The following is a 49,087-nucleotide window of genomic DNA, read 5'->3' as shown; positions in this document are numbered from 1 at the left end:
GGGGGGGGGGGGCCGGGGGGGGGGGGCGGGGGGGGGGGGGCCGGGGGGGGGGGGCCGGGTGGGGGGGGCACGGAGGGGCGGGCACGGAGGGGCGGGCGCGGAGGTGTGGGGCTGACGATCGTCGAGCTCGACGGCGCGGCGATCCTGGAGGCCGCCGCCCGGTCGGCGCGTTACTGGCCCGATCGCTGACCCCCAGCCGGGGCCCGGCGGTCAGAGGACGGTGATGCCGCGGGCGGCGAGGATGGCGTCGGCCTGGGCGCGGTTGACGATCGCGCCGCCGAACGCGCGCAGCCGGGCGTCGTCGATCTCCCCCAGGTCGGCGCCGCGCAGGTCGGCCCGGGTGAAGACGGTCTTGAGCAGCTTGGCCTCGCGCAGCCGGCAGTCGGTGAACACGGCGTCGGTGAAGTCGCAGCCCGACAGGTCGGCCTCGTCGAAGCGGACGCCTTCGATCTCCTCGCCGCGCAGGGAGCAGCCGCCCAGGTTGGCCATGGTCAGGTTGGAGCGGGTGACGCGGAAGCCGGTGCCGCGGCTGCCGGTGAGCGAGGCGCCGATCAGGCGGCAGCCGGTGAACGACGCGTCGGTCATCAGCGCGCCGCCGAACTGCGCGGACGACAGGTCGACGTCGGTGAACACGGCGTCGATGAGGTCGGCGTCGCTGAACCTGACCCGCATCCCGCCGCCGCCCGTGAAGACGGCGCCGTCGAGGTCGGCCTTGCGGAAGTCGGCCTGTTCCAGCACGCAGGACTCGAACCGGGCCCCGGCCAGCGAGGCTCCCCACAGGTCGGCCTCGGTGAGGTCGCAGCCGCGGAAGACGTGCGTCTCGTCCGGGGCGAGCCGGTCGGTGAGGGATGTGCCGGAGAGGTCCTCGCCGTCGAAGTTCACGGTGTCACAGGCTACCGGTGATCACCTCGGCGGCGGCCCGGCCGCAGACGGGGGCGGAGCCGTACGTGGCGATGTGCACGGCGCCGAGGTCGGAGCGCTGGGGCAGGCCCATCTCGACCACGACGGCGTCGGGGCGGGCGCTGAGCAGGTGCCGTACGGCCTCGCCCTGCCAGGGGTAGCGGTGCACGTCGCGTACGACGACGACCAGGGGGCGGGAGGCGGCCAGGGCGACGAGGTCCTCGATGGCGGCGCCGGACGCCTCGCCGGCGGCGAAGCGGGTGACGGCGGTGCCGGGCATCAGCTCGGCGAGCGGGCCGGCGACGCCCCACGGGGTGGACTTGTCGATGGCCAGGTTCATCTCGGGGGCGAGTTCCACGACGTGCGGGGGTGTGCGGAGCGGCAGGACGGCGGCTCCCGTGCGGCGGGTGACCCGCACGGCGCGCCGGGCGGCCGCGAGTCCGGCGTGGCCGTTGTGCGCGGCCCGCTCGGTGGTGACCGACATGCCGTCCGCCCCGGCGCCGACCATGTTGTCCGTCGGTGTGCTGCCCGAGGAGGCGGCCCAGACGGCCAGCTCGCGGACCCGGCGTGCGGCGTCGGCCAGTCGCTCCTCGGGCAGCAGTCCATCGGCGACCGCCGTGACGATCGCGTCCCGTACCTCGATGGCCGTGGCCTCGTCGGCGTGCTCGCCGCCGACGCAGATCGCGTCGGCTCCCGCGGCGATGGCGCGGGCGGCGGCGCCGCCGATGCCGTACGCCTCGGAGACGGCGGCCATCTCGATGCCGTCAGTGACGATCATGCCCTCGAAGCCGAGCTCCTCCCGGAGCAGTCCGGTGAGCACCTTGGGGCTGAGGGTGGCGGGCAGGTCGGGGTCGTACACGGGCACCAGCAGGTGGCCGGTCATGACGGACCGGACGCCCGCCTTGATCGCCTCGCGGAAAGGGCGGAGCGCGTCCTCGATCCCGCCGGGGGCGACGACCGGCACGCCGTGGTGGGAGTCGACGGAGGTGTCGCCGTGGCCGGGGAAGTGCTTGGCGCAGGCGGCGACGCCGGCGGACTGCAGGCCGCGCACGAAGGCCCGGGTGTGGCGGGCGACCAGGTCGGGGTCGGCGCCGAAGGCGCGCAGGCCGATGACCGGGTTGTCGGGGTTGGAGTTCACGTCGGCGGAGGGCGCGAAGTCGATCGTGATGCCGCACGCGGCCAGGTCCAGGCCCAGGTCGCGGGCCAGGGTCTCGGTGAGCGCGACGTCGTCGACGACGCCGAGGGCGTAGCCGCCGGGGCGGGTGCTGCCGGTGGCGACCTCCAGGCGGGTCACCTCGCCGGTCTCCTCGTCGGTGCCGACCAGCGCGTACGGGTTCTCGGCCCGCAGCGCCGTGGTCAGCCGGGCCACCTGGGCGGGGCCGGTGATGTTGCGGGAGAACAGCACCACCCCGGCCAGGCCTTCCCCGAGCCGCCGGCGTACCCAGTCTGGAGGGGTGACCCCCTCGAAGCCCGGCAGGAGGACGGCGTCGGCCAGGCGCACAAGGTCACCACTCTTGGACATGACCCGCAATCTAATAGGAAAGTTTCTTATTTGCTAGAGGCATTTTCGAACGTCAGCAGGTTCGGTTGCCGGACGAACTCCGCCGCGATGCGCAACAGGGCGCCCGCCCGGCCGACGGCCGCCGCCGCGCGCCCCCGGCGGGCCGCCGCTCCCCGGCGCCAGCAGCGGCTTCGGCCGTGAACAAGCGATTGTCCGAGGGCCCATAATGGTCGTGTGACAACGCGAAAGAACTCCGCCGGCACGACCCCGGCTCCGGCCAAGCGCCAGCGCGCGGCCTCGACGGGGGCGGCCTCGGAGCGCCGGGACCATCTCGTCAAGCTCGCGGCGGAGCTCTTCGCGGCCAAGGGCTTCCAGGCGACGACGGTCCGCCAGATCGCCCAGGAGGCCGGCATCCTCTCGGGCAGCCTCTACCACCACTTCGACTCCAAGGAGTCGATCGTCGACGAGGTCCTGTCCACGTTCCTCGATGATCTCATCGCCCGCTACCGGTCCGCGATCGACTCCGGCCCCGACGCCCGCGCGGTGCTGACGGAGATGGTGCGCATCGGCTTCGGCACGCTGGAGCCGCACCGCGCCGCGATCACCGTCATGCAGAACGACTGGAACTACCTGCGCCAGTTCGAGCGCTTCAGCTACCTGGTCAAGGCCGAGGACGAGGTGGAGCAGATCTGGGTCACGCAGATCAAGGCCGGGCAGGCGGCCGGGCTGTTCAGGCCCGACGTCGACCCCAAGCTGACCTACCGGATGATCCGCGACACGATCTGGGTGGCGGTGCGCTGGTTCCGCCCCGACGGCAGGCTCAACACCGCGACGCTGGCCGACCACTACATCACGGTGCTGTTCGACGGCCTGGCGACCGGCGAGCGGACCTCCCAGCGGGGATGAGTCTCGGCAAGGCGGTGCGGCTGGCCCTGCGGGAGGCGGCGGACCCGGACAAGGCCGCCGCGATGCAGTCGTACATGAAGTCCCCGATGCCGTTCCTCGGCGTGCAGGCCGGGCCGCGGCGCACGGTGCTCAGGCGGGTGTTCGCCGAGCACCGGCTCGACACCGCGCCCGAGTGGCGGCGCGCGGTGCTCGACCTGTGGCGCGAGGCCGAATACCGCGAGGAGCGCTACGCCGCCGTGCAGCTCTCCGGGCACCACCTCTACCGCGACTTCCAGACCCTCTACACGGTGCCGATGTACGAGGAGATGATCGTCAGCGGGGCGTGGTGGGACCTGGTGGACGAGCTGGCCACGCACCGGATCGGCGGGCTGCTGGCCGCCTACCCCGACACGATGCGGCCGCTGATGCTGGAGTGGGCGCACGACGCCGACCTGTGGAAGCGGCGCACCGCGATCCTGTGCCAGAACCGGTTCCGGGAGCGTACCGACACCGCGCTGCTGTTCGCGTGCATCGAGCCGAGCCTGTCCGACAACGACTTCTTCGCCCGCAAGGCGATCGGCTGGGCGCTGCGCGAGTACGCCAAGACCAGCCCGCGCGAGGTCGTCCGCTACGTGCGGGCCAAGGGCCTGTCGGGGCTCAGCCGCCGCGAGGCCCTGCGCAACCTGCCGGTCACCTAGCAACCGGTCCCGGTCCCGATCACCTGGTCCAGAGGGCTTCCTGTACGGCCTGGACGAGGCCGAGGAGTTCGCCGGTGACGCGCTCCTTGGACCAGGCCAGCGCGTAGGTGATGCGCAGCCCGGCGCCGTGCAGCGGGACGAAGCTGACGTCGTCGCGGCGGGTGGCGCGGACCAGGAGCTGCGGCGCGGGCAGCACGCCCGCCCCGGCGGCGACCAGGTCGAGCGCGGCGGCGAAGTCGTCGTCGGCGACCATGCGCGGCTGGCCCGGCAGCCCGGCCCACGGCCTGCTGCCCGGCGTGAGGAGCACGCGGCCGACGAGGTCGGCGGGCTCGACGGCGGAGCGGGAGGCCAGGGGGTGCCCGGCGGGCACGGCGAGGTGGTCCACGCTGACGTGGAAGCGGGCGGCGGTGACGAACCGGGCGGGGGCCGGGGTGGCGAGGATCGCCGCCGACACCTCGCCCGCCTCCAGCGCCGCCGAGGCGGCGGCCCGGCCGGCCACGCGCAGCTCGACCCCGACGGCGGGAGTGCGGCCGGCCATCCTCCTGGCGATCCGCGCGGCCAGCGGCCCGGCGATCGGTGGATAAGCCAGATGAATGGTCGGACGGGCGAGCCGGGCGCCTTCCGCGGCGAACGCCGACACCGACTCCAGCACCTGCTCGGCGTGGGGCAGCAGCGCCTTGCCCGCGGCGGTGAGCCGCACCTCGCGGGCCGTGCGGGTGAACAGCCTGACCCCGGTGGCGCGTTCGAGCCGGGTGATGGCCTGGCTCACGGCCGGCTGGGACAGGCCCAGGTCGGCGGCGGCCGTGGAGAAGCTGAGCCGCGCGGCCACCCGCGCGAAGCACTGGATCTCCCTGAGCATAAGCAACACGAATAGATAATGCATCACGCCCGGCGGCCGGTGCACGATGCGAGGCGTTGACGATCGACGCTGAACGCTTGGAGCGCCCATGTCCCGTTTCCCGCAGTCCACCGTGCTCGGATACCCGAGGATCGGCCCGCGAAGGGAGCTGAAGCGGGCACTGGAGTCCTACTGGGACGGCACCGCCACCCGGCAGGACCTGGACCGCGTCGGCGCGGAGCTGCGCGCCGCCACCTGGCGCAGGCTGGCCGAGCTGGGCCTCGACGGCCTGCCGTCCAACACCTTCTCCCTCTACGACCAGGTGCTGGACACGGCCGTGCTGCTCGGCGCGGTGCCGGAGCGGTATCGGGGCGCGGCCGACCCGTACTTCGCCATGGCGCGGGGCACCGAAGGGCTGGCGCCGCTGCGGATGACGAAGTGGTTCGACACGAACTACCACTACATCGTGCCCGAGATCGGGCCGGAGACGGTCTTCAAGCTCGACGCGGCCAAGCCGCTGGCCGAGCTGCGGGAGGCGCGGGCGCTGGGCTTCGAGACGCGGCCCGTGGTGGTGGGGCCGGTGACGTTCCTGCTGCTGGCCGCCGATCCTGGGGCGGCGCTGGAGCGGCTGGACGACGTGCTGGCCTGCTACGAGGAGCTGCTGGGCGTGCTGGCCGCCGAGGGCGTGGCCTGGGTTCAGCTCGACGAGCCCGCGCTGGTCCAGGACCGCACGCCCGGGGAGCTGGCCGCCGTGCGCGCCGCCTACGACCGGCTCGGCTCGGCGGCGGCGCGGCCGGGGCTGCTGGTGACCGCGCCCTTCGGCCATCTCGGCGAGGCGCTGCCGGTGCTGGCGGCCACGCCGGTGGAGGCGATCGGCGTGGACCTGGTGCGCGGCGGGCTCGACGGCCTCGACGCGCTGGCGGGCAAGACGGTCGTGGCGGGCGTGGTGTCGGGGCGCGACGTGTGGCGGACCTCGCCGGAGCGGGCCGCGCACGCGCTGCGCGCCGTGGCCGAGCACGCCGCCCAGGTGGTCGTGGGCACCTCCTGCTCGCTGCTGCACGTCCCGTACGACCTGGAGGCGGAGCCGGGGCTGGACCCGGCGCTGAAGGCGCGGCTGGCGTTCGCCGAGCAGAAGGTGGCGGAGGTGGTCGCGCTGGCGCGCGGCGGGTTCGACGGCCCGGCCCCCGCCGTGCGGCCCGCACCCGAGCCCGCCCCCGTCGTCCGCGACGAGCGCGGCCCGTACCCGGTGCGGGCGGCGGCACAGGCCGCGCACCTGGGGCTGCCCGCGCTGCCGATCACCACGATCGGCTCGTTCCCGCAGACCGGCGAGCTGCGCGCGGCCCGCGCCGCGCTGGCCGCGGGCACGCTCCCGGCGCAGGAGTACGAGCGGCGCGTCGAGGCCGAGATCGAGCGGGTGATCCGGCTGCAGGAACGGCTCGGCCTGGACGTGCTCGTGCACGGCGAGCCGGAGCGCAACGACATGGTGCAGTACTTCGCCGAGCACCTGGACGGCTTCGCGGTGACGGCCAACGGCTGGGTCCAGTCGTACGGCTCGCGCTGCACCAGGCCCCCGATCCTGCACGGCGACGTGTCGCGGCCGGAGCCGATCACGGTCCGGTGGGCCCGTCACGCCCAGTCGCTCACGGACCGGCCGGTCAAGGGCATGCTCACCGGGCCGGTGACGATCGTGGCGTGGTCGTTCGTCCGTGACGACCTGCCGCTGCGTGACGTGGTGTTCCAGGTGGCGGCGGCGGTGCGCGAGGAGGTGCGCGACCTGGAGGCGGCCGGCGTGTCGATCATCCAGGTGGACGAGCCGGCGCTGCGCGAGCTGCTGCCGCTGCGGCAGGCGGCGCGGGCCGGCTACCTGGAGTGGGCGGTGGCCGCCTACCGGCGGGCGACGTCGGGGGTCGCCGACCGCACGCAAATCCACACGCACCTGTGCTATTCGGACGCCGACCAGATCCTCGACGCGATCGACGGCCTGGACGCCGACGTGACCACGATCGAGTCGGCCCGCTCGGGCGCCCGCATCCTGGACGCGGTGGGCTCGTTCGGGCGCGGGCTGGGCCCGGGGGTGTACGACATCCACTCCCCCCGGGTCCCGTCGTCCGCCGAGGTCGAGACGCTGCTGCGCCGGACCCTGGCCGCGCTCCCGGCCGAGCGCGTGTGGGTGAACCCGGACTGCGGCCTGAAGACCCGCACCTACGCGCAGGTGGAGGCGGCCCTGGCGAACGTCGCCGAGGCCACCGGCAGGCTGCGCGCCGAGCTCACCCGCGACGCCGGCTGAGCCTCACTTCAGGGCCCCCATCGTCAGGCCGGACTGGATCTGGCGCTGGAAGACCGTGTAGACGATCAGCATCGGCAGGATGGCGAGCGTCAGCGCGGCGAACAGCGCCGCCCAGTCCGCGTCGTAGCCGGCGGCGGTGGAGATGTCGGCGATGCCCTGGGTGAGCACCCACTTGTCCCGCTCCTGGAGCAGGACCAGCGGAAGCTGGTACTGGTTCCACTGGCCCAGCACGTTGAAGATCGTGATGCTGATCAGGCCGGGCCGCGCCATCGGCAGCATGATCTGGAAGAACACCCGGGTGTGCGACGCGCCGTCGACCATGGCCGCCTCCCCCACCGCCGTCGGCAGCGTGCGGAAGAACGCGGCGAGGAAGAACACCGTGAACGGCATCGAGTACGCGATGTACACCAGCACCAGGCCGGCATGCGTGTTGAGCCCGATGAACGGCCCGATCAGCGGCACGCTGCCCATGTTCTGCACCACGAAGAACAGCGGCGTCAGCGCCAGGTAGACGGGGAACGCCAGGCCGGAGACGAACAGCAGGTAGACCGCCCGGTTGCCGCGGAACGGGTAGCGGGCCAGCACGTAGGCCGCCATCGCGCCCAGCAGCATGGTCCCGGCCACGCTGAAGGCCACGACGATCACGCTGTTGACGAAGTACTGCCCGATGTTCACCTGGTCCCAGGCGCGGGCGAAGTTGTCCCAGCGCGGCGTGGCCGGCAGCGACCAGGCGTCGCCGAAGATCTCGTCCTCGCTCTTGACCGAGGCCAGGAACGTCCACAGGATCGGCACCACGGTGAGCACGGTCCACAGCAGCAGCGCCAGATGGGTGAGCGTCGCCAGCGGGCCCAGCCTCCGGCGGCGCTCCTGCCGGGCGGCCTTGCGCGAGTTCGCGACCGTCCACGAGGTCATCGTCGTCATCTCTCAGTACTCGATTCGCTCACGACGCGACAGCCGCAGCGACAGGATCGCGAAGCCGATGGTGAAGAAGAACATCACGACGCCCAGCGCCGAGGCGTAGCCGAAGCGGAAGTACTCGAACGCGTTGCGGTAGATCTCCGTCGCCATCACGGTCGTGGAGTAGTCGGGGCCGCCCTGCTGGTCGGTCATCACCCACACGATCGCGAACACGTCCAGCGCCAGGATGCCGAGGTAGACCCAGGCGACCTGGACGGTGTCCCACAGCAGCGGCAGCGTGATGCGGAAGAACAGGCTCACCCGCCCCGCGCCGTCGATCGAGGCGGCCTCGAACATGTCACGCGGGATCGAGGCCAGCCCGGCGGAGAACAGCACCACGTAGAAGCCGACCGCCTGCCACACCATGACGCCGAGCACCGACCAGAACGCGATGCCAGGATCGGACAGGAAGGAGACCGGCCCCAGCCCGAGCGCCATCAGCGGCGCGTTCAGCATGCCGCTGTCGTCGGGCCGGAACACCTGCTGGAACAGCACCGCCACCACGGTCACGGCCAGCACCTGCGGGAAGAAGAACACCACGCGGTAGAACTTCGACCCGGGCACGCCGCCCACGCCCCGCCCTCCACTGCCCACGTTGAGCAGGAACGCGAAGAACAGGGCGATGACGATCGTGATGAGCGGCAGCAGCACGAGCAGGGCCGCGTTGTGCGTGACCGCCTTCCAGAAGACGCCGTCGGCGAACAGCCTGACGAAGTTGTCCAGCCCGACGAAGTTCGGCGTGGCGCTGACGCCCCGCCAGTCCGTCATCGCGATGTAGAACGCCTGGATGTACGGGGAGATCACGTACACCAGGTAGAGCGTCACCGGGGCCGCCAGGAACGCGGTGATGAACAGGCCCCGGCGATAGGTGTTGAACATCAGCGCGTGTACTTCTTGATCGAGGAGTCGTTCTTGATCTCGTCGGCCTTCTTCTGCAGGCGCTCCACGTACTTGGCGGGGGTGACGCCGCCGGACATGAGCTGGCCGGTGGCGGCCACGGCCTCGTCGTGCAGCTGGGCGTACCAGGTGCGCCAGCGGTAGTAGACGGTGTTGGCGCCGGCGGCGGCGAGCGCGTCGGTGGCGCTCTGCGCGCCCGGCGTCAGGTTGCGGCCCTCGCCGGCGCCCTTGACCACGGACACCGTGCGGACGAGCTCGCTGAAGTCGCCGGCCGCCTTCTTCGACAGCATCGCGCGCAGGTACTCCATGCCGCCCTGCGGGTTGGCGCCCTTCGACGGGACGATGAACGACTCGCCCGGCTGGGTGTGCAGGGTGCCGTACGGCATCTTGTCCGAGGAGGTGAAGTCGGGGATGGGGAACATGCCGTACTCGAAGTCGTCGGGCGTGGTGTCCTTCTGCTCGTTCTCCAGCCAGGAGCCGGAGGGCAGCATGGCGACCTGGTACTTGTTCTGGGCCGTCTGGGTCTGTACGTGGTCGAGGCCGGTGGTGCCCTCCATGAGGTACTTGGCGCCGACCTCGGCCCACGCCTCCGCCGCCTGCCTGACCGGCTCGGCCGACCAGGCGCCGTCGGCCAGGTTGTCGATGTTGACCAGCACCTCGTTGCCGCCGATCTTGGCGGCCATGGTCAGCAGCGGCTCGTACAGGTACTGCGGGTGCTTGCCCGCGTAGGTGAACGGCGCCATCTTGCCGGACTTCTTGATCGTCTCGCAGAGGGCGAGGAAGGCGTCCCAGGTCTTGGGGATCTCCCAGCCGTTGTCGCGGAAGGCCTTCTGCGAGTACCAGATGCCGTGGATGTAGTTGACGTAGCCGAGGACGCTGAACTTGCCGTCGTAGGTGCCGAACTCGGTCACGGCCGGGTCGAGGATGTCGCGGACCTTGACGTTGGGGTCGTCCCAGCTCGGCGCGTCGAGCAGCGGGGTCAGGTCCTGGAGCTGGCCGTCCTGGGCGAGCGCGCCCATGTCCATCGCGTTGGCGCCGGAGTTGTCGATGACGTCGGGCGGGTTGCCGCCGGCGAAGCGCGGCTGCAGGACCTTGGTGATCTCCTTGGTGGCGTTGTGCTTGATCTCCACCTGCGGGTACTTCGACTTGAACAGCGGCTGGTGGATGTCGGTGGCGTACTTGTTGCCGAACCCGCCGTCGAAGATCCAGATCTCCAGCGGCTTGTCGGCGGCCACGCCGAACGGGTTGGCCGCGCTCGTGGCGGCCGGCGCGGCCGAGGCCGTGGGCGCCTGCTGGGCGGGGGTGGCGCAGGCGGCGAGCGCGCCCGCCATCGGGGCCAGGGCGGCGGCGCGGAGGAGACCGCGCCGGGTGATGTGGGGGGTGTTCGACATTGCTGTTCTACTCCTTGGGCTACTTCATGTTCCGCGCCTGATGCGCCCTGCGTAGCGGCTTTCCAGTGCCTTGTTGTGCTCGTCGCCGCCGGCCACGTTGACCGACAGGTAGACGGGCGGCGTCTCGCCGAGCGCCACCAGCCGCTCGACCGCCTCGGTGACCACCATCTGGGCGAGCAGCGCCGAGGTGATCGTGGAGACCGCGCCGTAGCTGCCGCCCCCGGGCAGCTCCAGGATCGCGTCGCCGTAGGGGGAGCCGTTGTCCAGCACGATGTCGGCCAGGTCGAGCAGCTTGCGGCCCGACGGGTGGCGCGAGGTCATGCGGACGCTGTGGCTGACGGAGGTGATCGCGATCAGCGGGTGGCCGCGTTCCTTGACGAGCGTGGCCAGCTCGACGACGGCGCCGTTCACGCCGGAGCTGGAGACGAGCACGAACACGTCCTGCGGCTCCACCGGCGCCAGCTCGTAGATCCGGTGCGCGATCGCCGGGTCGCGTTCCAGCTCGGGGGTGAGCACGCTCGGCGGCTCCCCGCCGTACAGGACGAGGTCGCGCGGGGTGAGCCGGTTGCTCGGCACCAGCCCGCCGGCCCGGCCGGCGATCTCCATCGCGATCGCCTCGGAGTGCCCGGACCCGAACGCGTTGACCACTCCCCCGGCGCGCAGCGACGTCACGATCGCCTCTGCGGCCTGCCCGACCTGCTCCACCTGCGATTCGGCCACCCGGCGGGCCGTCTCCAGGGCCTTGGATGCGTACGTCATTCAGCCTCTCTCCACGCGGTGGCTCTCCACGGCGCTGATCGTGAGCTCGAACGCCTCGTTGGTGCGCTCGTACGTGCGCTGCGCGACCGCCACGTAGACGGCGTCGAGCACGAACAGTTGCGAGTGGACGGCGGCCAGCCCGCCGAGCCGGAACGTGGTCTCCCTGCTCGCGGTGGTCAGCACCAGGTCGGCCAGCTCCGCCAGCGGGGAGCGGGCGAACGAGGTCACCGCGACCGTCAGCGCGCCGTGGCTGCCGGCCTCGGCCAGCGACTCCATGACCTCGCGGGTGCGGCCCCGGTGGCTGATGCCGATCGCCACGTCGCCGTCGCGCAGCAGCGCCGCCTCCGACAGCGCCACGTGCGCGTCGCCCGCGCTCCAGCACGGGATGCCGATCCGGCGCAGCCGCCCTTCGAGCATGGTCGCCACGTTGCCGCTGGTGGAGACGCCGACCAGGAGCACCCGGCGGGCGGCGGCCACGCGGTCGGCCACGGTCGAGACCACGGACGCGTCGAGCTGGGCGGCGGTGTCCTGGATGAGCCGGGCGTCGGCGGCGGCCATCACCTCGATGGCGGCGTCGATGGGGTCGTCGGGGCCGATCTCGTGCCCGACGCCCGCGCCCCAGCCGGCCTGCGCGGCCCGGCCCGTCTCGGTGGCCAGCGCCACCCTCAGCTCGGCGTAGCCGGAGAAGCCGAACGCCCGGCAGAACCTCGTCACGGTCGCGGGTGAGCTGCCGGCCCGCTCGGCCAGCGCGATGATCGTCGATCGGGCGGCCTCGGCCGGGTCGCCGAGAATCACCTCGCCGACGCGCCTCAGCGCCTCCGGCAGGCCGGGCAACTCGGTCTCGACGCGCCCCAGCGCTCCTGAAGTCACGAATATTCCTTCCGGATACCCGGTCTTCTGGCGAAAATTATTCTTGCTTCTCGGTCACGTCAAGACCCACAATCTGATCGTGACTTATTCGCTCGTGATCGGCGTCGACGCCGGCGCGACCTCCTCCCGCGTGGCCGTGCACGCCCTCGACGGCACCCGGCTGGGCTACGCGCGCGCGGGCGCCGGCAACCCCACGGCCCACGGGCTCGACAGCGCGGTGGCCGCCATCGCCGCCGCCACGCGCGAGGCGCTCGGCACGCATCCGGGCTCCCGCGTGGTCGCCTCCCTGGCGGGCGTCGCGGGCCACGTCCGCGAGCTGGAGCCGGCGCTGGGCAAGGTCTGGGCGGAGCTGGGCATCCCGGCGGGGCCGCAGGTCAGGGGCGACACCGAGATCGCGTACGTGGCCGGCACCCCGGAGCCGGACGGCACCCTCCTGCTGTCGGGCACCGGCGCCATCGCCGCCCGCGTCGCCGGTCACCATCACCGCGCCGCGGTCGCCGACGGGCTCGGCTGGCTGCTCGGCGACGCGGGCTCCGGCTTCTGGATCGGCCGCGCCGCCGCCAAGGCCGTCGTCGCCGCGCTGGACCGCGACGAGCCGCCCTCCCTCCTGACCGAGCTCGTGCTCGGCCACTTCCTCGGCGCCGAGCGCGGCGCCACCGCCCGCGAGAGCGCCGACCGTCTCGTCCGGATCGCGCAGGCGGCCCACATGCGCCTGGCCGAGCTGGCCGCGCCGGTGAGCCGGGCCGCCGCCGAGGGCGACCCGGTGGCGCTGGGCATCGCCCGCCAGGCCGCCGCGCACCTGGTGGACACGCTCGGGCGGGTCCACCGTGGCGGGCCGATCGTGCTGGCGGGCAGCGTCCTGACCAACGACGGGCCGGTACGGGAGGCCGTGCTCGGGCTGCTGCCGGGCGAGACGGTGACGACGGCGCGCGACGCGGCGGGCGGCGCGGCCTGGCTGGCCGCCTTCGACCTGCTGCCGGAGGGCGAGCGCGCGGCGCTGCACTCCCGCTTCACCCCTTGACGGCCCCCGCGGTCATCCCGACGCCGACCCTGCGCTGCAGGAAGAGGAAGAGCAGCAGCGCGGGCAGCGCGAACAGGCTGGCCGCGGCCATCGTCGCACCCCAGTCGGTGCCGAACACGTCGCGGAACGACGACAGCCACACCGGCAGCGTGCGCCGGTCCTGCTCCTTGATGATCAGCACGTTGACGAACGCGAACTCGTTCCACGCGGTGATGAACCCGAACAGCGAGGTCGCCATCAGCCCCGGCGCCAGCAGCGGGAACACCACCCGGCGGAAGGCCACCAGCCGGCTGCACCCGTCGACCTGCGCCGCCTCCTCCAGCTCCAGCGGGATCGCGGCGAGGAACCCGCGCAGGGTCACGATCGTGAACGGCAGCGTGATCATGAAGTAGACGCCGGTCAGCATCGCCAGCGAGTCCAGCAGCTCGGTGTCCCTGGCGATGATGAACACCGGCACCAGCAGCGCCTCCCACGGCGCCATCTGCGCGGCGAACACCATGACCACGAACGCGCCGCGCCCCCGCCAGCGCATCCTGGTGACCGCGAACGCCGCCAGCAGCGCCACCACGAGCGCCAGCAGCACGGCCACGACGGTCACGAGCAGGCTGTTGCGCCAGTAGGTCCAGAACCCGGGCGCGTTCACGGCGGTGACGAAGTGCTCCAGCGTCGGCGCGGACGGCCAGAACGACGGCGTGCGCGCCTGGATGTCGCGGGTCGGCTTGAAGGCCGTCAGGAACATCCAGTAGACGGGGAAGATCGTCATCACCAGCACGGCGAGCGCGGCGGCGTTGAGCGCGAGCCTTCTCATGAGCGCACCATCCGTCGCAGGTTGGCGACCAGGGCCACGGCCAGCAGGACGACGGTGAGCAGGGCCACGGCCGAGCCCAGGTCGTACCGGTGCAGCACCCGGGCGATCTTGAACGCGTAGACGGGCAGGGTGGTCGTGGCGCCGTCGGGGCCGCCCTGCGAGAGCACCCAGATCTGCGGGAAGCACTTGGCCACCCAGATCACCTCCAGCGCGACGATCAGGGCGAACAGCTGGCGCAGCATCGGCAGCGTGACCCGCCAGAACACCTGCCAGCCGGTGCCCCCGTCGATCCTGGCCGACTCGTACAGCTCTCCCGGGATGGTCGTCAGCCCGGCGTAGAGGGTGAGCGCGCCGAACGGCACCGACTGCCACACCACCAGGACCACCAGCACGGCGAACGTCGCGGCGCCGTCGGCGAACCAGGTGTAGCCGCGGAACGACTCGAACCCGAGCGAGGCCAGCGCCCAGTTGACCACGCCCAGCTCCGACTGGAACAGCCACTGGAAGACCGTGGTGGCCGCGATCACCGGGGTGGCCCAGGCCAGCGCCAGCGCGCTCATCAGGGCCAGCCGCATGCCGCGCCGCAGCCGTACCAGCATGAGCGCGACCCCGGTGGACAGCGCCACGATGAGCACCACGTTGATCGCGGTCCACGCGAGCGTGCGCAGCACGACCTGCCAGAACTCGGCGCCCGCCAGCAGCTCGGCGTAGTTGCCGAGGCCGGCGAACTCGGCGCCGCCCCGGATGAGCTCGCCCATCCGGAAGTGCTGCAGCGAGATCAGCGCGGCCTTGAGCATCGGATAGAGCAGGAGGAAGGCCCCACCCGCCACCGTGGGCGCGATGAGCAGGTAGGGCCAGAGCGAACGGTTGCGCACGGGCTCAGGACCCGCTGTTGAGCGTCGTGGTGATGGACTCGGAGACCTTGCGGGCCTCCGCCCGCGGGTCGCCGCCGGTGAGCACCGCGGTCATGTACTGCTTGATGACCGAGGTGGCCTCGACGGCCGCCCAGTTGGGGGTGTTGGGCGTCGCGCGGCCCTGCGCGGCCCCGGCGGCCATCGCGGCCGTCGCCTCGTCACCGGCCAGCACGCCGGCCAGCGACGTGCGGTTGGGCACGAAGGCCATCTCCTTGGCCAGCTCCGTCTGGAACCGCTCGCCGGTCAGCGCCTTGACGACCTCGTACGCCTGCTCCTGGTGCCGGGAGGCGACCGGGACGATCAGGTCGGAGCCGCCGGTGAAGACCGCGCCGGGCTTGTCGGCCGTCTTGCCGGGGATGGGGAAGAAGCCGAGCTTGTCCTTGAAGCCGGGTTCGACCTCCAGGACGCGCGCTGCGATGCCCGGGGCGGCGATGATCTGCGCCACCTTGCCCTGGGCGAACACCTCGTGCTGGGGCGGGTTGGCCTCGTCGGCGTCCTTCGGGCCCTTGCCGAGGGCCTGGAGCCGCTGGTAGAACTCCATGCCGGCCAGGGCCTGCGGGGTGTCGAGCACGCCCTTCCAGGCGTCGCCCTCCTGGATCGCCAGGTCGCCGCCCTCGTCCCAGACGAACCCGGCGAGGGCGTACCAGGTCTGGCCGGTCAGGTAGATGCCCTGGTTACCGCCTTTGTTCAGCTTTTTGGTGATATTTAGCCATTCGTCCCTCGTTTTCGGGGGCTCGTCGATGTCCGCCTCGGCGAACAGGTCCTTGTTGTAGACGACCACCCGGTTCGCGGCGTACCAGGGGATTCCGTACTGCTTGCCGTCGATGTTCCCTGGCTGGGCCAGGCCCGGGAGCCAGTCCTCGCCCTGGAGGTCGGCGATCCTGGCGGTCAGGTCGGTGACGCCGCCGCTGGCCGCGTACTGGGCGACCTGGGTGTTGCCCACCTCGATCACGTCGGGCGCGTCGGTGCTGGCCAGCGCGGCGGTGACGCGCTCGCCGATGCCGTCCCAGGGCTGGATCTGCAGGGCCAGGTCCACGTCCGGGTGCTCGGCCTCGTAGCGGGTCTCGAACGTCTTGAGCAGGTCCTGCGTGACGCTGCCGTCCATGATCCAGACGGTCAGCCTGGCGGGGCCGGTGGGCTCCTGCTGCCCACCGCCGCCGCCGCACGCGCCCAGCGCGAACACGGCGGCCAGGGCCAGGATGCGGTTCTTCATGGCTTTCCTCGTCACGGGTTCGGAACGGTGTCCTGGAAGGCGGTGCCGGCGGTGCGGAACGCGCCCACCCTGCTCTGGATCTGCGCGGGCGAGAGGACCTCGTTCTTGGCGTGGTAGACCCAGTCGACCTGCTGCCGGTACGTGCGCGTCCCGGTCGCCGCCTGGAGGTCGATGAACCACTGGTTGAACATGATCCACATGGGCGTCTCGGGGTAGTGGATCCCGCTGTGGTCGGCGAACAGGCGGCCGTCGACGTAGTACTTGATGTGGCCGCCGGACACCTGGATCACCAGGTCGTGCCAGCCCGCGAAGCTCGTGCGCTCCTCGGTGTGCGTGTTGACGGCCTGCCACGGGTCGCCCTGGTAGGTCTCCCAGCTCGTCGCGTACAGGATGTTCGCCGGCTCGCCCCAGCCGCCGTTCGGCAGATACTCGAAGTCCAGCTCTCCGTAGTCCGGGTCCAGGTTGAAGCGGAGCGGGGTGATCGTGAAGAACGTCTGCACGACGTGCTCGCCGTCCGGGCCGCTCACCGGCGCGTCGCTGAAGCGCACCCGGGCCGCGTACGTGCCCTCGTGGAACTTGCGGTTCGCGGTGGACAGCTCGGTCTGGACGGTGCCCGAGGCGGTGCCGTCCGTCGAGGAGTCCAGCGTCAGCAGGCCGCCGGGGAACGAGACCGCCGACGCCGACCAGGCCGCCCCGGGCACGCCGGGTCCGCCCTGGCTGGAGCGCACGGTCCAGCCGCGCTGTTGCAGGCGCGGGTCCGAGGCGTTCGTGTAGGTGAAGTCGTCGAACAGCTCACCGCCAGGCCCCGGCGGATCGGTCGGGTCCGGGTCCGGCTCGCTGCCGCTGGGGTTGCCCCAGGCGAGCTGCCCGTTCACGTACACGGTCGCCTTGTCCCAGTTCGTGTAGGAGGTGTGCGGGCCGAAGGACGGGTCGTCGCTCTGCGTGAAGCTCTGCCAGTCGGCCCGGTAGAAGCGGAGCTGCAGGTCGCGGGTGCTCGTCCCGGGGGCCAGCGTGCCGGAGGTGAAGCCCACCTCCAGGTACTGCCTGCCGTCCGCCTGCGGGACGAAGTGCCCGGTGACCGTCGAGCACGACACCACCGCCCAGGAGCAGGCGAAGCGGTACGACTCGGCGCCCTTGAGGTAGTAGCGGATCTTGATCTGGTTGAGCGGGATCGAGGTCGTGCCGTCGTTGAAGACCTGGAACCAGGGTTCGGCCTGGGCGGTCGTGGCGCCGGTCGAGCTGGTCCGGTACTGGAGGCGTACCGCCTGGTCGGCGTCGGCCGGGGCGGCGACGGCCACGGCGAGGGCGGCGGGGAGGGTCAAGGCCAGCAGGATCTTTCCGATTTTTCGGGACATGGGTGGGGTTCTCCTTGGTTCAGCGGGCCCCCGAATGGCATGCCGAAAAGAGCTGTCGTGCTCCTGGGTTCCGTGCGGCTGGGTTTCGTGCTCGGCGGTCAGGCGCCGCGGCGGATGCGGCCCGCGTACAGCGCTTCGAGCCTGAGGTTGTGCGCGTCGCCCTCCGGCACGTTGGCCGACAGGTAGACCGGCGGCACCTGGCCGGCCGCCAGCAGGTCGCGCACCGTCCTGGCGACGACGAGCTGGGCGATCAGCGCGGAGGTGATGGTGGAGACGGCACCGGTGGCGCCTCCGTCGGGCAGGGGCAGCACGGCGTCGCCGTACGGGGCCCGGTTGTCGAGCACGACATCGGCCAGGTCGGCGAGCTTGCGGCCCGAGGGGTGGCGGGAGGCGACCGCGTCGCTGTGCGCGTGCGAGGTGATGGCGATCAGGTCGTGACCGCGCTGCTTGACGAGGGTGGCGAGCTCGACCACGACGCCGTTCACGCCGGAGTTCGAGATGACCACGAACAGGTCGTCGTCGTGGACCGGGGCCGCCTCCAGGATGGCGCGGGCCACGGCCGGGTCGCGTTCGAGGTCGTAGCGGTCCAGCGCCTCACGGGGGGCGTCCCCGTACAGGACGATGTCGCGGAGGGCGAGGCGGTTGGTCGGCACCAGGCCGCCGGCGCGACCGGCGATCTCCATGGCGACCGCCTCGGAGTGGCCCGAGCCGAACGCCTGGATGACCCCGCCTCTGGTCAGCGCCCTGGTGAACAGCCCGGCGGCCTTCTCGATGGCCGGGTCGTCAGGGATCGTCCGGACGAGCTCGGCGATGTGGTCGGCGAATTGTTGCGGATTTATCGTCATAAATCTCCCTCGGGGAGTCCGTCTTCCGGCAGGCGATGCCCTTCCACGGCCCGCACCGTCACGTCGAACGCCTCCCGCGTCCGCTCGTACGTCCGCTGCGCCACCGACACGTACACCACGTCCAGCACCAGCAACTGCGAATGGATCGCCGCGAACCCGTCGGCCCGGAACGTCGTCTCCCGGCTCGCGGTCGTCAGCACCAGCTCTGCCACCTCGGCCAGCGGCGAACGGGGATGCGACGTCACCGCGACCGTGATCGCGCCGTGGCTCCCGGCCTCCGCCAGCACCTCGATGACCTCGCGCGTCCGGCCGCTGTGCGAGATGCCGATCGCCACGTCACCCTGCCCGAGCAGCGCCGCGTCCGTGAGCGCGCTGTGCGCGTCGGACCTGCTCCAGGTGGGCACCCGCATCCGCTGCAGCCGGTACTCCATCTCGCTGGCGACCGCCGCGCTGCTCGACACCCCGAACAGCAGCACCCGCCCGGCCCCCGCCACCGCCTGCGCCACCTTCTCCACCACGGCCAGGTCGAGCTGGTCGCCGGTCTCCTGGATCAGCCGGATGTCGTTGCCCGACACCACGCCCAGCACCTTCTCCAGGCTGTCACCGGGCAGGATCTCCTGGCCGATGTCGGTCTGCCAGGTCTGCTGCTTGACCCGCCCGGTCTCGGTGGCCACGGCCACGCGCAACTCGGCGTAGCCGCCGAAGCCCAGCGCCCGGCAGAACCGGGTGATGGTCGCGGTCGAGGTGCCGCTGCGCTCCGCCAGGTCCACGATCGTCAGCCGCGCCGCCTCGCCCGGATCAGCGAGGATCGCGTCGGCGACCTTCCGCAGGGCTTCCGGCATCTCATGCCGTTCGGTCCTGATGCGGCCGAGTAGTTCCATGTGGTGATAATTATGCTCAACTCTTGGCTTGGTCAAGGCTTGTGGCGATAATTCTTGACATGAGGCTGGTTCTGGGCGTCGACGCCGGCGGCACCTCCACCCGCGCGGCAGCCTTCACCGTGGACGGCGAGGAAGTGGGACGCGGCACCGCCGACGGCGGCAACCCCGGCACCCTCGGCCTCGACCACGCCTGTGCCAACGTGTCGTCCGCCATCGCCTCCGCGCTCGCGGGAGCGGACTCCGCCCTGGTGGAGTCGGTCGCCCTCGGCCTGGCCGGCAACCCCGCCCTCGCCGGCGCCCTGACCCGGCGGCTCTTCGCCGCCTCCCCGGAGACCGGCCTCCCCCACGCCCTCCGCCCGCGCCTCGTCCGGAACGTCGGCGACGTCGGCACCGCCTTCTGCGCCGGCACCCCGTCCCCATCTGGCACCGTCCTCATCTCGGGGACTGGGGCGATCGCGGCAAAAATTACCGGCCGCGCCGTGGTCGCCACCTCGGACGGCTACGGGTGGCTCCTGGGCGACGACGGCTCCGGCTTCTGGCTCGGCCGCACCGCCGCCCGCACCGCCCTCCGCGCGCTCACGGAAGGCCGGCCGTCACCCCTGGCTGATCTGGTCACCCGCCGCCTCCTCCCCGCCGCCCCACCCCACGATCCGGCCCCGGGTCCCGCCCTGGGTTTGGCCCTGCGCCCCGCCCTGGGTCCCGCCCTGGCGGACCGCCTGGTCGCCGCCGTGCACTCACGGCCACCGCTGGCCCTCGCCGAACTGGCGCCCCTGGTCTCCGAAGCCGCAGCCGCCGGCGACCCGGAGGCCGTGGCCATCGCCACGGAAGCCGCCCACCTGCTGGCCGCCACGGCCCTGCGCGTACACGATCCGGGCTCGCCCCTCGTCCTCGCCGGCAGCGTCCTCACCTCACCGGGCCCGGTCCGGGACTCCTTACGGGCCCTGCTGGGAACCGTCCACACGGCGGGAGACCCGGCCGGCGCGGCGGCCTGGCTGGCGACCCTCCCACTCCTCGACCCGGCCGATGCCGAGAAACGCCATGCCCGCTTCGTCCCCCACAGTCAGCCCAGCCCGCCCAGCACGACGGAAAGCCGACCGTCAGGCCCGAGGCGCTCCAACGCTCGGAGGACGCCTCCTGCTCCCAGGAGTGCATAGAAGTCGCCATTGTGGCAATTGTGTGTTGTGGAAGGGTGTCGGGAAATTCGAGTTTCCCTTTTCCGGTGGATCGGTTGCCGCCTTCAGGGCGTGATCGTAAGGTCACAGCCAGCACTGGAACGAGCGCACTGGAGGCGCCGTGGGCAAGCATGAGCGGGATCCGAAGAAGGACAAACCGTTCACCCCAGCCAAGCCTCAGCCGGACGCCAGAAAAGGGGTCGACGGAAAGCACGCCGGTGGCAGCGGCACCAAGAAATGACGCCGACAGGTCCCGTACGGGAGGGCGTACGGGACCTGTCGGATTCGTCGGGCGTCAGGCGGTCTTGGTGAAGCGGAACGACGTCAGGCCGTTGCCGTCGTTCCAGACGTCGGCGGCGGTCGAATGGCCGAGGCTGTTGATGCGGCGCACCTCCAGCACGATTCTGGTCGGCTCGTCGACGGTGATGCGCTCGCTGATCGGGCTGGTGGTGTTCTGGCCGATGTGACCGGCGCCGTTCCCGGCGCGGGTGTGGTCGGCGATCTGGTTGAGTATCCGCGCGCTGCGCGGCAGGACGGTGTTGGCCGTGGCGTTGCGGAGGCGGCCGACGATGTACGTGTTGACCGGGGGAACCCCCGAGAGCCTGGTGCGGACGTTCAGGTCGAGCGAGTAGGTGCCGGCTTCGGGCAGGGTGACCGCGAGCCTGGTGTCGACCCAGGTGCCGGAGGCGGTCGGCTGCAGGTTGACCCGGGCGGGCAGGTAGGAGATGCCGGACGGCATCGGGTGGAGCTGGGCGACGGCGGCCGCCGTGGAGGCGGGGGCCGTGACGGTGCCGCCGATGGCCAGGGCGGCGGCTGTGGCGGTGAGCGCGGCTGCACGGATGAGGGTGCGCATGAGGGGCTGACCTCCCGATAAAGAGGGACCGGGTCTGGTGACGCCCACTCTATGAATTACTCAGAGTATCTGTAAGGTTACTATCCGTTTTATGGTTACAGTCCCCATTGCTACAAATGCGCGTCAGTGAAACGCGGGGAGGAAAGTTGAATGGGGCGGAAATAGTCCCCGGGGTTGAAGCGCTGATCGCGGAGATCGGCCCGGTGGACGGCCCGATCGCCTCGGCGCTGCGCGCGGTGCATCGGCACCGGTTCGTCCCGCCCGTCGGGCTGGCTCATGCGCCCGACGACACGGTTCGCCTCATCGACCGGGACGCCGATCCGGCTGACTGGATGGCGGCCGTCTACACCGACACCAGCATCGTGACCCAGTTGGACGACGGCAGGAGCGCCGTCGAGGATCTGGACGGCGACTACACCTCGTCCGCCTCGGCGCCCAGCACCGTGGTCGAGTTGCTGCGGTGGCTCGGCGCCGAGCGCGGGCAGCGGGTTCTGGAGGTGGGCACCGGCACCGGCTGGACGGCCGCCCTGCTCTGCCATCTGGTGGGCGCGGCGAACGTGACCTCGGTCGAGATCGATCCCGTGGTGGCGGGCCAGGCGGCGTGGAGGCTCGCGGAGGCGGAGCTCCGTCCCCATCTGGTCGTGGGGGACGGGGCGGACGGGTGCGCGGAGCGCGCGCCGTTCGACCGGGTGCACGTCACGTGCGGCGTCCGTACGATCCCGTACGCCTGGGTCCGCCAGGCCCGTCCGGGGGCGGTGATCGTGCTGCCCTACAGCCCGGGGTTCGGCACCAGCCACGGCCTCCGGCTGGTCACCACCCGGGACGGCACCGCGTACGGCCGGTTCCCGGGGTTCGCCTCGTACATGATGATGCGCTCCCAGCGGCCCCGCCCGGTCCGGCCGCCGCGCGGGCCCGAGGACAGGCGCCATCTGACCACCCGCGTCGATCCCCGGACGATCGCGCACGCCCCGGCGGGGGCGGATCTGGCCGTCGCGGCGCTGACCGGCGTGGCCTGTCACGGCAGCGCCGAACCCGACGAGGACGGGGATCTGTATCGGATGTGGCTGTCGGACCCGGAGGAGCCGGGGTCGTGGGCGGTCGTGGACTGGCGGCCGGACGCCGAGGAGTACGAGGTCTTCCAGGTGGGCGACCGGCCGCTGTGGGACGAGGTGACCGACGCCTACTTCCGGTGGGTGAGCTGGGGTGAGCCGGGTCGTGAACGGTTCGGGATGACGGTCACGGCCGACGGGCAACGGGTGTGGCTGGACGACCCGGGGCGGCCACTGTAGTCGGCCGATCTGCTCTGTCCGCGGTCTATCGGACATCCCTACATATCCGTAGAAGCACGGACATTTCACCGGGGCCCTTCACGGCGCATGTCAATTTCTGTAAGACAGAGTCGAGGTGAGGGATGGACCTACGCCATATCCGGTACGCGATCACCATCGCCCGTGCCGGCAGCCTGCGCCGAGCCGCGGCTCTTCTGCGCGTCGCCCAGCCGACCCTGTCGGAACAGCTCAGGGCGCTGGAGAGGGAGCTCGGCGTCGAGTTGTTCAGCCGTTCGCCGTCCGGGGTGCAGCTCACCGAGGCGGGCGAGGTGTTCCTGGCCCAGGCGACGGTCGCGGTGGACGCGCTGGGGAGGGCGGCCACGGCGGCCCGGGGCAAGGGGCGGACCGCCAGGCTGGGCGTGGCCGACGGGCTGGGCGACGTCGCCGCCCGCCTGCTCGCGCAGCTCCAGCAGGCGCGGCTGCGCATGGCGCCGATGGGCACCGCCGAGCAGCTCGTCTCGCTCATGGACGGCACGCTCCAGGCGGGCCTCGGCTACGCGCCGGGGTCGCTGCCGCGTGGGGTGGCACGCGTGCTCGTCCACCGCTCCCCCGTGCGCGCCCTGCTGCCGCGCGACCACGAGCTGGCCGCGTACGTGCGGCTGCCGCTGGCGGCGCTGGCGGGCGAGCCGCTGGTGATGCCGGAGTCGGAGGCGGTCGCGGGGGCGCGCCGGTTCCTGGAGGCGTTCGTGCGCCATCGCCTGCATCCCCGGCTGGGGCCGTCGGCGGCCACGCACGACACGGTCGTCGCCATGGTGGGCGAGGGCGCGGGTTACGCGCTGTGCGTGCGCGAGGGGGTTCCGGTGCCGGAGCGGCTGGCGTTCGTGCCGATCGAGGAGGAGGTGCCGCCCATCGAGGTGGTGCTGCTGTGGAACCGCCAGGCGAACGTGCAGGACGTGGTGAGCGCGGCGCGACACCTGGCCAGATCTGGATAGCAATATTATCCAGTGATGCGCATGTCCGAACTGAGCGCCGAGTCCGGCGTGCCCATCGCCACGATCAAGTACTACCTGCGCGAGGGCCTGCTCCACCCGGGCGAGCAGACGTCCGCCACCCGGGCCGAGTACGACGCCACGCACCTGCGCAGGCTGCGCCTGATCCGGGCGCTGCTGGAGGTGGGCAGGCTGCCGGTGTCGGCCATCAAGAAGGTCGTGGAGGCGGTCGAGGACGAGTCGCTGCCGGTCCACACGATGCTCGGCACCGCCCATTACGCGCTCAGCCCGCGCGTCGAGCCGGAGGCGACGCCCGAGTGGGACGCCGCGCTGGCCGAGGTCGACGCGTTCCTGGCCAGCCTGGGCTGGAAGGTGGAGCCGGAGGCGCCGGCCCGGCACGAGCTGGCGCACACGGTGATGCGGATGCGCCAGCTCGGCCACACGCCCGAGCTGGCCCCGTACGCGGCGGCGGCCGGCAGGCTGGTCGAGGAGGTCGAGATCGACACGATCCCGTACGACGGCCCGCGTGACGCCGCCGTGGAGGCGCTGGTGCTGGGGACGGTCCTGTACGGGCGGGCGTTCGACGCGCTGCGCCGCCTGGCCCACGAGTCGACCTCGGCCCGCCGCCTGTCCGGCAGTTCCTGAAAATTCCGGTTGCCGGTGGCCCCCGCCGCTCGGCAAGATCGAGTATGGCGCTGACACCCGAGCTCGTCGCTTACTACGCCCAGGACCTGGAGCACGAACGGCTGCGCGAAGGGCGCAACCGGCTGGAGCTGTGGCGCACGCAGGACGTGTTGCGCCGGACGCTGCCCCCGGCCCCGGCCCGGGTGCTGGACGTGGGCGGCGGCACCGGGGTGCACGCCGAATGGCTGAGCGCCGACGGCTACGAGGTCGAGCTGCTGGACCCGATCCCGCTGCACGTCGAGCGGGCCGCGCGGCTGCCCGGGGTGCGCGCCCGGCTGGGCGACGCGCGCCGCCTGCCGGTGCCCGACGCGAGCGCCGACGCGGTCCTGCTGCTGGGCCCGCTCTACCACCTGCCCGAGCGCGCCGACCGGGTGCGGGCGCTGGCGGAGGCCCGGCGCGCCGTGCGGCCGGGCGGGCTGGTGGCGGCCGCGACCATCAACCGCTACGCGGCCGTGCACGGCACCATCCAGCTCGGCCACTACGTGCGCGCGCCGGAGCGGCAGGCCGCGCTCGCCGCCGCGACCGGCGGCGTCATGCTCTCGCCGGGGCGCGGCTTCACCGCCTACTTCCACGATCCGGACGACGTGCCGGGCGAGTTCGCCGACGCCGGGTTCCCCGAGGTCGGCAGGTACGGGCTGGAGGGGGCGTTCTGGCTGTACGGGGACCTCGACGACTGGCTCGACGACCCGGGGCGGCGGGCGCTGCTGCTCGACGCCCAGCGGGTCATGGAGTCCGAGCCGTCGCTGCTCGGGGTGAGCGGTCACCTGCTCACGCTCGCCCGGCGCCCTCTCTGAGCAGCCCGACGATCCCGGCCAGGCCCTCGTCGCCGTGGCCCTGCGCGACCCGCCGGGCCATCAGGTCCATGAACGGCGTCAGCAGCCCGGGGCCGACGCCCTGCTCCCGCGAGGTGTCCAGGAACGTGGCGTTGCCCGCGGACATCATGGCCAGGTTGGAGTGCACGCCGAGCGTGTAGTCGCCGCTCTCCAGCTGGGCGGCCATGCCGTGGGCGGCTCCGGACATCGCGCCGAGCCAGCCGGCGAGCAGCGTGGCGAACCGCGACAGGTCCACCTCCTTCTCGCCGTCGACCAGGGCGAAGGCGTGGGTGGTGCCGGCGAACATCGCGGTCATGGCGCTGAGCAGCGCGACGTCGTACAGCGCTGCGTGGCCGGCGTCCGAGCCGACGTAGTTCACCCCCGCCGGGACCTCCAGCGCCTCCCGGTGCCGCTCGAACAGGGCCTGGTCGCCGCTGTAGAGGATGTAGCCGCCGCTCTCCGGGACGCCGATCATCGGCGGTACGGCCATGATGCCGCCGTCCAGGAAGCGGGCGCCGCGTTCCTCCGCCCAGCGGGCGCGCCGCCTGCCCTGCTCGGGGGTGCCGGTGGTCAGGTTGATCAGGTCCTTGCCGGCCAGGTCGGCGCCGTCCAGCGTCGCGCCGACGGAGTCGTCGTCCAGCAGGCACAGGATCACGGGACCGGTGGCCGCGGCCACCGCCTCGGCGGCGCTGCCCGCCGCGCGGGCGCCCGCCGCGACCAGCGGTCCGGCCTTCTCCGGGGTACGGTTCCAGACGGTCAGCGGGTGGCCGGCGGCGAGCCAGGACCGGCCCAGCGCGGCGCCCATGTCGCCGAGGCCGAGCAGGGTGATGGGAGTCTTGGACGTGTTCATGCCGTCCAGGCTCGCGCCCGCCCCTGATCAAGATCAAGAACGCACTTTATTGTGGGTGGTTACCTTATGGTGGGTTCATGACCAGGCGGGATACGTACGTGTGCGGGATCGACGCGGCGATCGACGTGGTCGGCGGGAAGTGGAAGGTGCTCATCCTGTGGGCGCTGGACGAGGGGCCGTGCCGGTTCGGCGAGTTGCGGCGCGGGATTCCCGGTGTCACCGAGAAGGTGCTCACCTCGCACCTGCGCGAGCTGGAGTCCGACGGGATCGTCTTCCGGGAGGAGGCGGTCGAGGGGGCGGTGCGGCGCGTCACCTACGCCCTCACCCCGCTCGGCGTCTCACTCAACGCGGCGCTCGCGCCCCTCGGCGCGTGGGGGCGTGAGCACCTGCTGAACGGGCGCGCCGCCCACGACCACGCGGCGGCCTCCTAGCCCCGGCCTCAGAAGCAGGTCAGGCCGGGGTTCTGGGCCGGGGCGCAGGGGCCCTGGTTGCCGCCGCCGTCGACGACCTGCCCGGCCGGGGCCCAGATCATCGGCCCGGCGTTCCCGGCGCCGACGTTGCGCGCGAGCATGATCCGGGTGGCCTCGGCGCCGTCGGTCCACACGTGGATGCCGCCGCGCACCGGGTTGCCGCCCGGGTCGGTCACGCCGCTCGGCCGGTGCCCGTTGCGCCAGAACACGTTCCGGATCGCGCCTTCGGGGCTGGCTGCGGGAACCTGGTTCATCAGCAGCATGCCCGCCGTGTGGTTGCCGCTGAACACGTTGTCCCGGACGACCACGTTGCGGAAGCCCGTGGCCCGCAGGCCGATGTCGTTGCCGGTGAACAGGTTGCGCTCGACCACCCCGGCCGCCTCCGGCTGGTAGACCTCGCCGGCCCCCAGGGCGACGGCGGCGTTCCTGAACACGTTCCCGGCGAACCGGTTGCGGCGGCTCTCCACGCCCGTGCTGACGGGGAAGGCGTCGAACGTGTTGCCCGTGTAGACGCCGCGGTCGGACTGGACGACGTTCAGCCAGCCGGTGGTGAGCCGGCTGTCGCGGATGGCGGAGCTGTTGGCGTCGCGCAGCACGACCCCGCCCGTCACCGAGCACCGGTCGACCGTGACCGGGCCGAGCTGCCTGTCGAGCCCGTCGAGCCGGCAGGTGGCGGGCGTGCCGCCGATCGTCAGCACCCCGGCGAACACCCGCACCGGCGCCGCGGCGAACCGCACCGCCTCGACGGTGAGCGGCGAGCTCGGGTTCTTGGCGAACTTGTGGATCCCGTACGTGAATCCGCTGATGGGCGCCGTCGCGCACGGTCACGCCCGCATGCCCGGCCACGTCGATCCCCCTGCCGGCGCCGGAGCCGGTGATCGTGTGGCCGGCGAGGTCCACCACGACGCCGTCGGCCCCGATGACCAGGCCGCCGCCCGCGCAGTTCAGGTCGGCGTCGAGCGTGACGTCGGCGGTCACGACGTCGCCGCAGGCCACCGCCGCCGTGCGTGCCCCGGCGGGCACGGCGAGCGCGGCCGTCGTCAGGGCCGCGCACAACGCCGCCGCCACCACTCCCCGTACCGTCATGAGGTCTCCCGTCCCCGTAGCTGACCGGCGAGCGCCAGCATCCCCCCGTGGACGCCGCCCGGTGAAGCGCGGAACCGGACGCCGGAAAGGGATGAAACCATGACGGTCCTGGGCCTTCCCGGCATGCCCCTAGGGTGATCACATGACTGAACTTGATCGCATTCGCTGGCAGTTCGACCTGACGTGGTCGCTGCTGACCCTCCACCTCGACCAGCTCACCGACGAGGACGCCCTGTGGGAGCCGGTGCCGAACTGCTGGACCGTGCGACCGCGCCCCGACGGCACGTGGACCGCGGACTTCTCCCTGGAAGAGCTCGACCCGATCCCGCTGCCGACGATTGGATGGGTGATGTGGCACATGGGCATGTGGTGGGAGAACGCGTACGCCGGATGCTTCGGCGACGGCGCCTCCGCCGACTGGGCCGCCGTGGCGGCGGCCACCACGTGGCCGGGCGACGTGCGCTCGGCCGTGACCTCGTTGACCGGCCACCACGACCGCTGGCGCGCCGCCCTGGACGCGCTCTCCGACGCCGACCTCGACGCGACGGACCGCACCACCTGGTTCGCCGAGGGCGGCCTGACCCTCGGCCACGTGCTGGCGTGGGCGAACGTCGAGCTGATGAAGAACGCCGCCGAGATCGGCAGCCTGCGCCTCCAGCGGGCGAACCTCCGCTGACCGCCGCGTACGCCCTCTGCTTGGCCTTCGAGTGCTCTCGCTGCTGAACGAGCTGTATGACGGGCCCGCGGCGCCGGCCGTCGGGGCGTTCCTGGACGCGGTGGACTCCGTCATGAACAGCAACACCTTCCTGCTCAAGGTGCGCGCCGACGTGCCGGTGACCGGCGGCGACCCGGCCGAGGTCCTGTCCGCGTTCCTGCGCGATCCGCTGTTCGAGGAGATGATGCTCGCCGTCGACCGGGGCCGGGGGTGGTGGAACCTGCAGGACGGCGACGGCCCGCTGGTGGTGGATGGCCCGGTGCGGCCGGACGTACGGGAGCTGGGCGCGGACGGGTTCTGGCGGCGGCTGCGCTGGATGTTGCGGGAGGCGTTCAGCCCTTACGGGCGGCGCCTGGACGACGAGGCGGCCGGGGCGGTGCTGGGGCCGTTGCCGGAGGCGCTGTTCGGGGGTGACGAGGCGGGGTGGTCGTTCTGCGAGGTGCGGCCGGACTTCCTGCGTGGCACGGGGTATTACTCAGGTGCGGCTTGTGCGGGCTTGGCCTACTTTGATGGTGGAGAGTCGGACACGGCCACGTTCTTTTACCGTGGGGATGTCTTCTATCTGTTGCTGACCAACGGGTCTCCATGACGCGGCGGCGGCCCGGTGGTCGGGTGCCGGTTGCCGTGTGGCGGTTGCCGGGTGGCGGTTATCGAGGTGTGAGGGGCGGGTGGCGAATGCGGGCGTCAGAGGGTCTGCGTGCGGTGGCCGCGGCCCGGTCCGTCGCCTCGTCGCTCGGCCTGGCGGCCGACGACGCGGTCGTCCTCCAGGACTCCAACAAGCTCACGCTGCGGTTGACCCCGTGTGACGTGCTGGCCAGGGTCGCGCCCGAGGCGGAGCACGTCGCGCCGTTCGAGGTCGAGCTGGCGCAACGCCTCGCCGCGACCGGCAGCCCGGTGGCCGCGCTGGACCCTCGGGTGAAGCCGGGCGTGCACGAGCGTGACGGGTTCGCGATCACGTTGTGGACGTACTACGAGCCGGTGACGCCGGACGCGGTCACGCCACCGCCGGACGCCTACGCCCGGGCGCTCGAACGGCTGCACCACGGGATGCGCACGCTCGATGTCGCCGCGCCGCACTTCACCGATCGGGTCGAGGAGGCTCTGCGGCTCCTGGCGAGCCGCGACCGCACCCCGGCGCTCTCCGGCGAGGACCGGGACCTGCTCGGTGACACGTTGCGAACCCTGGGCCGGGCCGTGGACGAGCGTGGCGGCGCCGCCCAGCAGCTGCTGCACGGCGAACCCCACCCGGGCAACGTGCTGACGACGAAGGACGGGCTGCTGTTCATCGACCTCGAGACGTGCTGCCGCGGACCTGTGGAGTTCGACCTCGCCCATGCGCCCGAGGACGTGGGCCAGCACTATCCGGGCATGGACCCGGGTCTGCTGCGCGACTGCCGGACCCTCGTACTGGCGATGGTCACCACGTGGCGCTGGGACCGCGACGACCAGCTCCCGGACGGGCACCGGCTGGGCGTGGAATGGCTCACCCAGCTCCGCGCCGCCCTCGACGCCCTCGATGCCGACCAGCCGGATGCCGCCTCGCGTCGCGCTGGTTGACGCCGTTTCTCACGAAGCCATCGAGGTGGCACGCATGGCCAGATAGCGGGCGAAGGCCTCCTGACCGTCGGGCACGAACGGCCAGCGGCACATCGCCAGCCGCAGCTCCGCCTCCCCCATCCAGCCGTACCAGGGCACCTCGGCCGGGTCCGGGCGCAACGGACCGGTGATCACCGCCTCGTGCACCCCCATCCAGTACGGGCCCAGGATGCCCCGGCACAGGAACTTGACGACGAACTCCACCGGCGCCCCCACGCCCAGCTCCTCGGCCAGCTCCCGGCGGGCCGCCTCCTCGTAGGACTCGCCGATGTCCACCCCGCCGCCGACCAGCACGTCGTAGTAGCCCGGGAAACGGGGGGAGTCGTCGGGGCGGCGGTGCACGAGGATGCGGCCCCGCTCGTCCCTGCACACGGTGGTGGCGATGCGGTGCAGCCAGCCCCGCCGGGTGGCCTCGTCGCGATCCGCGACACCGACCACGTCGTCCTGCTCGTTCACCAGTTCTATACGTTCGTCCACGGGGCCACGATCTCAGATGGGTGTGACAGTTTCGACACCCCTAGGGGGACGCGGGGGTGGGTTGGGGGTCGGGGGCCGGTCGTCGTGGGGGTTGGTGGGCGTTGTCGCGCTCCTGCCGTGGTGCCTGCCGCGCCGCCCTACCCCAGGCAGCGGTCGTCGGGCCGGCTCTCCGCAGCGGCTGGCGCCGCGCCACCCCGTCCAGGCGGCTGACGCCGTGCCACCCCCGTCCAAGCCGGTTGACGCCGCGCCGCCGATCCCAGGTGGCGGACGCCGCGCCGCCCATCCCCGGCGGCTGACGCCGCATGGCCCTCACGGGCGGGCGCTTCGCGCCGGGCGGTTCGGACGTTCTTCCACGGCGGCTCACGCCGCAGCGGAACGCCCCGATGCCACCGAAATGCCCACCGGCCACAGCCCACTCGCATCGTCAAGCCTTTCGGGGCGCAACGCCTCGCTGGTGAGGGCCTTGCGTTCCGGTGTGGGCCGCCAACCGTGACCGCGTGAACCGCCCGGCGCGAAGCGCCCCCATGTGAGGACGATGCCCTGCGGCGCCAGCCGCCCTGGAAGGACGTCCGAACCGCCCGGCGCGCAGCGCCCCGCCCGTGAGGGCCATGCGGTGCGGCGCTAGCCGCCCCGAAAGGACGTCCGAACCGCTCGGCGCGCAGCGCCCTCACCCGTGAGGGCCATGCGGTGCGGCGCCAGCCGCCCTGGAAGGACGCCCGAAACCGCCCGGCGCGCAGCGCCCCGCCCGTGAGGGCCTTGCCGTTTGGGAGGTCGAGACCGTAGGTGCGCGACTCCGTGACCGGTTAAAGCCCTTAGGTGGTTAGTCGGTGATCGTGGTGGGGCGTTTCAGGAGCCAGAGCGCCGCCCGTTGCAGCAGGGTCCGGTGGATCTCGTTCTCGTACGAGCGCGTGTCATGCCCGAGCGCGTCGTAGAAGACCCTCCCCCGCCGCACCGGCCGGGCCCAGATGAGCGGCTGGCCGTGGGAGGAGGCGAGGGGCCGGACGTCGGGCAGCACGTCGAGGTCGCTGTACACCTCGTCGACGACGTCGAAGTCGCGCAGCCCGTCGACGATGGGGTGGCCGCCGTGGACGCGGACGCCGGTCCAGCCGAGCGGCGGGTGGTGGGACTTGGGCCAGGTCCAGCAGCCGCCGAGGACGCGGGGCCAGCCTTGCCAGTCGTCGAAGCAGATGGACGCCGTGTGCATGCACAGCAGGGCGCCGCCGCGGTCAAGGTGGTCGAGGAGGGTGGTGCGGGCTTGGGCGGGGAGGTGGAAGCGCCATTGGTCGCGCTGGTCGGCGAAGCGTTCGTGGGTCATCTGCCAGCGGAGCGCGTTGATGGTGATGAGCTGGACTTCGGGTGGTTCGCTGAGGGCGCCGGCGATGTCTTCGGTGGTCTCGGATTCGACGCCGACCTCGGCGAGCGCGTCGGCGAGGGCGGCCGACGTGGCGTCGAAGTCGTGGTACAGGCCTCCGGAAAGGATGAGATTTCGCGCCATTTCCCAAGCTCATCATGCTCATCGCGGTATTTCTACCCATCGGCTGTCACATCCGGTGATGCGGGACCGTCCTCTCGGGAGGAGGGAAGGAGCGGGCATGCTTGATACGGGTACCCTGCCCGGCATGACGGGGACCGCTGAGTTCGAGGAACACCGTCCCGCCCTGCTCGGTCTGGCCTACCGGCTGCTGGGCAGCATGTGGGACGCCGAGGACGTGGTGCAGGAGGCGTGGCTGCGCTGGCAGGGCACGGATCGTGACGTGGTCCGGGAGCCGCGGGCGTTCCTGATCACGGTGGTGTCGCGGCTGGCGCTGGACCAGCTCCGCTCGGCCCGGGTGAAGCGGGAGGCGTATCCGGGGCCGTGGCTGCCTGAGCCGGTGGCGTCGGCTGAGGCGGGGCCGCTGGACACGGCGGAGCTGCGGGACACGGTGGCGTACGCGACGCTGCATCTGATGGAGCGCCTGTCGCCTCCGGAGCGGGCGGTGTTCGTGCTGCGGGAGGCGTTCGAGCTGCCGTACGACGAGATCGCGGAGATCGTCGGCGCGTCGGTGGCGAACGCCCGGCAGATGCACCATCGGGCGTCGGTGCGGCTGGCAGAGGGCCGGGACCGGTTCCGGCCGTCGTCGCGGGAGCACGAGGAGCTGCTGGCGCGGTTCATCGCGGCGGCCGGGGGCGGCGATCTGGGGCCGTTGACGGATCTGCTGCACGAGGACGTCGTGATGTGGAGCGACGGCGGCGGCCGGGTCCGGGCGGCGCTGCGGCCGATCGAGGGCCGCGACAAGGTGCTGCGGTTCCTGGAGGGGGTGCTGGCCCGCTACGAGTACGGCGGGCTGTCGGTCGTGGACGTGAACGGCCATCCGGGGATCTGGATGGAGATCGGCTCCGATCATCAGCTGGTCGTCCTCGACTGGCACGAGGGGCGCGTGCGGGGCATGTACGGCGTGCTGAACCCGGACAAGCTCGCCCGGGTGCGGGCGTCGTCTCTATAGTCGCCGTTATGGATCTCGGCATCGCAGGCAAGGTCGCACTCGTCACGGGTGGCAGCGCGGGCATCGGGCTGGCCGCCGCCCGGAGTCTCGCCAGGGAGGGGTGCCACGTGTGCGTGTGCGCCCGCAGTCCGGAGAAGCTGGCGGACGCGGTGGTGGAGTTGCAGGAGTTCGGCGGCGTGGTGCACGCGGTGCTCGCGGACGTGGAGGACCCGGAGGCGGCCGAGCGGGTGGTGCGCGAGACGCAGGACGTGGTGGGGCCGGTCGACATCCTGGTCGCCAACGCGGGCGGGCCGCCGCCGGGCCGGTTCGTGGACGCGAGCCTGGCCGAGTGGGACGTGGCGGTGCAGCGCAACCTGCTCGGCACCGTACGGCTGGTGCGGGCGGCGCTGCCGGGGATGCGCGAGCGCGGCTGGGGCCGCATCGTGACGGTGACGAGCCGGTCGGCGCGGGAGGCGATCGACGGGCTGGCCCTGTCCAACTCGACGAGGTCGGCCGTGGCGGGCATGGTCCGCACGCTGGCCCGTGAGGTGGGAGGCGACGGGGTGCTGGTCACGAACGTGATGCCGGGCCCGATCGACACCGACCGGCTGCGTGAGGTGGCGGGCGGCGAGGACGGGCTGGCGGAGCGGGCGGCCGTCGTGCCGCTGGGCCGGATCGGCCGGGCCGAGGAGGTGGGCGACGTGGTGGCGTTCCTGGCGAGCGAGCGGGCGTCGTTCGTGAACGGGATCTCGATCCTGGTGGACGGCGGCGAGAGCCGCGTCATCGCCTGACGAGGTCCCGGCGGCCTCGCCTGGCCGGAGTCCGTTCCCTGCCGCATGACATCCTTCTCCCAAGGACGATGTGAGAGGCAGGGGAATGGACAAGCCGGTCATCGTGACGGTCGACGACGATCCTGGTGTGTCGCGGGCGGTGGCCCGCGACCTCAGACGCCGCTACGGCCGCGACTACCGGATCGTCCGCGCGGAGGCCGCCGTGCAGGGCATCGAGGCGGTCAAGGAGATGCGGCTGCGTGGTGACGAGGTGGCCGCCATCCTGGCGGACTACCGGATGCCGCAGATGAACGGGGTCGAGTTCCTGGAGAAGGCGATGGACATGTACCCGTTCGCGCGACGGGTGCTGCTGACCGCCTATGCCGACACCGACGCGGCGATCCAGGCGATCAACGTCGTGGATCTGGACCATTATCTGCTCAAGCCGTGGGATCCGCCGGAGGAGAAGTTCTACCCGGTGATCGACGGGCAGCTCGACGCCTGGCAGCGGACGGACCGGGTGCCGGTGGCGGAGCTGCGCGTGGTGGGCGACCGCTGGTCGGCGCCGTCCTACCAGGTGCGTGACTTCCTGGCGCGCAACCACGTGCCGTACCGGTGGATGCTGGCCGAGGAGCCCGACGGGGCGCAGCTCGTGGCGGCGGCGGGGCAGGAGTGCCGGCTGCCGCTGGTGGTGACGTCCGACGGGTCGTCGCTGCAGGCGCCGGACCAGTCGACGCTGGCCTCGGCGGTGGGGCTGTCGACGACGCCGGCGACGGACTTCTACGACCTGATCGTGGTCGGCGGCGGCCCGGCGGGGCTGGGCGCGGCCGTCTACGGCGCGTCGGAGGGGCTCAACACGGTGCTGGTGGAGGCGCACGCGTCGGGCGGGCAGGCGGGGCAGAGCTCCAGGATCGAGAACTACCTGGGCTTCCCCGACGGCGTCTCGGGCCAGCAGCTCGCCGACCGGGCGCGCAGGCAGGCGCTGAAGTTCGGGGCGGAGCTGCTGACCGCGCGGAAGGTGACGCATCTGGAGCCGCGCGGCCAGGCCCGGGTGATCGGGTTCAAGGACGGCGGGGAGATCGCGGCGCACGCGGTGATCCTGGCGACCGGCGTGACCTACCGGCGGCTGGACGCGCCGGGCCTGGACGACTTCGTCGGCCGGGGCGTCTACTACGGCGCGGCCCTGACCGAGGCGCCGTCGTGCAAGGACAGCGAGGTCTACATCGTGGGCGCGGCCAACTCGGCGGGCCAGGCGGCCGTCCACCTGTCGGGGTACGCCAGCCGCGTGCACCTGCTGGTGCGCGGTGACGGCCTGGAGAAGTCCATGTCGCACTACCTCATCGAGCAGATCCAGGCGATCGGCAACATCGAGGTGCACCTGGAGAGCCAGGTGACGGGCGGTGTGGGCAACGGGCACCTGGAGAGGCTGTCGATCGCGCGCAAGGGCGAGGAGCGGACGGTCGAGGCGCAGTGGCTGTTCGTGTTCATCGGCGCGGAGCCCTACACCTCGTGGCTGGGCGAGACGGTCGAGCGGGACGCGAAGGGGTTCGTGCTGACGGGGCCCGACCTGGTGCAGGGGGGCAGGCGGCCGCGTAACTGGACGTTGCGCCGGGAGCCGTACTTCCTGGAGACGAACGTGCCGGGCGTGCTGGCGGCGGGTGACGTGCGCGCCGAGTCGATCAAGCGGGTGGCCTCGGCCGTCGGGGAGGGCGCGATGGCCGTCGCGCTCGTGCACCGGTATCTGGAGAAGCAATGAGCCCGGTATCTGGAGAAGCAATGAGCCCGGTATCTGGAGAAGCGATGAGCACTGTGGACATCGACGAGCTGCGCAAGCTCTTCCTGTTCGAGCGGCTGACCGACGAGCAGCTCGGCAAGCTGGCCGACAGCGGCAGGATGCGGGAGTTCGAGGAGGGCGCGGAGATCGTCCGCCAGGGCGAGCCGGCGGAGTGCTTCGCGGTGCTGGTGGAGGGCGAGGTGCAGATGATCTCGGAGACCGTCAGCGCCGGGACCGTCGCCATGCCGCGCACCGGGCAGCCGGGCGTCTACGGCGGCGCGACCTCCGCCTACCTGGGCGACCGGGCGCCGCAGACCTACCAGCACACGTTGCGCGCGACGGCGCCGTCGCGGGTGTTCATCCTGCCGGCGCGCAAGTTCGCCTACATCGTGGCCGAGTGGTTCCCGATGGCGATGCACCTGCTGGACGGGCTGCAGTCGGGCGGCCGGTTGCAGCGGGAGATCATCGACCGGCGTCAGCGGCTGACGGCGCTGGGCACGATCACGGCGGGGCTCACCCACGAGCTGAACAACCCGGCCGCCGCGGCGGTGCGGGCGGTGAGCGAGCTGCGCTCGCTGATCAGGTCGTCGCGGGTGGAGCTGGCCAGGCTGGCCGAGAACGGCATCCCGCCGGAGCGGCTGCGGGCGCTGGTGGAGATGCAGGAGGCGTGCATGGAGGCGGTCGGCAAGCTGCCGGCGCGCACGCCGCTGGAGATCTCCGACGCCGAGGACGAGCTCGGCGAGGCGCTGGACGAGCTGGGCGTGGAGGACGCCTGGGAGCTGGCTCCGGCGCTGGTCAACGCCGGGTTCGGCGGGGAGCACCTGGAGAAGGTGCGGCTGAAGGTCGGCGAGGAGCACGCCCCGGCCGCGCTGCGCTGGCTGGCGGAGGCGGTGGAGATCTCGCAGATGCTGGGCGAGGTGACGGAGGCGACCGAGCGGATCACCTCGCTGATCGGCTCGGCCAAGCAATACTCGCAGATGGACCGCGCCCCGTTCCAGGTGCTGGACGTGCACGAGCTGCTGGACAGCACGGTCGCGATCTTCCGCGGCAAGATCCCGCCGGGCATCACGGTGACGACCGACTACGACCGGACGCTGCCGCCGATCCCCTGCTACGGCGGCGAGCTGAACCAGGTGTGGACGAACCTGATCCACAACGCGCTCGACGCCATGGGAGAGGAGGGCACGCTGACGATCCGGACCGCGCACGACGAGGACGAGGCGATCGTGGAGATCGGCGACACCGGCCCCGGCGTGCCGGAGGCGATCCGGGACCGGATCTTCGAGCCGTTCTTCACCACGAAGTCGGTCGGCCAGGGCACCGGGCTGGGGCTGGACATCTCCTACCGGATCGTGGCGGGCCGGCACGGCGGCGACCTGAAGGTCCGGTCGGAGCCGGGCGCGACCTGGTTCGAGGTGCGGCTGCCGCTGCGCGAGCCTACAGGGGGTCCGTCACCATCCGCATGAGCCGGGGCACCACCTGGTCGGCGGCGACGCGGAAGCCGTCGTGCTCGAACTCGTTGGTGACCCAGGCGCGCACGTTGCCGACCCGGGCGGCGGTCTCCAGCGAGAGGCCGGCGTCGACGTACATGTCGTCGTGGTAGACCACGGCGGCGACGGGCACCTCGTTGGCGGACAGCGCGGCCGGGTCGTAGAGCGGCGGCCAGTCGTCGACGGCGGCGAGGATCTCGGCGGCGCCCTTGAAGGGCCGCAGCGCGCGGATGTCGTCGAACATCCACGGGTAGATCATCTCGCCGGTGAACATCTCGAACGTGTCGAAGTCGGCGGGGCGCAGCCGCTCCGCCGACCAGCGGGTGGCGGCGCCCTGGGCGTAGATGGACTCGTGCAGGACGGCGTAGAGGGGGCTGCCGACGAAGCCGGTCTCCATCATGACCGCGTAGAGGAACTCGTCGGACAGGCGGTCGCCGTGCCACGCCTCGGCGAGCTGCCAGTGCAGGCGTTCGGAGCCGTCGCCCATGCCGAGCTTCTTGCCGAGGGTGCGGAAGCGCTCGACGGTGAGCCGGTCGCCGTCGGGGAGCAGGACCTCGTTGCCGGCCAGGTGCTCGGCGATGCGCCTGGCGCGCTCGTCGTCGCCGGGGTAGCGGCGGTGGTGGCGGGCGACCTTGGCGCGGACGCGCTCGTACGTGCGCGTGTAGACGTCGTCGGCGGTGGCGTCGAGGCCGGGCAGGCCGCCGGTGATGTGGCAGGCGCGCAGCGCCTCGGGGGCCTGCGACAGGTAGGTGAGGGTGACGAAGCCGCCGTAGCTCTGCCCCCAGGTCTCCCACTGCTCGATGCCGAGGGCCTTCCTGATGTGCTCGCAGTCGGCCACGATGGCGTCGGCGCGGTAGTGGCGCAGCCGGGCGGCCAGCTCCTCGTCGGTGCCGGTGGCGGCGGCGGGGCTGCTCAGGCCGGTGCCGCGCTGGTCGAGCAGGAGCACCCGGTGCGTCTTGAGCACGTGCCGCCAGTGCGCCTGGCCGGTCAGCCGGGGGGACTTGCCGCCGGGGCCGCCCTGGAGGAACAGCGCCCACGGCAGGTCGCCGGTGTGGGCGGGGTCGCGGATCTCGCGGGCGAACACCTGGATCGTGGCGCCGCCGGGGTCGGCGTGGTCGAGCGGCACGGTGAACACATGGTCGGCGGCCGTCAGGCCGGGCATCGTGACTTTCACGCCCAGCACCTTACGGGCTGACCAACCGGCCGTCCTCCCGGTAGATCCAGTAGCGGCGCAGCATCTTGAGCACTACGGAGACCTGGAGCGCGGTGATGCCGGGCAGGTGGGCGAGGTCGCGGGTGAGGAAGTCGCCGAGGTCGTCCTCGTGGCGGAAGACGCCCTGGTGGATGACGGAGGTGGTGCCGGCGACGATGGAGACGTAGCGGGCGGAGGGGTGGCGGGCGAGCTCGTCGGCGACCGGCTGGATGGCGCCGGGCGAGACGGTCAGCGCGATGACGACCTCCAGCGAGTAGCCGAGGAGCGCGGGCTCGATCTCGACGCGGGGGCGGACGACGCCGCGCCGCAGCAGTGACTGGATCATGCGGTAGGCGGTGGACTGGCTGAGGCCGAGGGCGCGGGCGGCCTGCGCGGCGGTGATGCGGCCGTCGTTGCGCAGCAGGCGCAGCACGCCGGGCTCGTCGGCGCCGCGGGCGGGCTCCTCGGCCTGTTCGGCGGGCTCCGACAGGGCGCGGACCTGGGCGTCGTCGAGGCGGTGCAGCCGCCAGGAGTCGGCCTTGGTGAGCGCGCGCAGCACCAGCTCGGAGTGGGTGGCGACGATGCCGGGGACCGAGGGGATGCGGGCGGTGAGCAGTTCGCGGGCCTGCGCCCGGTCGACGGGGTGGACGGCGCAGTAGACGTCGGACTTGCCGGACGTCTCGGCGACGAGCTGGGCCTCGGGCAGGTCGGCCAGGGCGCGCGCGACGCGGCTGGAGGCGCCGGGCTCGGTGGTGACCCAGACGTGGCGCGGGTTGCCCTCGGCGCGGGCGGCCCAGTCGACCTGGCCGATCACCCGCAGGATGCGCTGCTCCTCCATCCGGGCGAGCCGCCGCCCGGCGGTGCTGGCGGACATGCCGAGCACGTCGGCGAGGGCGGCGGCCGAGGCGCGGGGGGCGATCTGCAGCGCCGCGACCAGGTCGAGGTCGGCGTCGTCGAGCATGTCAAGACTGTATCTTCCAGTCAGGCATGTTTGGACGACTGATTCAGCCAGCCAGAACATTTTACTTGCCAAAATCGGTCATCGCCCCTGTAATGGGTGACCATTAACGGGAAAGGAGCCTGACCGATGAACGGCCTGCTGCGCGTCCTGGGAGGGATCGAGCGCCTCGGCAACAAACTGCCGCACCCGTTCTGGCTGTTCGTCATCCTGGCGGGAGTCCTGGCACTGGTGAGCTGGGGCCTGGCCGCGGCCGGCGTGTCCGCGGTGAACCCGGCCAGCGGCAAGCAGGTGGTGGCCAAGAACCTGCTGTCCGCCGACGGTGTCACGACGATGATCGACGGGGCCATCGACAACTACACGTCGTTCGCGCCGCTCGGCACGATCCTCGTGGTGATGCTCGGCGTGGCCGTCGCGGAGCGGTCCGGGCTGCTGGCCGCGGTGCTGCGCTCGGGCGTGGCCAAGGTGTCGCCCCGGTGGGTGACGTTCGCGCTGGCCTTCACCGGCATGGTGTCGCACGTCGCCTCCGACGCCGCCTACGTGGTGCTGATCCCGCTCGGCGCGCTCGCCTTCCGCGCGGTCGGCCGCAGCCCGATCCTCGGCATCGTGGTGGCGTTCGTGTCCATCTCCGCCGGTTACGACGCCAGTCCCCTGGTGACGCCGGTCGACGCCATCCTGTCCGGGCTGACCACCGCCGCCGCGCAGACGATCGACCCGGCCTACGTGGTCACGCCGCTGGCCAACTACTACTTCTCGATCGCCTCCTCCGTGGTGCTCGCCGCCGTGATCACCGTGGTGACCGAGCGGGTGCTGGCCCGCCGGGTCGAGTCGCTGCCCGTGGACGAGGACGCCGAGGAGGACGACCTCGGCTCGCTGACCCTGCGCCCCGAGGAGCGCCGCGGCCTGCGGGCCGCGCTGATCGCGCTGGTCGTGTTCGTCGTCGCGCTGGTGCTGGCCGTGCTGCCCGCCGGATCGCCGCTGCGCGGCGAGGGCGGCAGCCTCGTCCAGTCGCCGCTGCTCGGCTCCATCGCGATCTTCCTCGCGCTGGCGTTCCTGGCCGTCGGCTGGGCGTACGGCAAGGCCGCCGGAAGCATCACCAGCAGCCGCGACATCCCCGACTTCATGGCGCACGGGCTGCGCGAGATGGCGCCGATCCTGGTGCTGTTCTTCGCGATCTCGCAGTTCCTGGCCTTCTTCAAGTGGACCGGCATCGGCGAGATCATCGCGATCAACGGCGCCGACCTGCTGAAGTCGGCCGGGGTGTCGGGGCCGGTGGTGTTCCTGGGCATCCTGATCGTGGTGACCGTGATCAACCTGGTGGTGACGAGCGGGTCGGCGCAGTGGGCGCTGGTCGGGCCGGTGTTCGTGCCGATGCTGATGCTGCTCGACATCCCGCCGGAGTACACCCAGGCGCTCTACCGCATCGCCGACTCGTGCACGAACGCCATCACCCCGATGAGCCCGTACTTCGTGATGGCGCTCGGCTTCCTGCAGCGCTACCGCCGCTCGGCCGGGATCGGCACACTGGCTTCGATGACCATCCCGCTCGCGTTCACCCTGCTCGTCGTCTGGACGCTGCTGTTCCTGGTGTTCTGGTGGCTCGGCATCCCGCTCGGCCCCGGCGCGCCCGTCGCCTAGGAAGGATCTCCCTTGTCCATCACCGACTGGAGCCGGCAGGCCCTGCCGGCCATGCTCGACGACATCAAGAACCTGGTCGAGCTGGAGACGCCCAGCTACGACAAGGCGGCGCTGGCCGCCGGGCTGCGGGCGGTGCGCGCGCTGGCCGTCGAGCGGCTGGGCACGCCGGACGACGAGGTCGTGCACGACGGCGGCGCGCACGGCGACGTGCTGGAGCTGACCTACCGGGGCACCGCGCCCGGTGAGGTGCTGATGATGAGCCACTACGACACGGTGTGGCCTGCCGGGACCCTGGCCGGGTGGCCGTTCGGCGTGGTCGACGGCAAGGCGACCGGGCCCGGCGTGTTCGACATGAAGACCGGGCTGGTGCAGTCGATCTGGGCGCTGCGCGGGCTGCGCGAGCTCGGGCTGCCGCATCCGGGCGTCAGGTTCCTGTTCAACGGTGACGAGGAGATCGGCAGCCCGGCCTCGCGGCAGCACATCGAGGCCGCCAGCGCCGACGTGCTGGCCAGCCTGGTGTTCGAGGCGTCGCTGCGCGGGGCGGTGAAGACGGCGCGCAAGGGCGTGGGCCTGTTCGACGTGACGGTGACGGGCGTCGAGGCGCACGCCGGGCTCGACCCGACGGCGGGCGCGAGCGCCGTGCACGCGCTCGCCGAGCTGGTCACGGTCATCGCGGCCGGGGGCAGGCCGGAGCTGGGCACCACCGTGAACGTCGGCCTGATCAGCGGCGGCACCGGCCGCAACGTGGCCGCCGGGCTCGCCACCTGCGGCGTCGACGTGCGGGTCAGCGACTTCGCCGAGATGGAGCGGATCGACGCACTGTTCGCGGGCCTGCGGCCGAGCGACCCTCGGGTGAGCGTGTCCGTGGCCGGCTCCTGGAACCGGCCGCCGATGACGCCGAACCCGCCCTCGCGGCGGCTGTTCAAGGAGGCACAGGCCACGGCCGCCGCCCAGGGCTGGACCCTGGAGGAGGCGTCGGTCGGCGGGGCCAGCGACGGCAACTTCGTCTCCGGGCTGGGCCGGCCGGTGCTCGACGGCATGGGCGCGGTCGGCGACGGCGCGCACGCCCGGCACGAGTACGTGCTGGTCGAGCACATCCCGGAGCGCACCGCCCTGACGATCGGGCTGATCTCCGCGCTCGCCTAGCGCGGAACCCGCCGGGTCAGCCGGGCCGGCCGCCGTACCGGGCACGGAGGGCGGATTTGTCGGGCTTGCCGGAGCCGGTGCGGGGCAGGTCGTCCATCAGCCACAGCCGCCGGGGCTCACAGGCCGGACCGAGCGCCCCGCGCACCAGCTCGCGCAGCTCCGGCTCATCGGCCCGCCCGGCGACGGCCGCCCCCACGCCCCCGTCCGGCAGCGCGAACACGGCGGCGTCGGACACCCCGGGGTGCCCGGTGAGCACCTGTTCGACCGGATAGGCGTACACGCCGGGCGGCAGCCCGCTCCCGGCCCGGTCCACCAGGAACAGGTGGCGGCCTTCGGCCGGCGGGGTGAGGCGGCCGAGGTCGCCGGTGCGGACCCAGCCGTCGCGCAGCGTGGCCGCGGTGAGCCCGGGATCGTCCAGGTAGCCGGTCATGACCTGCGGCGAGCGCGTCCACACCTCGCCCACCTCGCCGTCCGGCACGCGGGCGCCGTGCTCGTCGCGGATCTCCAGCTCCACCCCCGCCACGGCCCGGCCCACCGACGCGAGCAGCCCCGGCCGCGCGTGGTCGGCGGGCGACAGGGTGGTGACGAACCCGCCCTCGGTCAGCCCGTACGACTGCCGCACCACGCGGCCCAGCGCCTCGACGGCCTCCCGGCTGCGGGCCGGCACCGCCGGGGCTCCCCCGTACAGGATCTGGCGCACGCCGGGCACGTGGCCGAGCCGCCGGGCCAGGCCGTAGAAGCCGAACGGCGGCCCGGCCAGCACGTGGGTGACGCCCTCGCGGGCGATCAGCTCGCGTTCGCGCCCGGTGTCCTCGCCGGTCGCCAGGACCGCCGTGCCGCCGGTCGCCAGCGTCCACAGCGCGGTCAGCGTAGGCAGGTGGAAGCCCGGCCACACCAGGAAGCGCCACGCTCCGGGCCCTATCAGCGCCCTGGCCGCGCCGAGCTGCGCGGCCTCGACGGCGTGGCTGTAGGCGACGGCCTTGCGCTCCCCCGTCGTGCCGTTGGTGAACGTCACCGACGCCAGGCCCCGGCCGGCCGGGATCGTCGCCGTCCCGGCGCCCGCGGTGGCGAGCAGCCGGTCGAGCGGGCCGTGGACGGGCACCGGGCAGATCCGCAGCAGCGCCTCGGCGTCCTCCTGCCGCCCGGCCTCGTACAGCAGGGTCGTGGCGCCCGTCGCGCGCATCGCGCGGGCGGCGGTCTCCGGCGGCAGCCCGGCGGGCACCAGAATGGCCGGGCAGCCGAGCGCCAGCGTCACGAGCCGGGCGGCAAGCGACTCCGGCCGGCCGCCGTACAGCAGGGCGATCGCCTGCCCGGCGCGCACGCCGCGTGCCTCCAGGGCGGCAGCGGCCGAGGCCGTCATGGCCAGCACCTGGTCCCCGCTCAGCCGCTCCTGCCCGCACACCAGCGCGTCCCGGGGCCCGGCCGCGGTCAGCCCGCGCACCAGCGCCTCCCCGAACCCGGGCGTCCGGGCGGGCCTGGACCGCCCGGAGGCCCGGCGGCCGGCCCGCAACGGGTCCGGCCCGCCGGGCGGAACCCGGCGGGCCGTCGTGCCGCTCATCCCGCCCGCCTGCCCAGCAGCACCGGCAGCGACCGGGTGCTGTTGCCCAGCACCGTGCCCAGCGGCCGGGTGCCGCTGGCGGGCCCGGCGAGCTTCATCTCCGGAAAGGCCGAGAACAGCGCGGCCAGCGCCACCTCGCCCTCCATCCGGGCCAGCGGCGCCCCCAGGCAGAAGTGCGGCCCGTGCCCGAACGACAGGTGCCCCGGCTGCGGCGCCGCCGCGTCGAACCGGCAGGCCCGCTCGCCGTACTGGTCGGGGTCGCGCCCGGCGGAGGCGAAGCAGGCCAGCACCGCCTCCCCCTTCCGCACCGTGACCCCGTCGATCTCCAGGTCCCGTACGGCGTAGCGCATCGGGAAGTGGGCGACCGGCGAGTCCCAGCGCAGCGTCTCCTCCACGACCGCGCTCCACGGCAGCGAGCCGCCGAGCACGAGGTCGAGCTGGCCAGGCTGGGTGAGCATGGCCCGGATGGCGTTGGTGATGAGGTTGACGGTCGTCACGTGCCCGGCGATGAACAGCAGCTCGATCGTGTCGAGCAGCTCCGAGCGCGTCAGCCGCTCCCCGTCCTGCTCGCGCACGCTGATCAGGTCGGTGATCACGTCCTCGCCCGGCGTGCCGCGCCGCACCTCGATGACCTTGTCGAGCAGCACGTACAGGGCGTCGCGGGAGCCGCTGACGTCGTCCGGGCCGTCGCCGACGCGGGCGGCCACGTCGGTGAGCTCGTGCAGTTCGTCGCGCATGCCGGGCGGGATGCCCATCAGCTCGGAGATGACGTCGCGCGGCAGCGGGTAGGCGTAGTGCAGCCGCAGGTCGACGGGTTCGGGCGGCAGTGCGGCCAGCTCGTCGACGAGCGCGGCGGCCATCCGCTCGATTTTGGGCCGCAGCCCCTGCACCCGGCGGGCGGTGAACGCCTTGATCAGCGGCCCGCGCAGGCGCTTGTGGGTCTCGCCCTCGGAGTTCAGCATGGACGTGTCCGAGGTGATCTTCTCCACGGCCGTGGCCTTGCGGACTTCGGCCCGGCCCTCCGGAGCCCAGTGGCTGACGTCCCTGGACAGGTCGGGGTGAGCCAGCACGGCCGCCAGCGTCGCGTAGCGGGTGGCCGCCCACGCGCGCACCCCCTCGACCTCGACCGGGACCAGCGGCCCCGCCTCCCGCAGCCGCTCGTTGTCGGCGTGCACGTCCGGGGTGGCCGGGTCGAGCACGAAGGCCCGCCCGGTCTCCCGGCTCTCCTGTTCGGTCGTCATGGTCATCCGGCCCTTTCCACGGCCAGGTCCGCGACGTCGAGCCACGGGTCCTTGCCCAGGTAGAGATCGCGGACGAGCTCCCCGGCGGCGGGCGCGTTGCACAGCCCGTGCCCGGAGAACCCGGCCGCGTACAGGAACGCGGGCGGCCCCGGCCGGTGCCCGATGAACGCCGTCTTGTCCGGGCTGGCGTCCCGCACGCCGCTGATCGCCGGGTGCAGCGCCACCCCGGCCAGGCGCGGGTACGTGCCGGCCAGCCGCTCCGCGACGCGGGCGCGCCAGGCCTCCCTGTCCCGGTCCGGGTAGCCCATGCCGATCAGGATCCGGTCCCCGCGCAGCCGCATGAGCAGGCCGCTCGCGGCGTGCAGGGTGACCGGGACGGACGGGATGGGCGACAGCTCGGTCAGCGGGTCGGTCAGCAGCAGCTCCTGGGTGACCGGCTCGGTGAGCGGCAGGTCGACGCCCGCCGAGCGGGCGAGCGGCGCGGACCAGGCGCCGGCGGCGCACACCACGGCCTCGGCCGTGATCGTGCCGTCGGTGGTCTCGACCCGGCCCCGGTCGGGGTCGACGGAGAGCACCGGGCAGCCGGTGCGCAGCTTCGCCCCGGCCCGCCTGGCGCCCTCGGCGTATCCGGCCACGATCGCCGCCGTGTCCGACACGTACGCCTGGGGCGACCAGGCGGCGGCCAGCAGCGGCAGGTCGGGGCCGACGAGCGGGTTGAGCCGGCGGGCCTCTCCCGCGTCGACGAGCTCGACCCGCACCCCGGCCGCCCGCTGCGCGGGCAGCTCGGCCTCGATCGCCGCCACCTGTTCCGGCTCGGTGAGCAGCACCAGGTAGCCGACCTGCCGCAGCGGCACCTGGGCGGCCGGCCGCGACCCGAAGGCCTGGTAGGCCTCCAGGCTGCGGACGGCCATCGCCGAGCTGACCGGGTTGCCCGCGAAGTACGACCTGACGACGTCGGCCGTGGCCCTCGACGCGCCGGACCCGAGCTCGCCGCGCTCCAGCAGCACGGTGCGCACCCCGGCCTCGGCCAGGTGGTAGGCGATCGACAGGCCGATGACCCCGCCGCCGATGACGACGACCTGCGCCTGCGCGTTCACCCGAGCGCTCGCACGCGCCGCAGGTGGTCGCCCACCTGCCAGGGGAACAGGTGCAGGTTCCAGCCGCCGAGGCAGTTGACGTACAGGGCCATGTGCGACATGACCGCGATGAAGTCCTCGCGGTCGTCGAGCCGGTCCAGGACGTCGAACAGCCTCTCGGTGAACCTCCACAGCGTCTGCAGGCCGCAGTAGCCGAGGAACTCGGCCGGGGTCTTGGCCAGGACCCTGGCCATCTGGTGCAGCGACTCCATCGGCATCTGCTCGTGGGCGGCCCGCACCAGTCCGCCGTAGCAGGCGTAGCCGAGCGGCCGGGTCTCGCCGTTGACGAACAGCAGGGTCGTGAGGACGGTCTCGAAGCTGCCCGCGTTCGAGGTGATGCGGCCTTCGTGCAGGTCGACCAGTTCCTGCGGCGGGACCAGCCAGATCCGCTCGGTCTCGGCGTGCAGGTCGGCGATCAGGGCGTCGACCTCCGGGTCGGAGACGGTCAGGCGGGGCAGGCTGTGCCCGAAGCTCTCACCGGCCCTTCTGACCTCGGCGATGACGGGTTTCTTGGTGCGGTAGACCGCCTCCCAGACGGCCTGGCCGGCTTCGACGAGCGTGTCGAGGTCGCCTTCGGTGATGCGGCCGATGGGCGTGGCCGGCATCGGCTCGGTGAGTTCGCCGTACTTGATCCCGAGGTGTTGCAGCCGGGATGAGAAGATCGTGCCGTCGGGCACGGTCCGCCGGTCCACCGAGTGCGTGGCTGCTTGGTGCAGCATCTGGTGGACCGGAGCTACGTGATAGAGGTGATGGCCCGCCACCAGGGCATGGCCCTGCAGGCTGCGGTACGGCAGCGCGTCCCACAGGCTCTGTGCCAGAGCGGCGTTGCGCTCGTCCAGTTCTGCCGTGACGGCCATGCCCAAGCTGGGCCAGCCGATTTCTACGCGTCTCACAGTAGTCACAGTGTGTATTTGTACCCATGCATATCGTGACATATCAGGAGGGGTGCCTGGTTGTCCTTTGCGTTGTTACGCTCGGCTGGCCAAGTAAGCGCTTCCTTGCCCCCGGAGGGACGATGCACTGCGATCCCCGGTTCGCCCGCGTGCGCGAAGTGTTCGAGCGGCAGTTCACCGACGGACAGGAGCTCGGCGCCGCCTTCGCCGTCTACCATCGCGGCGAGCTGGTCGTCGACCTGTGGGACGGGATCGCCGACCGGCACACCGGACGGCCGTGGCTGCGCGACACCCCCGCGTTCGCGTACTCCTGCACCAAGGCGCTCACCGCGACCGTCCTGCTCCAGCTCGCCGAGCGCGGGCTGGTGGACCTGGCCGCGCCGGTGGCCGACGTGTGGCCCGAGTTCGCCGCCCGTGCGGTCACCGTCGAGCACCTGCTCACCCACCAGGCCGGGCTGCCGGTGATCGAGACGCCGGTGCCCGTGGCGGAGTTCGGCGACCAGCCGGCGATGGCCGCCCGGCTGGCGGGCCAGGAGCCCCTGTGGGAGCCCGGGTCGGCGCACGGCTATCACGCGCTCACGTACGGGTTCCTCGTCGGCGAGGTCGTGCGGCGGGTGACGGGCAAGTCCGTCGGCGAGCTGGTGGCGGCGGAGATCGCCGGGCCGCTCGGGCTGGACCTGTGGATGGGCGCGCCGGACGACGTCATCGCCCGCGCCGCCCGGATCACGGGCCCCGCCCGCCGCCCCGCGACGCCCGCCCCGGAGCCCGCCTCGGAGCCCGCCGCGCCCCGTGAGGCCCCTGGTGGGGGTGACGTGGTCGACCGGATGGCCGCGGCGGCGCGGGACCCGGAGAGCCTGATGAACCGGGCGCTCGGCAACCCGGCGATGCGGCTCCTCGACGGCGGCGCGAACCACCCCGTCATCCTGCGCGCGGGCTGGCCGGCGGCGGGCGTCGTCACCACGGCCGCCGGGCTGGCCGGCTTCTACCGGGCGCTGGTGGCGGGCGAGCTGCTGCGGCCCGCGACGCTGGCCGACGCGATCCGGCCCCGGGTCGCGGGGCCCGACCGGGTGCTGGTGGTCGACAGCTCGTTCGGGCTCGGGTTCATGCGGCCGTCGATGACGTTCCTGATGCCGTCGCGCACGGCGTTCGGGCACAGCGGGATGGGCGGGTTCCTCGGGCTGGGCGATCCGGAGCACGAGCTGGCCGTGGGCTACGTGATGAACCGGATGGCCGACATGGTGTCGGGCAGCATGCGGGCCTACCGCCTGACGGAGGCGGTGTACGCGTCGCTGCCGTATATTTCGTGACAACCGGAACCTCGGGTGAGAACGTCGAATCCTGGACGGGCTGCCTTGGGGGTTCGACTTGGTCCCTGGTTATCGCGACGTACGCCAGCTGGGCGAGGGCCGGACCGGCCGCGTCTTCCTCTCCACGTACCAGGCCACCGGGGCGCACGTGGCCATCAAGTACCTGAACGCCACCCTGCGCCGCGACGACGCCTTCATGGCCCGCTTCGCCGAGGACGCCGCGATCCTGGTGGAGCTCGACGACCCCGGCGTGGCCAGGACGTACGAGTACGTGCGGACGGGCGGCCGGGCGGCGGTCGTGACCGAGCTGGTCGACGGGGTGTCGCTGCGCGCGATCCTGGCCGAGCACGGCCGGGTGCGCCCCGAGGCCGCGCTCGCCCTGGTCAAGGCCGTGCTGGGCGGTCTGGCCGCCGCCCACGAGCGGGGGCTGGCGCACCGCGACGTCCAGCCGGGCAACGTGCTCGTCCAGGCCGACGGGGCCGTCAAGCTGACCGACTTCGGCGTCGTGGCGCACGCCGAGGAGCCCGGCGTCCCGCCCGGCAGCCCGCCGTACATGTCGCCCGAGCTGTGGACGCGCGGCGAGGCCGGGCCGCCCGCCGACCTGTACGCGACGGCGTGCGTGCTCTTCGAGGCCGTACGGGGCCGCGTGCCCTACCGGGGTGACGGCGTCCCGGCGCTGCGCGACAGGCACCTGGTGGAGCCGGTGCCGCTGGAGGTCGCCCCGGACTCCCTGCGCAACCTGCTCCGCCTCGGCCTCGCCAAGGACCCCGCCGCCCGGTTCGCCTCGGCCCGCCGGTTCGCCGCCGAGCTGGAACGTGACGCCCTCACCGCGTACGGGCCCGAATGGGAGAAACGCGGACGCCGCCACCTGGGCGAGCTGGCCACCCTGCTGGCCCTCCGGTTCCCGCTGGCCGACGCGGCCCCGGCCGCACGGCCCCGCGCGGAGGCCACGGCTCGCAGCTCGCCCGCCGCCTCCCCGACCGGGGGCGCGCCCCGGTCCTCCCGTGCGGCGCGGAGGGGGCGCGGGACGGCGTGGGCGGCCGGGGTGCCGACGCATCTGTGGCTGGCGGGCGCGACGGTGGTGGCGGTGGCGGTCACGCTGCTGATGACCGAGGGCCGGGTCCCGCCGGGCGCGGTGCTGCTCCCCCCGGACGACACCCCGAGCGCGCTGGACCCGGTCACCACCCCCGACAGGCGCGACCCACCGGGCACCCCGCCGCCCGGCACCGCGCCCCCCGCCGACCGCCGCGCCACGCGCACGCCGACGCCCGAGCGCACGCCGCCGCCAACTCCGACGCCCCGGGCCCCTACGGCGACGGCGTCGACGGTGCGGCCGTCAGCCGAGCCCACCCCGCCCCCGACCCGGCCGCCGGCGCCCCCGTCGGTGCGGGAGGCGGGCGTCCTGGCCTGGGACGGCTCGGCGGGCTCGGTGCGCGTCCTGGCCGACGGCCCGGGCCCCGTACGCCTGCGGATCGCGTACCTGCGACGGGAGAACGGCGGCGAGGCCCGCGAGGTGGGCCAGGAGACGCG

Annotated in this window: 47 protein-coding genes (1 of these 47 cut by a window edge); 22 read left to right on the top strand and 25 right to left on the bottom strand. The window is 72.7% G+C overall.

The features are described from left to right. Window positions 1-210: 210 nt before the first annotated feature. Window positions 211-882, bottom strand: coding sequence for a pentapeptide repeat-containing protein (locus tag ACBI99_RS42690; RefSeq protein WP_375075062.1), 672 nt, complete (start codon window positions 880-882; stop codon window positions 211-213). A gap of 4 nt (window positions 883-886) precedes the next feature. Further along, window positions 887-2,422, bottom strand: a complete 1,536-nt coding sequence (locus ACBI99_RS42685) for a glycoside hydrolase family 3 protein (protein WP_219510188.1) — start codon at window positions 2,420-2,422, stop codon at window positions 887-889. Window positions 2,423-2,635: 213 nt separating this feature from the next. Between ACBI99_RS42685 and ACBI99_RS42680 the strand changes: the two genes are divergently transcribed. Both ACBI99_RS42680 and ACBI99_RS42675 read left to right on the top strand, forming a co-directional pair. Further along, a complete protein-coding gene (locus ACBI99_RS42680; RefSeq protein ID WP_357585359.1) occupies window positions 2,636-3,307 on the top strand; it encodes a TetR/AcrR family transcriptional regulator in 672 nt (223 codons plus the stop codon). Then, window positions 3,304-3,984, top strand: a complete 681-nt coding sequence (locus ACBI99_RS42675; RefSeq protein ID WP_219510186.1) for a DNA alkylation repair protein — start codon at window positions 3,304-3,306, stop codon at window positions 3,982-3,984. The genes ACBI99_RS42680 and ACBI99_RS42675 overlap by 4 nt, the downstream gene beginning before the upstream one ends. 19 nt (window positions 3,985-4,003) lie before the next feature. Here the strand turns inward: ACBI99_RS42675 and ACBI99_RS42670 are convergent, their stop codons facing one another. After that, window positions 4,004-4,843 (bottom strand): LysR family transcriptional regulator, encoded by an 840-nt coding sequence (locus tag ACBI99_RS42670; protein ID WP_246646098.1) that lies wholly within the window; start codon window positions 4,841-4,843, stop codon window positions 4,004-4,006. 88 nt (window positions 4,844-4,931) lie between these two features. Between ACBI99_RS42670 and metE the strand changes: the two genes are divergently transcribed. Next, window positions 4,932-7,109: a 5-methyltetrahydropteroyltriglutamate--homocysteine S-methyltransferase gene (gene metE, locus ACBI99_RS42665; RefSeq protein ID WP_219510183.1), complete on the top strand. Its 2,178-nt coding sequence runs from the start codon at window positions 4,932-4,934 to the stop codon at window positions 7,107-7,109. Between the two features lie 3 nt (window positions 7,110-7,112). On the opposite strand, the gene ACBI99_RS42660 is transcribed toward metE, so the two are convergent. From ACBI99_RS42660 to ACBI99_RS42640, 5 genes are read right to left on the bottom strand one after another with little or no spacing between them, the layout of a single operon-like run. Beyond that, window positions 7,113-8,030: a carbohydrate ABC transporter permease gene (locus ACBI99_RS42660; protein WP_246646093.1), complete on the bottom strand. Its 918-nt coding sequence runs from the start codon at window positions 8,028-8,030 to the stop codon at window positions 7,113-7,115. A 3-nt stretch (window positions 8,031-8,033) separates the two neighbouring features. Then, window positions 8,034-8,945, bottom strand: coding sequence for a carbohydrate ABC transporter permease (locus ACBI99_RS42655; RefSeq protein WP_219510181.1), 912 nt, complete (start codon window positions 8,943-8,945; stop codon window positions 8,034-8,036). After that, entirely contained in the window at window positions 8,945-10,354 is a 1,410-nt protein-coding gene (gene ngcE, locus ACBI99_RS42650; RefSeq protein ID WP_219510180.1) for an N-acetylglucosamine/diacetylchitobiose ABC transporter substrate-binding protein, read from the bottom strand. The genes ACBI99_RS42655 and ngcE overlap by 1 nt, the downstream gene beginning before the upstream one ends. Before the next feature lie 24 nt (window positions 10,355-10,378). Then, the gene (locus ACBI99_RS42645) at window positions 10,379-11,113 is read right to left on the bottom strand and encodes a sugar isomerase domain-containing protein (RefSeq protein ID WP_219510179.1); all 735 of its coding nucleotides are present in this window, start codon (window positions 11,111-11,113) and stop codon (window positions 10,379-10,381) included. Next, window positions 11,114-11,983 carry a MurR/RpiR family transcriptional regulator gene (locus tag ACBI99_RS42640; RefSeq protein ID WP_308126007.1) on the bottom strand — a complete coding sequence of 290 codons (870 nt, stop codon included), beginning with the start codon at window positions 11,981-11,983 and terminating at the stop codon, window positions 11,114-11,116. Window positions 11,984-12,062: 79 nt separating this feature from the next. On the opposite strand from ACBI99_RS42640, the gene ACBI99_RS42635 reads away from it, so the two are divergent. Continuing rightward, a complete protein-coding gene (locus tag ACBI99_RS42635) occupies window positions 12,063-13,004 on the top strand; it encodes a BadF/BadG/BcrA/BcrD ATPase family protein (RefSeq protein WP_357585361.1) in 942 nt (313 codons plus the stop codon). Here ACBI99_RS42635 and ACBI99_RS42630 read toward each other — a convergent pair. The 6 genes from ACBI99_RS42630 to ACBI99_RS42605 all read right to left on the bottom strand — a co-directional run bounded on the left by ACBI99_RS42630 (window position 12,994) and on the right by ACBI99_RS42605 (window position 19,020). After that, window positions 12,994-13,812 (bottom strand): carbohydrate ABC transporter permease, encoded by an 819-nt coding sequence (locus tag ACBI99_RS42630; protein ID WP_219510177.1) that lies wholly within the window; start codon window positions 13,810-13,812, stop codon window positions 12,994-12,996. The two genes, ACBI99_RS42635 and ACBI99_RS42630, sit on opposite strands and share 11 nt — an antisense overlap. Then, window positions 13,809-14,687, bottom strand: coding sequence for a carbohydrate ABC transporter permease (locus tag ACBI99_RS42625; protein ID WP_375075061.1), 879 nt, complete (start codon window positions 14,685-14,687; stop codon window positions 13,809-13,811). The genes ACBI99_RS42630 and ACBI99_RS42625 overlap by 4 nt, the downstream gene beginning before the upstream one ends. A 4-nt stretch (window positions 14,688-14,691) precedes the next feature. Beyond that, complete coding sequence (locus tag ACBI99_RS42620) at window positions 14,692-15,939, bottom strand: extracellular solute-binding protein (RefSeq protein WP_375075060.1); 1,248 nt, start codon at window positions 15,937-15,939, stop codon at window positions 14,692-14,694. Between the two features lie 11 nt (window positions 15,940-15,950). Beyond that, window positions 15,951-17,294, bottom strand: a complete 1,344-nt coding sequence (locus ACBI99_RS42615) for a cellulose binding domain-containing protein (RefSeq protein WP_375075059.1) — start codon at window positions 17,292-17,294, stop codon at window positions 15,951-15,953. A 98-nt stretch (window positions 17,295-17,392) separates the two neighbouring features. Next, entirely contained in the window at window positions 17,393-18,139 is a 747-nt protein-coding gene (locus ACBI99_RS42610) for a sugar isomerase domain-containing protein (RefSeq protein WP_375075058.1), read from the bottom strand. Continuing rightward, complete coding sequence (locus ACBI99_RS42605) at window positions 18,136-19,020, bottom strand: MurR/RpiR family transcriptional regulator (protein WP_219510172.1); 885 nt, start codon at window positions 19,018-19,020, stop codon at window positions 18,136-18,138. The genes ACBI99_RS42610 and ACBI99_RS42605 overlap by 4 nt, the downstream gene beginning before the upstream one ends. A 59-nt stretch (window positions 19,021-19,079) precedes the next feature. On the opposite strand from ACBI99_RS42605, the gene ACBI99_RS42600 reads away from it, so the two are divergent. Beyond that, window positions 19,080-20,174, top strand: a complete 1,095-nt coding sequence (locus ACBI99_RS42600; protein ID WP_375075057.1) for an N-acetylglucosamine kinase — start codon at window positions 19,080-19,082, stop codon at window positions 20,172-20,174. A gap of 313 nt (window positions 20,175-20,487) precedes the next feature. Here the strand turns inward: ACBI99_RS42600 and ACBI99_RS42595 are convergent, their stop codons facing one another. Continuing rightward, window positions 20,488-21,045, bottom strand: a complete 558-nt coding sequence (locus ACBI99_RS42595; RefSeq protein ID WP_375075056.1) for a hypothetical protein — start codon at window positions 21,043-21,045, stop codon at window positions 20,488-20,490. A gap of 146 nt (window positions 21,046-21,191) precedes the next feature. Here ACBI99_RS42595 and ACBI99_RS42590 point away from each other — a divergent pair, with 146 nt between their 5' ends. The 4 genes from ACBI99_RS42590 to ACBI99_RS42575 all read left to right on the top strand — a co-directional run bounded on the left by ACBI99_RS42590 (window position 21,192) and on the right by ACBI99_RS42575 (window position 24,780). Continuing rightward, window positions 21,192-22,334 (top strand): methyltransferase domain-containing protein, encoded by a 1,143-nt coding sequence (locus ACBI99_RS42590; RefSeq protein WP_375075055.1) that lies wholly within the window; start codon window positions 21,192-21,194, stop codon window positions 22,332-22,334. Between the two features lie 122 nt (window positions 22,335-22,456). Then, window positions 22,457-23,305 carry a LysR family transcriptional regulator gene (locus ACBI99_RS42585; protein ID WP_375075054.1) on the top strand — a complete coding sequence of 283 codons (849 nt, stop codon included), beginning with the start codon at window positions 22,457-22,459 and terminating at the stop codon, window positions 23,303-23,305. A 15-nt stretch (window positions 23,306-23,320) separates the two neighbouring features. Further along, window positions 23,321-23,947, top strand: a complete 627-nt coding sequence (locus ACBI99_RS42580; RefSeq protein WP_375075053.1) for a MerR family transcriptional regulator — start codon at window positions 23,321-23,323, stop codon at window positions 23,945-23,947. A gap of 44 nt (window positions 23,948-23,991) precedes the next feature. Beyond that, window positions 23,992-24,780 carry a class I SAM-dependent methyltransferase gene (locus tag ACBI99_RS42575; protein ID WP_375075052.1) on the top strand — a complete coding sequence of 263 codons (789 nt, stop codon included), beginning with the start codon at window positions 23,992-23,994 and terminating at the stop codon, window positions 24,778-24,780. Here ACBI99_RS42575 and ACBI99_RS42570 read toward each other — a convergent pair. Next, window positions 24,755-25,648, bottom strand: coding sequence for an NAD(P)-dependent oxidoreductase (locus ACBI99_RS42570; protein WP_375075051.1), 894 nt, complete (start codon window positions 25,646-25,648; stop codon window positions 24,755-24,757). The genes ACBI99_RS42575 and ACBI99_RS42570 overlap by 26 nt on opposite strands. 77 nt (window positions 25,649-25,725) lie before the next feature. Between ACBI99_RS42570 and ACBI99_RS42565 the strand changes: the two genes are divergently transcribed. After that, window positions 25,726-26,079: a helix-turn-helix domain-containing protein gene (locus ACBI99_RS42565; protein ID WP_364183679.1), complete on the top strand. Its 354-nt coding sequence runs from the start codon at window positions 25,726-25,728 to the stop codon at window positions 26,077-26,079. A gap of 8 nt (window positions 26,080-26,087) precedes the next feature. Here the strand turns inward: ACBI99_RS42565 and ACBI99_RS42560 are convergent, their stop codons facing one another. Then, window positions 26,088-26,855 (bottom strand): right-handed parallel beta-helix repeat-containing protein, encoded by a 768-nt coding sequence (locus tag ACBI99_RS42560; protein WP_375075050.1) that lies wholly within the window; start codon window positions 26,853-26,855, stop codon window positions 26,088-26,090. Between the two features lie 55 nt (window positions 26,856-26,910). Between ACBI99_RS42560 and ACBI99_RS42555 the strand changes: the two genes are divergently transcribed. The 4 genes from ACBI99_RS42555 to ACBI99_RS42540 all read left to right on the top strand — a co-directional run bounded on the left by ACBI99_RS42555 (window position 26,911) and on the right by ACBI99_RS42540 (window position 29,476). Beyond that, window positions 26,911-27,228 (top strand): hypothetical protein, encoded by a 318-nt coding sequence (locus ACBI99_RS42555; protein ID WP_375075049.1) that lies wholly within the window; start codon window positions 26,911-26,913, stop codon window positions 27,226-27,228. A 118-nt stretch (window positions 27,229-27,346) separates the two neighbouring features. Continuing rightward, complete coding sequence (locus tag ACBI99_RS42550) at window positions 27,347-27,880, top strand: DinB family protein (RefSeq protein ID WP_219510158.1); 534 nt, start codon at window positions 27,347-27,349, stop codon at window positions 27,878-27,880. Window positions 27,881-27,911: 31 nt separating this feature from the next. Continuing rightward, window positions 27,912-28,508, top strand: a complete 597-nt coding sequence (locus ACBI99_RS42545) for a hypothetical protein (RefSeq protein ID WP_375075048.1) — start codon at window positions 27,912-27,914, stop codon at window positions 28,506-28,508. An 86-nt stretch (window positions 28,509-28,594) separates the two neighbouring features. Then, on the top strand, window positions 28,595-29,476 hold the full coding sequence (locus tag ACBI99_RS42540) for a phosphotransferase (RefSeq protein WP_375075047.1): 882 nt from the start codon (window positions 28,595-28,597) through the stop codon (window positions 29,474-29,476). 9 nt (window positions 29,477-29,485) lie between these two features. Here ACBI99_RS42540 and ACBI99_RS42535 read toward each other — a convergent pair whose 3' ends face one another. Beyond that, entirely contained in the window at window positions 29,486-29,992 is a 507-nt protein-coding gene (locus ACBI99_RS42535; protein WP_219510155.1) for an NUDIX hydrolase, read from the bottom strand. Between the two features lie 820 nt (window positions 29,993-30,812). After that, window positions 30,813-31,487 carry a ThuA domain-containing protein gene (locus ACBI99_RS42530; RefSeq protein ID WP_219510154.1) on the bottom strand — a complete coding sequence of 225 codons (675 nt, stop codon included), beginning with the start codon at window positions 31,485-31,487 and terminating at the stop codon, window positions 30,813-30,815. A 124-nt stretch (window positions 31,488-31,611) separates the two neighbouring features. Here ACBI99_RS42530 and ACBI99_RS42525 point away from each other — a divergent pair, with 124 nt between their 5' ends. From ACBI99_RS42525 to ACBI99_RS42510, 4 genes are all read left to right on the top strand, one after another. After that, window positions 31,612-32,475: an RNA polymerase sigma-70 factor gene (locus ACBI99_RS42525; RefSeq protein ID WP_219510153.1), complete on the top strand. Its 864-nt coding sequence runs from the start codon at window positions 31,612-31,614 to the stop codon at window positions 32,473-32,475. An 8-nt stretch (window positions 32,476-32,483) separates the two neighbouring features. Continuing rightward, window positions 32,484-33,245: an SDR family oxidoreductase gene (locus tag ACBI99_RS42520; RefSeq protein ID WP_219510152.1), complete on the top strand. Its 762-nt coding sequence runs from the start codon at window positions 32,484-32,486 to the stop codon at window positions 33,243-33,245. A gap of 85 nt (window positions 33,246-33,330) precedes the next feature. Continuing rightward, on the top strand, window positions 33,331-34,980 hold the full coding sequence (locus ACBI99_RS42515) for an FAD-dependent oxidoreductase (protein WP_375075046.1): 1,650 nt from the start codon (window positions 33,331-33,333) through the stop codon (window positions 34,978-34,980). A 44-nt stretch (window positions 34,981-35,024) separates the two neighbouring features. Beyond that, window positions 35,025-36,464, top strand: coding sequence for an ATP-binding protein (locus ACBI99_RS42510; RefSeq protein ID WP_375075045.1), 1,440 nt, complete (start codon window positions 35,025-35,027; stop codon window positions 36,462-36,464). Here ACBI99_RS42510 and ACBI99_RS42505 read toward each other — a convergent pair. Next, a complete protein-coding gene (locus ACBI99_RS42505; RefSeq protein WP_375075044.1) occupies window positions 36,436-37,662 on the bottom strand; it encodes an alpha/beta fold hydrolase in 1,227 nt (408 codons plus the stop codon). The two genes, ACBI99_RS42510 and ACBI99_RS42505, sit on opposite strands and share 29 nt — an antisense overlap. A gap of 10 nt (window positions 37,663-37,672) precedes the next feature. Further along, on the bottom strand, window positions 37,673-38,641 hold the full coding sequence (locus ACBI99_RS42500; RefSeq protein WP_219510149.1) for an Lrp/AsnC family transcriptional regulator: 969 nt from the start codon (window positions 38,639-38,641) through the stop codon (window positions 37,673-37,675). 126 nt (window positions 38,642-38,767) lie between these two features. On the opposite strand from ACBI99_RS42500, the gene ACBI99_RS42495 reads away from it, so the two are divergent. Further along, the gene (locus ACBI99_RS42495) at window positions 38,768-40,276 is read left to right on the top strand and encodes an AbgT family transporter (protein WP_219510147.1); all 1,509 of its coding nucleotides are present in this window, start codon (window positions 38,768-38,770) and stop codon (window positions 40,274-40,276) included. A 51-nt stretch (window positions 40,277-40,327) separates the two neighbouring features. Then, window positions 40,328-41,422: a M20 family metallopeptidase gene (locus ACBI99_RS42490; RefSeq protein ID WP_219510195.1), complete on the top strand. Its 1,095-nt coding sequence runs from the start codon at window positions 40,328-40,330 to the stop codon at window positions 41,420-41,422. A 16-nt stretch (window positions 41,423-41,438) separates the two neighbouring features. Here ACBI99_RS42490 and ACBI99_RS42485 read toward each other — a convergent pair whose 3' ends face one another. From ACBI99_RS42485 to ACBI99_RS42470, 4 genes are read right to left on the bottom strand one after another with little or no spacing between them, the layout of a single operon-like run. Then, window positions 41,439-42,980 (bottom strand): class I adenylate-forming enzyme family protein, encoded by a 1,542-nt coding sequence (locus ACBI99_RS42485; protein ID WP_375075043.1) that lies wholly within the window; start codon window positions 42,978-42,980, stop codon window positions 41,439-41,441. Further along, window positions 42,977-44,221 (bottom strand): cytochrome P450, encoded by a 1,245-nt coding sequence (locus tag ACBI99_RS42480; RefSeq protein ID WP_219510145.1) that lies wholly within the window; start codon window positions 44,219-44,221, stop codon window positions 42,977-42,979. Before ACBI99_RS42480 ends, ACBI99_RS42485 begins: the two co-directional genes overlap by 4 nt. Before the next feature lie 2 nt (window positions 44,222-44,223). Beyond that, a complete protein-coding gene (locus tag ACBI99_RS42475; protein ID WP_219510144.1) occupies window positions 44,224-45,318 on the bottom strand; it encodes an FAD-binding oxidoreductase in 1,095 nt (364 codons plus the stop codon). Continuing rightward, window positions 45,315-46,250, bottom strand: a complete 936-nt coding sequence (locus tag ACBI99_RS42470) for a hypothetical protein (RefSeq protein ID WP_375075042.1) — start codon at window positions 46,248-46,250, stop codon at window positions 45,315-45,317. The genes ACBI99_RS42475 and ACBI99_RS42470 overlap by 4 nt, the downstream gene beginning before the upstream one ends. 122 nt (window positions 46,251-46,372) lie before the next feature. On the opposite strand from ACBI99_RS42470, the gene ACBI99_RS42465 reads away from it, so the two are divergent. Both ACBI99_RS42465 and ACBI99_RS42460 read left to right on the top strand, forming a co-directional pair. Next, window positions 46,373-47,557 carry a serine hydrolase domain-containing protein gene (locus tag ACBI99_RS42465; RefSeq protein ID WP_375075041.1) on the top strand — a complete coding sequence of 395 codons (1,185 nt, stop codon included), beginning with the start codon at window positions 46,373-46,375 and terminating at the stop codon, window positions 47,555-47,557. Window positions 47,558-47,615: 58 nt separating this feature from the next. Next, window positions 47,616-49,087, top strand: the 5' portion of a protein-coding gene (locus ACBI99_RS42460) for a protein kinase (RefSeq protein ID WP_375075040.1). The gene runs 241 nt beyond the window's last position; only the first 1,472 of its 1,713 coding nucleotides appear in the window; its start codon is at window positions 47,616-47,618; its stop codon lies off the right edge, out of view.

The sequence above is a fragment of the Nonomuraea sp. ATR24 genome (assembly GCF_041950485.1).
GTDB classification, from domain to species: domain Bacteria; phylum Actinomycetota; class Actinomycetes; order Streptosporangiales; family Streptosporangiaceae; genus Nonomuraea; species Nonomuraea ceibae.
The sequence above is the reverse complement of the archived record's forward strand: the minus strand, read 5'-3'. Positions and strand labels throughout refer to the sequence as shown.

Bases quoted from the DNA above. Each gene is read 5' to 3' on its own strand.
- ACBI99_RS42685 (WP_219510188.1), bottom strand. From the start codon at position 2,422: ATGTCCAAGAGTGGTGACCTTGTGCGCCTGGCCGACGCCGTCCTCCTG.
- ACBI99_RS42675 (WP_219510186.1), top strand. From the start codon at position 3,304: ATGAGTCTCGGCAAGGCGGTGCGGCTGGCCCTGCGGGAGGCGGCGGAC.
- ACBI99_RS42670 (WP_246646098.1), bottom strand. From the start codon at position 4,843: ATGCTCAGGGAGATCCAGTGCTTCGCGCGGGTGGCCGCGCGGCTCAGC.
- metE (WP_219510183.1), top strand. From the start codon at position 4,932: ATGTCCCGTTTCCCGCAGTCCACCGTGCTCGGATACCCGAGGATCGGC.
- ACBI99_RS42660 (WP_246646093.1), bottom strand. From the start codon at position 8,030: ATGACGACGATGACCTCGTGGACGGTCGCGAACTCGCGCAAGGCCGCC.
- ACBI99_RS42655 (WP_219510181.1), bottom strand. From the start codon at position 8,945: ATGTTCAACACCTATCGCCGGGGCCTGTTCATCACCGCGTTCCTGGCG.
- ngcE (WP_219510180.1), bottom strand. From the start codon at position 10,354: ATGTCGAACACCCCCCACATCACCCGGCGCGGTCTCCTCCGCGCCGCC.
- ACBI99_RS42645 (WP_219510179.1), bottom strand. From the start codon at position 11,113: ATGACGTACGCATCCAAGGCCCTGGAGACGGCCCGCCGGGTGGCCGAA.
- ACBI99_RS42630 (WP_219510177.1), bottom strand. From the start codon at position 13,812: ATGAGAAGGCTCGCGCTCAACGCCGCCGCGCTCGCCGTGCTGGTGATG.
- ACBI99_RS42620 (WP_375075060.1), bottom strand. From the start codon at position 15,939: ATGAAGAACCGCATCCTGGCCCTGGCCGCCGTGTTCGCGCTGGGCGCG.
- ACBI99_RS42615 (WP_375075059.1), bottom strand. From the start codon at position 17,294: ATGTCCCGAAAAATCGGAAAGATCCTGCTGGCCTTGACCCTCCCCGCC.
- ACBI99_RS42610 (WP_375075058.1), bottom strand. From the start codon at position 18,139: ATGACGATAAATCCGCAACAATTCGCCGACCACATCGCCGAGCTCGTC.
- ACBI99_RS42605 (WP_219510172.1), bottom strand. From the start codon at position 19,020: ATGGAACTACTCGGCCGCATCAGGACCGAACGGCATGAGATGCCGGAA.
- ACBI99_RS42600 (WP_375075057.1), top strand. From the start codon at position 19,080: ATGAGGCTGGTTCTGGGCGTCGACGCCGGCGGCACCTCCACCCGCGCG.
- ACBI99_RS42595 (WP_375075056.1), bottom strand. From the start codon at position 21,045: ATGCGCACCCTCATCCGTGCAGCCGCGCTCACCGCCACAGCCGCCGCC.
- ACBI99_RS42585 (WP_375075054.1), top strand. From the start codon at position 22,457: ATGGACCTACGCCATATCCGGTACGCGATCACCATCGCCCGTGCCGGC.
- ACBI99_RS42580 (WP_375075053.1), top strand. From the start codon at position 23,321: ATGCGCATGTCCGAACTGAGCGCCGAGTCCGGCGTGCCCATCGCCACG.
- ACBI99_RS42575 (WP_375075052.1), top strand. From the start codon at position 23,992: ATGGCGCTGACACCCGAGCTCGTCGCTTACTACGCCCAGGACCTGGAG.
- ACBI99_RS42570 (WP_375075051.1), bottom strand. From the start codon at position 25,648: ATGAACACGTCCAAGACTCCCATCACCCTGCTCGGCCTCGGCGACATG.
- ACBI99_RS42565 (WP_364183679.1), top strand. From the start codon at position 25,726: ATGACCAGGCGGGATACGTACGTGTGCGGGATCGACGCGGCGATCGAC.
- ACBI99_RS42550 (WP_219510158.1), top strand. From the start codon at position 27,347: ATGACTGAACTTGATCGCATTCGCTGGCAGTTCGACCTGACGTGGTCG.
- ACBI99_RS42540 (WP_375075047.1), top strand. From the start codon at position 28,595: ATGCGGGCGTCAGAGGGTCTGCGTGCGGTGGCCGCGGCCCGGTCCGTC.
- ACBI99_RS42530 (WP_219510154.1), bottom strand. From the start codon at position 31,487: ATGGCGCGAAATCTCATCCTTTCCGGAGGCCTGTACCACGACTTCGAC.
- ACBI99_RS42525 (WP_219510153.1), top strand. From the start codon at position 31,612: ATGACGGGGACCGCTGAGTTCGAGGAACACCGTCCCGCCCTGCTCGGT.
- ACBI99_RS42520 (WP_219510152.1), top strand. From the start codon at position 32,484: ATGGATCTCGGCATCGCAGGCAAGGTCGCACTCGTCACGGGTGGCAGC.
- ACBI99_RS42515 (WP_375075046.1), top strand. From the start codon at position 33,331: ATGGACAAGCCGGTCATCGTGACGGTCGACGACGATCCTGGTGTGTCG.
- ACBI99_RS42510 (WP_375075045.1), top strand. From the start codon at position 35,025: ATGAGCACTGTGGACATCGACGAGCTGCGCAAGCTCTTCCTGTTCGAG.
- ACBI99_RS42500 (WP_219510149.1), bottom strand. From the start codon at position 38,641: ATGCTCGACGACGCCGACCTCGACCTGGTCGCGGCGCTGCAGATCGCC.
- ACBI99_RS42495 (WP_219510147.1), top strand. From the start codon at position 38,768: ATGAACGGCCTGCTGCGCGTCCTGGGAGGGATCGAGCGCCTCGGCAAC.
- ACBI99_RS42490 (WP_219510195.1), top strand. From the start codon at position 40,328: ATGCTCGACGACATCAAGAACCTGGTCGAGCTGGAGACGCCCAGCTAC.
- ACBI99_RS42485 (WP_375075043.1), bottom strand. From the start codon at position 42,980: ATGAGCGGCACGACGGCCCGCCGGGTTCCGCCCGGCGGGCCGGACCCG.
- ACBI99_RS42480 (WP_219510145.1), bottom strand. From the start codon at position 44,221: ATGACGACCGAACAGGAGAGCCGGGAGACCGGGCGGGCCTTCGTGCTC.
- ACBI99_RS42465 (WP_375075041.1), top strand. From the start codon at position 46,373: ATGCACTGCGATCCCCGGTTCGCCCGCGTGCGCGAAGTGTTCGAGCGG.